Origin of the sequence: Paraclostridium dentum (assembly GCF_048568265.1) — a bacterium.
Lineage (GTDB): Bacteria > Bacillota > Clostridia > Peptostreptococcales > Peptostreptococcaceae > Paraclostridium > Paraclostridium dentum.
On sequence record NZ_CP183813.1, the window covers coordinates 2,825,898 to 2,883,568 of the forward strand.

The 57,671-nt window shown below is 28.2% G+C and carries 55 protein-coding genes, 1 rRNA gene, 1 pseudogene and 1 riboswitch (2 of these 58 cut by a window edge); of the genes and pseudogenes, 12 read left to right on the plus strand and 45 right to left on the minus strand.

All coding sequences use genetic code 11. The features are described from left to right. Nucleotides 1-498: ribosomal RNA gene (locus ACN6I1_RS13155) — 16S ribosomal RNA — on the minus strand (it extends 1,004 nt beyond the left edge of the window). Between the two features lie 529 nt (nucleotides 499-1,027). On the opposite strand from ACN6I1_RS13155, the gene trhA reads away from it, so the two are divergent. After that, nucleotides 1,028-1,675 carry a PAQR family membrane homeostasis protein TrhA gene (trhA, locus tag ACN6I1_RS13160; protein ID WP_025161316.1) on the plus strand — a complete coding sequence of 216 codons (648 nt, stop codon included), beginning with the start codon at nucleotides 1,028-1,030 and terminating at the stop codon, nucleotides 1,673-1,675. Nucleotides 1,676-1,721: 46 nt separating this feature from the next. On the opposite strand, the gene ACN6I1_RS13165 is transcribed toward trhA, so the two are convergent. From ACN6I1_RS13165 to ACN6I1_RS13175, 3 genes are all read right to left on the minus strand, one after another. Then, complete coding sequence (locus ACN6I1_RS13165; RefSeq protein ID WP_419742176.1) at nucleotides 1,722-2,723, minus strand: catalase; 1,002 nt, start codon at nucleotides 2,721-2,723, stop codon at nucleotides 1,722-1,724. 111 nt (nucleotides 2,724-2,834) lie between these two features. Further along, a complete protein-coding gene (locus ACN6I1_RS13170) occupies nucleotides 2,835-5,201 on the minus strand; it encodes a heavy metal translocating P-type ATPase (protein ID WP_419742177.1) in 2,367 nt (788 codons plus the stop codon). A gap of 25 nt (nucleotides 5,202-5,226) precedes the next feature. Beyond that, nucleotides 5,227-5,604 (minus strand): ArsR/SmtB family transcription factor, encoded by a 378-nt coding sequence (locus tag ACN6I1_RS13175; RefSeq protein ID WP_021428286.1) that lies wholly within the window; start codon nucleotides 5,602-5,604, stop codon nucleotides 5,227-5,229. Between the two features lie 204 nt (nucleotides 5,605-5,808). Between ACN6I1_RS13175 and ACN6I1_RS13180 the strand changes: the two genes are divergently transcribed. Further along, nucleotides 5,809-6,312: a hypothetical protein gene (locus tag ACN6I1_RS13180; RefSeq protein ID WP_035117603.1), complete on the plus strand. Its 504-nt coding sequence runs from the start codon at nucleotides 5,809-5,811 to the stop codon at nucleotides 6,310-6,312. 149 nt (nucleotides 6,313-6,461) lie between these two features. Here ACN6I1_RS13180 and ACN6I1_RS13185 read toward each other — a convergent pair whose 3' ends face one another. From ACN6I1_RS13185 to ACN6I1_RS13195, 3 genes are all read right to left on the minus strand, one after another. Continuing rightward, on the minus strand, nucleotides 6,462-6,794 hold the full coding sequence (locus tag ACN6I1_RS13185; RefSeq protein ID WP_195947131.1) for a hypothetical protein: 333 nt from the start codon (nucleotides 6,792-6,794) through the stop codon (nucleotides 6,462-6,464). Between the two features lies 1 nt (nucleotide 6,795). Further along, nucleotides 6,796-7,182, minus strand: coding sequence for a YtxH domain-containing protein (locus ACN6I1_RS13190; protein ID WP_035117604.1), 387 nt, complete (start codon nucleotides 7,180-7,182; stop codon nucleotides 6,796-6,798). 82 nt (nucleotides 7,183-7,264) lie between these two features. Beyond that, nucleotides 7,265-8,347 (minus strand): hypothetical protein, encoded by a 1,083-nt coding sequence (locus ACN6I1_RS13195; RefSeq protein ID WP_053833248.1) that lies wholly within the window; start codon nucleotides 8,345-8,347, stop codon nucleotides 7,265-7,267. A gap of 198 nt (nucleotides 8,348-8,545) precedes the next feature. On the opposite strand from ACN6I1_RS13195, the gene ACN6I1_RS13200 reads away from it, so the two are divergent. Together ACN6I1_RS13200 and ACN6I1_RS13205 are read left to right on the plus strand one after the other, a co-directional pair. Then, the gene (locus ACN6I1_RS13200) at nucleotides 8,546-9,274 is read left to right on the plus strand and encodes an HAD family hydrolase (RefSeq protein ID WP_021428285.1); all 729 of its coding nucleotides are present in this window, start codon (nucleotides 8,546-8,548) and stop codon (nucleotides 9,272-9,274) included. Nucleotides 9,275-9,289: 15 nt separating this feature from the next. Next, nucleotides 9,290-10,054 carry a hypothetical protein gene (locus ACN6I1_RS13205; protein ID WP_419742178.1) on the plus strand — a complete coding sequence of 255 codons (765 nt, stop codon included), beginning with the start codon at nucleotides 9,290-9,292 and terminating at the stop codon, nucleotides 10,052-10,054. Nucleotides 10,055-10,114: 60 nt separating this feature from the next. Here the strand turns inward: ACN6I1_RS13205 and ACN6I1_RS13210 are convergent, their stop codons facing one another. The 9 genes from ACN6I1_RS13210 to msrB form a co-directional block, all read right to left on the minus strand. Further along, complete coding sequence (locus tag ACN6I1_RS13210) at nucleotides 10,115-10,606, minus strand: hypothetical protein (RefSeq protein ID WP_419742179.1); 492 nt, start codon at nucleotides 10,604-10,606, stop codon at nucleotides 10,115-10,117. Between the two features lie 9 nt (nucleotides 10,607-10,615). Then, the gene (locus ACN6I1_RS13215) at nucleotides 10,616-11,062 is read right to left on the minus strand and encodes a 'four-disulfide core' protein (protein WP_035117608.1); all 447 of its coding nucleotides are present in this window, start codon (nucleotides 11,060-11,062) and stop codon (nucleotides 10,616-10,618) included. After that, nucleotides 11,040-11,891 carry a DUF5685 family protein gene (locus ACN6I1_RS13220; protein ID WP_283595184.1) on the minus strand — a complete coding sequence of 284 codons (852 nt, stop codon included), beginning with the start codon at nucleotides 11,889-11,891 and terminating at the stop codon, nucleotides 11,040-11,042. The genes ACN6I1_RS13215 and ACN6I1_RS13220 overlap by 23 nt, the downstream gene beginning before the upstream one ends. Before the next feature lie 202 nt (nucleotides 11,892-12,093). After that, complete coding sequence (locus tag ACN6I1_RS13225) at nucleotides 12,094-12,972, minus strand: cation diffusion facilitator family transporter (RefSeq protein ID WP_419742180.1); 879 nt, start codon at nucleotides 12,970-12,972, stop codon at nucleotides 12,094-12,096. A gap of 263 nt (nucleotides 12,973-13,235) precedes the next feature. Next, entirely contained in the window at nucleotides 13,236-14,327 is a 1,092-nt protein-coding gene (locus ACN6I1_RS13230; protein ID WP_021428242.1) for an amidinotransferase, read from the minus strand. A gap of 91 nt (nucleotides 14,328-14,418) precedes the next feature. Continuing rightward, on the minus strand, nucleotides 14,419-14,772 hold the full coding sequence (locus tag ACN6I1_RS13235; protein ID WP_419742181.1) for a hypothetical protein: 354 nt from the start codon (nucleotides 14,770-14,772) through the stop codon (nucleotides 14,419-14,421). Between the two features lie 15 nt (nucleotides 14,773-14,787). Further along, nucleotides 14,788-15,264 (minus strand): metallophosphoesterase family protein, encoded by a 477-nt coding sequence (locus ACN6I1_RS13240; protein WP_419742182.1) that lies wholly within the window; start codon nucleotides 15,262-15,264, stop codon nucleotides 14,788-14,790. A 33-nt stretch (nucleotides 15,265-15,297) separates the two neighbouring features. Continuing rightward, nucleotides 15,298-15,963, minus strand: coding sequence for a Bax inhibitor-1 family protein (locus tag ACN6I1_RS13245; protein ID WP_021428253.1), 666 nt, complete (start codon nucleotides 15,961-15,963; stop codon nucleotides 15,298-15,300). Nucleotides 15,964-16,048: 85 nt separating this feature from the next. Further along, on the minus strand, nucleotides 16,049-17,002 hold the full coding sequence (gene msrB / locus ACN6I1_RS13250; RefSeq protein ID WP_419742183.1) for a peptide-methionine (R)-S-oxide reductase MsrB: 954 nt from the start codon (nucleotides 17,000-17,002) through the stop codon (nucleotides 16,049-16,051). A 137-nt stretch (nucleotides 17,003-17,139) separates the two neighbouring features. Here msrB and ACN6I1_RS13255 point away from each other — a divergent pair, with 137 nt between their 5' ends. Further along, complete coding sequence (locus ACN6I1_RS13255) at nucleotides 17,140-17,586, plus strand: MarR family winged helix-turn-helix transcriptional regulator (protein ID WP_021431635.1); 447 nt, start codon at nucleotides 17,140-17,142, stop codon at nucleotides 17,584-17,586. Between the two features lie 57 nt (nucleotides 17,587-17,643). Here the strand turns inward: ACN6I1_RS13255 and ACN6I1_RS13260 are convergent, their stop codons facing one another. After that, on the minus strand, nucleotides 17,644-19,554 hold the full coding sequence (locus ACN6I1_RS13260) for an FUSC family protein (protein WP_419742184.1): 1,911 nt from the start codon (nucleotides 19,552-19,554) through the stop codon (nucleotides 17,644-17,646). A 210-nt stretch (nucleotides 19,555-19,764) separates the two neighbouring features. Between ACN6I1_RS13260 and ACN6I1_RS13265 the strand changes: the two genes are divergently transcribed. Beyond that, on the plus strand, nucleotides 19,765-20,343 hold the full coding sequence (locus tag ACN6I1_RS13265; RefSeq protein WP_419742185.1) for a beta-class carbonic anhydrase: 579 nt from the start codon (nucleotides 19,765-19,767) through the stop codon (nucleotides 20,341-20,343). Between the two features lie 213 nt (nucleotides 20,344-20,556). Here the strand turns inward: ACN6I1_RS13265 and ACN6I1_RS13270 are convergent, their stop codons facing one another. Further along, nucleotides 20,557-20,820 carry a hypothetical protein gene (locus ACN6I1_RS13270; RefSeq protein ID WP_035117623.1) on the minus strand — a complete coding sequence of 88 codons (264 nt, stop codon included), beginning with the start codon at nucleotides 20,818-20,820 and terminating at the stop codon, nucleotides 20,557-20,559. A gap of 76 nt (nucleotides 20,821-20,896) precedes the next feature. Further along, nucleotides 20,897-22,498, minus strand: coding sequence for a diguanylate cyclase (locus ACN6I1_RS13275; RefSeq protein ID WP_419742186.1), 1,602 nt, complete (start codon nucleotides 22,496-22,498; stop codon nucleotides 20,897-20,899). A gap of 228 nt (nucleotides 22,499-22,726) precedes the next feature. On the opposite strand from ACN6I1_RS13275, the gene ACN6I1_RS13280 reads away from it, so the two are divergent. Next, nucleotides 22,727-22,999: a hypothetical protein gene (locus tag ACN6I1_RS13280; protein WP_142729632.1), complete on the plus strand. Its 273-nt coding sequence runs from the start codon at nucleotides 22,727-22,729 to the stop codon at nucleotides 22,997-22,999. 58 nt (nucleotides 23,000-23,057) lie between these two features. Here the strand turns inward: ACN6I1_RS13280 and ACN6I1_RS13285 are convergent, their stop codons facing one another. Together ACN6I1_RS13285 and ACN6I1_RS13290 are read right to left on the minus strand one after the other, a co-directional pair. Continuing rightward, nucleotides 23,058-23,228, minus strand: a complete 171-nt coding sequence (locus ACN6I1_RS13285; RefSeq protein ID WP_021428360.1) for a hypothetical protein — start codon at nucleotides 23,226-23,228, stop codon at nucleotides 23,058-23,060. A 105-nt stretch (nucleotides 23,229-23,333) separates the two neighbouring features. Further along, nucleotides 23,334-24,257 carry an ROK family protein gene (locus ACN6I1_RS13290; protein WP_419742187.1) on the minus strand — a complete coding sequence of 308 codons (924 nt, stop codon included), beginning with the start codon at nucleotides 24,255-24,257 and terminating at the stop codon, nucleotides 23,334-23,336. Between the two features lie 149 nt (nucleotides 24,258-24,406). On the opposite strand from ACN6I1_RS13290, the gene ACN6I1_RS13295 reads away from it, so the two are divergent. Beyond that, nucleotides 24,407-25,540 carry an AI-2E family transporter gene (locus ACN6I1_RS13295; protein ID WP_419742188.1) on the plus strand — a complete coding sequence of 378 codons (1,134 nt, stop codon included), beginning with the start codon at nucleotides 24,407-24,409 and terminating at the stop codon, nucleotides 25,538-25,540. Between the two features lie 30 nt (nucleotides 25,541-25,570). Here ACN6I1_RS13295 and ACN6I1_RS13300 read toward each other — a convergent pair whose 3' ends face one another. From ACN6I1_RS13300 to ACN6I1_RS13365, 14 genes are all read right to left on the minus strand, one after another. Next, nucleotides 25,571-25,933, minus strand: coding sequence for a C-GCAxxG-C-C family (seleno)protein (locus ACN6I1_RS13300; protein ID WP_419742189.1), 363 nt, complete (start codon nucleotides 25,931-25,933; stop codon nucleotides 25,571-25,573). Between the two features lie 192 nt (nucleotides 25,934-26,125). Beyond that, complete coding sequence (locus ACN6I1_RS13305; protein WP_419742190.1) at nucleotides 26,126-26,965, minus strand: Mrp/NBP35 family ATP-binding protein; 840 nt, start codon at nucleotides 26,963-26,965, stop codon at nucleotides 26,126-26,128. Nucleotides 26,966-27,210: 245 nt separating this feature from the next. Continuing rightward, on the minus strand, nucleotides 27,211-28,449 hold the full coding sequence (locus ACN6I1_RS13310; protein WP_419742191.1) for a glycosyltransferase family 4 protein: 1,239 nt from the start codon (nucleotides 28,447-28,449) through the stop codon (nucleotides 27,211-27,213). 17 nt (nucleotides 28,450-28,466) lie between these two features. Beyond that, nucleotides 28,467-29,318, minus strand: coding sequence for a hypothetical protein (locus ACN6I1_RS13315; RefSeq protein ID WP_419742192.1), 852 nt, complete (start codon nucleotides 29,316-29,318; stop codon nucleotides 28,467-28,469). Between the two features lie 300 nt (nucleotides 29,319-29,618). Continuing rightward, a complete protein-coding gene (locus ACN6I1_RS13320) occupies nucleotides 29,619-33,440 on the minus strand; it encodes a phosphoribosylformylglycinamidine synthase (protein WP_419742193.1) in 3,822 nt (1,273 codons plus the stop codon). A 145-nt stretch (nucleotides 33,441-33,585) separates the two neighbouring features. Continuing rightward, nucleotides 33,586-34,845, minus strand: coding sequence for a phosphoribosylamine--glycine ligase (purD, locus tag ACN6I1_RS13325; RefSeq protein ID WP_419742194.1), 1,260 nt, complete (start codon nucleotides 34,843-34,845; stop codon nucleotides 33,586-33,588). A gap of 11 nt (nucleotides 34,846-34,856) precedes the next feature. After that, complete coding sequence (gene purH, locus ACN6I1_RS13330; RefSeq protein ID WP_419742195.1) at nucleotides 34,857-36,389, minus strand: bifunctional phosphoribosylaminoimidazolecarboxamide formyltransferase/IMP cyclohydrolase; 1,533 nt, start codon at nucleotides 36,387-36,389, stop codon at nucleotides 34,857-34,859. Beyond that, nucleotides 36,382-36,975, minus strand: coding sequence for a phosphoribosylglycinamide formyltransferase (purN, locus tag ACN6I1_RS13335; protein ID WP_419742196.1), 594 nt, complete (start codon nucleotides 36,973-36,975; stop codon nucleotides 36,382-36,384). Before purN ends, purH begins: the two co-directional genes overlap by 8 nt. Further along, nucleotides 36,969-37,997, minus strand: a complete 1,029-nt coding sequence (gene purM / locus ACN6I1_RS13340; RefSeq protein ID WP_419742197.1) for a phosphoribosylformylglycinamidine cyclo-ligase — start codon at nucleotides 37,995-37,997, stop codon at nucleotides 36,969-36,971. Before purM ends, purN begins: the two co-directional genes overlap by 7 nt. Continuing rightward, complete coding sequence (gene purF / locus ACN6I1_RS13345; RefSeq protein WP_419742198.1) at nucleotides 37,991-39,361, minus strand: amidophosphoribosyltransferase; 1,371 nt, start codon at nucleotides 39,359-39,361, stop codon at nucleotides 37,991-37,993. Before purF ends, purM begins: the two co-directional genes overlap by 7 nt. A 16-nt stretch (nucleotides 39,362-39,377) precedes the next feature. Further along, the gene (purC, locus tag ACN6I1_RS13350; RefSeq protein WP_220796254.1) at nucleotides 39,378-40,073 is read right to left on the minus strand and encodes a phosphoribosylaminoimidazolesuccinocarboxamide synthase; all 696 of its coding nucleotides are present in this window, start codon (nucleotides 40,071-40,073) and stop codon (nucleotides 39,378-39,380) included. 5 nt (nucleotides 40,074-40,078) lie between these two features. Next, entirely contained in the window at nucleotides 40,079-40,555 is a 477-nt protein-coding gene (gene purE / locus ACN6I1_RS13355) for a 5-(carboxyamino)imidazole ribonucleotide mutase (RefSeq protein ID WP_419742199.1), read from the minus strand. 197 nt (nucleotides 40,556-40,752) lie between these two features. Continuing rightward, the gene (locus ACN6I1_RS13360) at nucleotides 40,753-40,884 is read right to left on the minus strand and encodes a hypothetical protein (RefSeq protein WP_419742200.1); all 132 of its coding nucleotides are present in this window, start codon (nucleotides 40,882-40,884) and stop codon (nucleotides 40,753-40,755) included. A 57-nt stretch (nucleotides 40,885-40,941) separates the two neighbouring features. Continuing rightward, entirely contained in the window at nucleotides 40,942-41,310 is a 369-nt protein-coding gene (locus ACN6I1_RS13365) for a hypothetical protein (protein WP_419742201.1), read from the minus strand. A gap of 191 nt (nucleotides 41,311-41,501) precedes the next feature. Between ACN6I1_RS13365 and rbr the strand changes: the two genes are divergently transcribed. Further along, nucleotides 41,502-42,083 (plus strand): rubrerythrin, encoded by a 582-nt coding sequence (gene rbr / locus ACN6I1_RS13370; RefSeq protein ID WP_021431612.1) that lies wholly within the window; start codon nucleotides 41,502-41,504, stop codon nucleotides 42,081-42,083. A 144-nt stretch (nucleotides 42,084-42,227) separates the two neighbouring features. On the opposite strand, the gene ACN6I1_RS13375 is transcribed toward rbr, so the two are convergent. From ACN6I1_RS13375 to ACN6I1_RS13420, 10 genes and pseudogenes are all read right to left on the minus strand, one after another. After that, a complete protein-coding gene (locus ACN6I1_RS13375) occupies nucleotides 42,228-43,562 on the minus strand; it encodes an NCS2 family permease (RefSeq protein ID WP_081949280.1) in 1,335 nt (444 codons plus the stop codon). Between the two features lie 259 nt (nucleotides 43,563-43,821). Next, complete coding sequence (locus ACN6I1_RS13380; RefSeq protein WP_419742202.1) at nucleotides 43,822-45,156, minus strand: NCS2 family permease; 1,335 nt, start codon at nucleotides 45,154-45,156, stop codon at nucleotides 43,822-43,824. A 111-nt stretch (nucleotides 45,157-45,267) separates the two neighbouring features. Further along, complete coding sequence (guaA, locus tag ACN6I1_RS13385) at nucleotides 45,268-46,806, minus strand: glutamine-hydrolyzing GMP synthase (protein WP_021428293.1); 1,539 nt, start codon at nucleotides 46,804-46,806, stop codon at nucleotides 45,268-45,270. Nucleotides 46,807-46,808: 2 nt separating this feature from the next. Continuing rightward, on the minus strand, nucleotides 46,809-48,272 hold the full coding sequence (guaB, locus tag ACN6I1_RS13390) for an IMP dehydrogenase (protein WP_114542850.1): 1,464 nt from the start codon (nucleotides 48,270-48,272) through the stop codon (nucleotides 46,809-46,811). 250 nt (nucleotides 48,273-48,522) lie between these two features. Further along, nucleotides 48,523-48,624, minus strand: a riboswitch (purine riboswitch). 64 nt (nucleotides 48,625-48,688) lie between these two features. Then, a pseudogene (larC, locus tag ACN6I1_RS13395) lies at nucleotides 48,689-49,875 on the minus strand (nickel pincer cofactor biosynthesis protein LarC). A 3-nt stretch (nucleotides 49,876-49,878) separates the two neighbouring features. Further along, nucleotides 49,879-50,622 (minus strand): nickel pincer cofactor biosynthesis protein LarB, encoded by a 744-nt coding sequence (larB, locus tag ACN6I1_RS13400; RefSeq protein WP_114542636.1) that lies wholly within the window; start codon nucleotides 50,620-50,622, stop codon nucleotides 49,879-49,881. Nucleotides 50,623-51,142: 520 nt separating this feature from the next. Continuing rightward, on the minus strand, nucleotides 51,143-52,765 hold the full coding sequence (groL, locus tag ACN6I1_RS13405) for a chaperonin GroEL (protein ID WP_021428346.1): 1,623 nt from the start codon (nucleotides 52,763-52,765) through the stop codon (nucleotides 51,143-51,145). Nucleotides 52,766-52,788: 23 nt separating this feature from the next. Then, nucleotides 52,789-53,073 (minus strand): co-chaperone GroES, encoded by a 285-nt coding sequence (locus ACN6I1_RS13410; protein ID WP_021428256.1) that lies wholly within the window; start codon nucleotides 53,071-53,073, stop codon nucleotides 52,789-52,791. Between the two features lie 171 nt (nucleotides 53,074-53,244). Next, a complete protein-coding gene (gene cls, locus ACN6I1_RS13415; RefSeq protein ID WP_025161355.1) occupies nucleotides 53,245-54,735 on the minus strand; it encodes a cardiolipin synthase in 1,491 nt (496 codons plus the stop codon). 15 nt (nucleotides 54,736-54,750) lie between these two features. Further along, nucleotides 54,751-55,626 (minus strand): DNA-3-methyladenine glycosylase family protein, encoded by an 876-nt coding sequence (locus ACN6I1_RS13420; protein ID WP_025161356.1) that lies wholly within the window; start codon nucleotides 55,624-55,626, stop codon nucleotides 54,751-54,753. A 169-nt stretch (nucleotides 55,627-55,795) separates the two neighbouring features. On the opposite strand from ACN6I1_RS13420, the gene ACN6I1_RS13425 reads away from it, so the two are divergent. The 3 genes from ACN6I1_RS13425 to ACN6I1_RS13435 all read left to right on the plus strand — a co-directional run. Further along, nucleotides 55,796-56,458 carry a deoxynucleoside kinase gene (locus tag ACN6I1_RS13425; RefSeq protein WP_021428329.1) on the plus strand — a complete coding sequence of 221 codons (663 nt, stop codon included), beginning with the start codon at nucleotides 55,796-55,798 and terminating at the stop codon, nucleotides 56,456-56,458. Beyond that, a complete protein-coding gene (locus tag ACN6I1_RS13430; protein ID WP_021428315.1) occupies nucleotides 56,451-57,104 on the plus strand; it encodes a deoxynucleoside kinase in 654 nt (217 codons plus the stop codon). The genes ACN6I1_RS13425 and ACN6I1_RS13430 overlap by 8 nt, the downstream gene beginning before the upstream one ends. A 185-nt stretch (nucleotides 57,105-57,289) precedes the next feature. Then, nucleotides 57,290-57,671, plus strand: partial view of a LysR substrate-binding domain-containing protein gene (locus ACN6I1_RS13435; RefSeq protein WP_025161362.1) — the start only. It continues 503 nt past the right edge of the window; the window shows 382 of its 885 coding nt (coding positions 1-382); it begins with the start codon at nucleotides 57,290-57,292; its stop codon lies beyond the right edge, outside the window.

Sequence of the window (57,671 nt, forward strand, 5' to 3'; positions counted from 1 at the left end):
ACGTATTACCGCGGCTGCTGGCACGTAGTTAGCCGGGGCTTCCTCCTCAAGTACCGTCATTATCTTCCTTGAGGACAGAGCTTTACGACCCGAAGGCCTTCATCGCTCACGCGGCGTTGCTGCATCAGGCTTTCGCCCATTGTGCAATATTCCCCACTGCTGCCTCCCGTAGGAGTCTGGACCGTGTCTCAGTTCCAGTGTGGCCGATCACCCTCTCAGGTCGGCTACTGATCGTTGCCTTGGTAAGCCATTACCTTACCAACTAGCTAATCAGACGCGGGTCCATCCTGTACCGCCGGAGCTTTGATACAAAAGCCATGCGACTTTCGTATTTTATCCCGTATTAGTATACCTTTCGGTATGTTATCCGTGTGTACAGGGCAGGTTACCCACGCGTTACTCACCCGTCCGCCGCTCTCTCCGAAGAGATCGCTCGACTTGCATGTGTTAGGCACGCCGCCAGCGTTCATCCTGAGCCAGGATCAAACTCTCAAATATAATTTAAAAAGTTGTCCATCGCTCAGCTAATCATTATCTGAATATCTGGCTTGGTTGTTTGTGTTTAATTCTTTAAAAAAGAATTTTTATAATTAACCTACTGTTTAATTTTCAAAGTTCATTTTTTCTTTTGTGTTTCGTCCGTTTCTTAAGGACAAGTAATACTTTATCACCATTTTAAAACAACGTCAACACTTTTTTTAAATTTTTTTACGCTTAAATAAATTACAATTACAAAAAAAATCATAAATGTCCTATGAAAGTTAGTTATACCAATGTATCATCTTATTATGAGCGTAAAAATATTTTGAGCAACGGACAAAGTCGTTTGAGTAACGGGACACGAGCTTGCCGAGTGGACGTTGACGACATGAAATTTGAGCGAAATGAGCGAAGCGAATTTTTTATTTAATATTCAGCAGATTTAACATAAAATTCAGAATAAATATGTTAAAATATTTTAAACAGATATATATTGGACATAATTATGAATACAATAATGTATCATTCTAATTAAGGAGGGATTGCGTTGGGTACGTACCTTAGAGAACCCGTAAGTGGTTTTACTCATTTAGCAGGAGCTATACTTTCATTTGTTGGATTACTAGCATTAGTTATAAAAACAACAATTACTAGTCCTACTATAGTAAATCTAACTGCGGTTATAATATTCGGTATAAGTATGATGCTTTTATACTCTGCATCTGCAACATACCATTTGGTAGTTTCATCTGAAAAAGTAATTAAGTTTTTAAGAAAGCTTGATCACTCTATGATTTTCATTTTAATAGCAGGTTCATATACGCCATTTTGCTTAATTGCTTTAAACGGAGCTAAAGGATTCACTCTTTTCGCTGTAGTATCTGGAATAGCTGTTGCGGGTGTCTTATTTAAAATGCTTTGGTTTAATTGCCCTAGATGGCTATCTACTTCTATATATATAGGAATGGGATGGATATCTATTTTTATAATAGGACCTTTATCTAAAGCAATATCGCCTCAAGGAGTTTTTTATTTAGCTCTTGGTGGAGTATTCTACACTATAGGTGGAATAATATATGGAGTTAAACCTAAATGTCTTGATTTTAAATATTTAGGTTTTCATGATATTTTCCATATATTCGTTATGTTAGGAAGCCTAACTCATTTTTATTGTGTATTTAAATATGTAATATAAATAAAAAGCCCTGCTTACATCATAGGTAAGTAGGGCTTTTTTAATTTTATTTAAGGTTTTTAAAATCTTCTACCGTCGGCTCTATACATTCTCTATAATTTCTTTTATGTCTAAATTCACTAAGTTCTCTGTATATTTTTACACGAGCTAAGTTTATATCTCCTAATGGTCTATGTTCCACACTGCAATGCCCTGGCGAGAAAGATAACTTTTCTCCCAGTTCACTTCTAGTATCTGTTATAAACCATTGTCTTGGAATTATTATTTTACCAATTTTAATAAGAGGTGACTCTTCTTCATCCCATTCAATAGATGAATCATTTATAGGCATAGACTTCGAATTCGTTTGAATTTGGATATAAAATTCAAAACTAGCTTCATTATCAATTAAATGTTTTTGCATATTTTCTGAAAGATAGTTGTATGTAAGTCTTTTAGGTAATTCACTTTTATATTTCGAATTTGGTTTCACACAAAACTTAACTATTTTATTTTTATAAGCATATGGAGTCGTACTAAAATAGCTTACATCTAGCGGACTTGTTTGGTTTGATCTTCCTTCTATAAGGTCTTTAATTATATTTAATTTATCTGATTTATATAAACTATACATCAAAGCAATTGGATTCTTTTTTTTAACCATATAATATATAGAATCTCTGAATAGAGGTAATGTTCCTATAGGCATAGTTGGTATAGTAAGCATAACAAAATCCTGAGTCATTTTTTCATCATCTATTAATTTATCACCACTTACTCCAATTAATTTAATAGCCATGCCTCTAATATCTTTACTCTTATCACTTTTAACCTTATTTCCACCACTAGAAAATCTTATAAAACAATTATATTTTTTTCCAGATTGAAAAACTTCTGTTTCTAAATCTTTATTTAAATCATCATCTACAATAAATGTTCCTTTTAATACCCCTAGCCCTTTTGGATGTGCATCTCTTTTTGTAAATCCCTTTTCATAATCCTTAACTAACTTTGCCTTTAAAATTTCAATAATTTCATTTGTCATTTCATTATTATCCCGACTTCCCATCGCTAACCCCTCCAGACCTTTTAAACTATCTATTATCCTGCCCAAATATTAAGGATAATAAAACAACAGGCATAAATTTATAAATTTATGCCTGTTCACTATTATCTAAATTTATTTCATAACTCTCATTGCATTTAGTACAGCTATTAAAGCAACACCTACATCTGCAAATATAGCTTCCCACATAGTTGCTACTCCACCTGCTCCTAATATTAACACTATTACTTTAACACCTAAAGCAAATACAATATTTTGCCATACTATTTTATTAGTCTTCTTAGCAATTTTGATAGCTTTAACAATATTGCTAGGTTCATCTGTCATAAGAACAACATCTGCAGCTTCAATTGCTGCATCAGATCCTAATCCTCCCATTGCAATACCTACATCTGCTCTAGCAAGAACAGGAGCATCATTTATACCATCTCCAACAAATGCAATTTTTTCATTTTCTTGTCTTCCATCATATAATGCTTCTAACTTATCAACTTTATCTGTTGGAAGTAAATTCGAATAAACCTTGTCTAAGCCTAATTTTTCAGATATATCATTAGCTACTGCCTGATTATCCCCTGTTAACATAACAGTTTCTTTAATTCCTATATTTTTAAGTCCTTCTATACAAGCTTTAGAATCATCCTTAACTGTATCAGATATTACTATATATCCTCTATATCTTTTATTAACAGCTATATATACAACTGTACCTACTTCATTAGCTTTTGAAAAGAATATATTTTCACTTAGCATTAATTTTTCATTTCCAGCTAATATATGCTCTCCTTCATAGTCCACTTTAATTCCATGTGCTGCTATTTCTTCATAGTTATTTATTTTATCTAAATCTACATTTTCTTTATAATGTTTAACTATAGATTTCGCTATAGGATGATTTGAATTTACTTCTGCAATAGCTGCATATTTTAGCAATTCATCTTCACTTATACCTACAGGTTTTATATAAGTTACATCAAATACACCTTTTGTAAGAGTTCCTGTTTTATCAAACACAACTGTATCTACATTTCTTAAAGCTTCTAAATAACTGCTTCCTTTTATAAGAATTCCTTGTTTTGATGCATATCCAATTCCACTGAAGAAACTTAATGGTATAGATAAAACAAGTGCACAAGGGCAAGAAACAACTAAGAATATAAGCCCTCTATAAAACCAATCGTTAAATGATGCTCCCGGTATAATAACCGGTGGAACTATAGCAATTAAAAGAGCTGATATAACAACTATCGGCGTATAATATTTAGAAAATCTAGTTATAAAGTTTTCTGTTTTAGATTTTTTAGCACTTGCATTTTCTACTAAGTCTAAAATTTTAGAAACCGTAGACTCTTCAAACTCTTTTTGAACAGATATAGTTAAAACTGCATTTTTATTTATAAACCCAGATAAAACATCTTCTCCCTTACCAACCTCTCTAAGTAAAGATTCTCCAGTTAATGCAGATGTGTCTACCATACTAAATCCGTCAACTATAACACCATCTAAAGGTATTTTTTCACCTGGTTTAACTACTATTACATCTCCGACTTCTACATCGTAAGGCGATACCTCTTTTATTTCAGATCCTATTTTTAGGTTAGCATAATCTGGTCTAATTTCCATAAGAGAAGCGATAGACTTTCTAGATTTTCCAACAGCTTTAGCTTGTAAGAATTCTCCTAATTTATAAAACACCATAACTCCTACAGCTTCTGCTGACTCTCCTATAGCTAATGCACCTACTGTAGCTATTGACATTAAAAAGTTTTCATCAAAAATTTGTCCTTTTCCTATGTTCTTAATAGCTTTTAATAATACATCTGAACCAACTATTAAGTATGCAACTACGAAAACTACAGTACTAAAACTTGACTCTTTACCTGTAGCAATTTCGTATATTCCAAATATATAAACTAAAATTCCAATTACAAGTTTAATTAAATCTTTTTTATCATTTTCTACTGGTGCTGCTTCTTTTTTACTTTCAGTAACTTTCTTCTCTTTGTATTGTATATCTAGTCCTGGTTCCGTTGAATTTATAATGTCTATTACCTTATCCATAGTTTCCTTTGAATTTGATGTAGAAACTAAATTAACTGTTAAAACCTTGTTGATAAAGTTAAGATTAGCACTTTCTACTTCCGTTAACTTATCCACTTTTTCACAGATTACTTCTGCACAATGTGCACAATTCAATCCATTTAGAACTAATTCTTTCTTTTTACCCTTAGTCTTTTCTTCTTTTACCTTAATATTTAAACCTGGCTCTGTATCATCTATTATTTTTATTATTTTGTTTATTGCTTCATCTTGATTAAATTCAGAATCTATATTTACTGTTAGTACTTTGTTTATAAAGTTTAAATTGGCTGAATCTACTTCTTGTAATTTATTTACTTTTTCATTTATAACTTCTGCGCAATGTGCACAATTTAAACCGTCTAGTACTATTTCTCTTTTTTTGATAGCACTTGTACTCATAATATCCCCTTCCTTTTTAATTGATTTATTTATTGTAAGTCTCTTGAATATGAGATAATCCGCAGTTAAAGATCTGACTTATATGGTTATCATCTAGAGAATAGTAAACTACCTTACCTTCTTTTCTAAATTTAACTAATCTTGCTTGTTTTAAAACTCTTAATTGATGTGATATTGCAGAGTGTGTCATTCCTAATAAATCAGCTATATCACATACACACATTTCACTTGAAAATAAAGCGTATAAAATTTTTATTCTTGTTGTATCTCCAAATACTTTAAAAAGCTCTGCTAAATCATATAAAGTTTCTTCTTGAGGCATATGATCCTTAGCTTTACATATTAGTTCTTCATGTATCTCTTCACAAGAACAGTCTTTAATTTCTTCTATGTCATATTTCATTTATATTTCCTCCTCAATATTATATATACAAATATATGAATAATTGTTCATATATAATATTATAGAACTCTACTTATTTTTTTGCAACAATTATATAAATTTATTTTTTAATGCACATAATAATAGTTTTTTTATTATATATATATAATAAAGTGTTTTCAGAAGTAAGATTCGAAAGTCTTTTATTTAGGAGGTTATTAACTTATGAATTTCGATGGTTATATGAACCCTATGTTTTCTGACATGGATAATAAATATATATATCCTATGCCTTATGTTAATCCTATGATATATATGAACCCTTACATGATGAATCAACCTAATTGTCAAAATACTAAAAAACAACCTAGTACTGATAATCAAGCTGATCAGTTACAAAATCCTTATCAAAATAATCCTATGATGTATATGAACCCTTATATGATGAATCCTATGATGAGTGGTGGTATAGATCCTAATATGCTTATGCAAATGTACATGCAAATGATGCAGATGATGCAAATGATGGGTTGTATGCCGAATATGAATCCTATGGGAAATCCTGGTATGGATAACTTGATGCAGGATTCTATGGGAGGAGGCTATCCAGATCCTTCAAAACAACAAATGGGTGGTATGCCTATGATGATGCCTATGATGGGTTGTATGCCTGGTATGCCCGGCATGCCTAATATAAACATAGAAGAATTCGATGAAGAGGAAATGTAAATTTATAATAAGGGAAATTTTTTTAAATTTTATGTATAAAGTTTAAAGATTGAGCTAATACTATTAATGTATTCCTCATAATATTCCCCCAATATTATAAATACAAGAAAAAAGCCCTAGAGTTTACTAGGGCTTTTTTTATGTTTATTCTATTTATTAACAACGCCTTTTACAATCTTTAATATATCTGTCGCAATTTCAACGTTAGATTTTACACTTTCTTTCGCTACTATAAAGTCTGCAGTTGTATCTGTTATAACTTCTGTAACATCTTTTAAATTATCACTTATCTCACTAAAATTATCTGCTACTTCCGGTAATCTATTGATTGTAGTAGTTATGTTTTGAGAATTAGAAGAAATTAAATTCATTATATTTTTTATAAATTCATTTAAATTCTTTAATGTAAATATCAGGTATAAAATTGCTATACATCCTAATACAGCTAATACAAAATATATTGCATTTATATCTATATACATATTAAGCTCCTTGTGTTTCGCTTTGTTCTAGCTTAATAACATCTTCATTTTCTATCTCTTCATTTTCATTTAAATTTTTCTTACTTTGTAAGTACTCTTTTATTTTATTCTTAGATTCTTGGAAATTTGCTTTTCCATTGTTTAATTTCTCATTTACTTTAACTTTTGCCTGTTGAGACTTTTCATTTACAGTAGTTGCAACTTTTTGAGATTTATCTTTTAAATCTAATCTAGTTTCTTTCCCTGACTTAGGTGCTAATAATATTCCACCTAGTGCTCCAGCTGTAACACCTGCTGCTACTCCTACTGTAGCTATTTTCATTTTTTTATTTCTTTCTGCTACTTTTTTTGCTCTTCTTTTTTGTTCTATTTTTTTTGCTAAACTCATCTTAACCCCTCCTATAATTTTTAATAATCACTTTATACCCAAATTATAAGATTTATAACCTTTGTTGTCAATTTTTGCTAAATTAATCTAAGAAATCATAAAAATCTTCAGATTCAGACTCAACAAAATCATATAGAACATTTTGTTCAAAAAATATTTCTTCTTCTAATGTTACATAATTTTTAAAGTTACATTGTATTAATTTATTTATATACAGTCTATCTTTTTCATTGTATGTCGCAACAAAAAATTTATCGTTCATTTGATAATATAGTGCACTTAAATCATTGTTTATTACATAAATTTCTTTTTTTACATGATTATTATCAAAATTAAATCTTGTAAATAACATTCCTAAATCAAGTTCACTTTTTAATACAAATGGATTTAGTTTATAAAATTTATCTAAGAACTCTGTTTTATCTTTTAAATCATATATAGCTATATATTCTGGCTTTGATATTTCATCAAATACTTCAAAGTCATAAATATCAGCTTTATCTGTAAACATTAGAGAATCTATTTTATATTCATCTTTTTTGTAAGTTATATGGAAAGCTAACTTGCAAGTGTAATATCCGTCACTATCTTCATATAAAACATCACATAAATACATACCATCCTCTTTTTTAGTAACTTTATTCTTTAAAAGAGCTCCATTAATATTTGTTATATGCATTTCTGAAATTTTTTCATTATTAGAAAAGTATTTTAAACTATCTTTATCCCATGCAATAAATCTCATAGTCATGTAATTGATAAATTCTATATCATTATCAACTTTTTTACATATTTTTGGATACAAATCAAATATATTAATTTTCGATTCATATTTATCTATGAAGTCTATATATTCTTCAATGTTACCAGGTAATTCTTTTTCCCAATAATATGTTTTTTTACCATAGTAATTGACTAAGCTAAGAGCTTCTTCTTCTGTAAGTTGAATTCTATCAGCTCCTAGTCCTCCCATTAATCGCTCTTGCTCTCTATTTAATTCTTCATACGAAGCGTTTCTTAAACTTACATAGTCCGCTATTCCTAACCCTTCTGCATCTATTAAAAAATACTGATACACAATGTCATCATTATCTTCCCATCCAATTATAAGTCCCATACTTCCCATAAGTCTTGAATTCGTAACCTTTGCAAAAATGAAATCCATTTTATCAAACATCCTTCCTTGAACCTGTTTATTTTCAATCCAAATCTATAATAAACCCTATTGATATATTCAGTTTATATAATAACAATATACCCATTTAAAAATTAATTTTAAATTATTTCTTATATTTTTACAACTATATGCTAAATTTATAATATAATAGATAAAAGAAAAATCGCATTAATTGAGGTGATATATATGAAAAAAACTGCAGCTTTCTTTGATATAGATGGGACTCTGTATAGAGATTCTCTAATGGTTGAGCACTTCAAGAAACTAATACGCTATGAAATCGTAGATGAAAAGGTATGGTTAACTAATGCTAGAGATACATTTGTTAACTGGGACAAGAGACAGGGAAACTATGATGATTATTTATTTGAGGTTTGTGATATATATGTTGAATCTCTAAAAGGTTTAGACTTATGTTCTATACATTTTACTAGTAATCAAGTTATAAAGTTAAAATCTGATAGAGTTTATAAATATACTCGTTCTCAAATAAAATGGCATTTAGACCAAGGTCACATTGTAATATTCATTTCTGGAAGTCCGGATTTCTTAGTTTCTAAAATGGCAACTAAATATAATGCTACTGACTTCATAGGTAGTACTTACGTCTTTGAAGACGGTAAATTTAATGGAGAAGTGATTCCTATGTGGGACTCAGCTAGTAAAAATGTAGCTATCAATGACTTTGTTGAAAAGTATAATATTGATTTATCTAAATCATATGCATATGGAGATACAAATGGAGATATAAATATGCTTAGAAGAGTAGGTAATCCTGTTGCTATAAATCCTACTAAAGAACTTCTTCACCAAATAAGTAATGATGAAAATATAAAGGATATATCTAAAATAATAATAGAGAGAAAAGATTTAGTTTACCAACTACCTGCATCTGTCGATGTTCTAGATATATAATTTTAGGAGGTATTAATGACTTTAACAAATGATAGAAATTTTATGAAAAGTTTAGAAGATGATATAGAACATTTAAGTAAAACACTATACTTAGATAATCCTGATTTATGGTTAGATTTTTTAGAAAAATCAACAGATAAAGACTTTGATGAAATGTCTTTATTTTTCGCAGCTAAATATAATTATGTTTCGATTATAAAATTTGCTGTGGAGATAAATAATTTTAATTTAAATTCTAAATCTAAAAACATATCATTTAATTGTGTTAAAAACCATTTAATAGATATAGCTCGTTCTGAAAATTCAATAGACGTACTAGCTTATTTGTCTGACGAGGAAGTATCTGATATAGTAGATTCAGTCGATAAGCCTAATACTTTACATGAAAATGCAAAATTAACTATTTCGTATAACTGTCCTCATTGTAATTCTAATATATATGAGACAGGATACAAAGTTCTAATTTCTTCTAATTGCACATATTCAGCATATGATAGAAAAATTATTAGATCAAATCCAGAAGAATTAGATTACGTAACTTGCATTAACTGTAATAACAAAATAAATGATATTACACCTAAACAATTAGAAACTTTAACAACAGTAGAAAACTGTGGGACATGTGGATCTCACATACCTACAATAGGAATTTTAAAAGAAGTAAATTCAAACTTTAATAAATCAACTGGTGTTTTTGAGGATGCAAATTCTACATTTTGTTGCAAATCTTGCAGAAAACCTTTAGAAGATATCCAGTTAAGACATTTTAATCTAATTTAATTTAAAATTTCCCAGGAAATTTTAAAATCCCACTCTTTATATTTAAAAGAGTGGGATTTTTTATTTAAACTTAATTATTTTCTTAATCTTAATATCATAGTATTCAATAAATAGAGTATATACATAGTCATATATAATAAAACCTATTTCAAATCCAATTACAGTAAATAAGTTCATCGGTATGAATATAAACGCTTTGAGAATTATATACAGCAACACTGCAATTAGATTAGCAAAAGCTATTTTTAAAACTAGTGCTATATATACCCTTTGATTTTTTTCTATCAAATATTTTGCTAATCCATAAATTCCAAATGTAAATACATAAAAAATCCACTGGGCTTTATTTGGTATAATAAAGAAACTCAATAGAATCGATGCTATAGAGAATATTGCTCCATATTTTCCTCCATACTCTATTATTACTATAGAAACTATAAAAGAAGCTGCCCCCATAAAAAACAAAGTATTAATGGGAATTATGTTTGATAAAATTAATAAAATTATGTTTAAAGATAGCAAAATTCCAGTATATGCTATTTTTTTACTCATATCCATATCCTAACAACACTCTATAAAGTCACCACCAAAGCATTCGCATATACTATCTAGGCACCATAATTTCGTACAAACTTCACAGAAATCGTCTCCGCAGCAGCAACAATCATCACAACAGCAACAACAACAGCATCCATCTAAGCCATTATGTCTTCTTCTATTGTAATTGTGAGCTCTCCTATTATAGTTGTCATAGTTATTGTTATATCTTGTAATTGCATCTTCATAAACTTTATTTTCAGGTTCTATGCTTATAGCTTTTTTTAAGTATGATTCTCCTTGCTCGTAATAACCTAAATTTAAAGATGCTATTCCTATAAGATAATTCCAGCTAGCACTACTTTTATCAACTATAGATATTAATATGTCATATCCCTTTTGAAATTCTTTATTGCTTATAAATTCTTTTGCCAAGTTGAACTTTTCATTATAAGTAGGATTGTTGTACATTAACTTCACACCCTTTATTTAAAATATTTTTATATCTAAGATAAACACCTGAATAAACTATATTCTCTATAATGTTTATATTAGCTTTTATATGTAGATTATCTATAGACTGTGCTAAATATCCTAAGCTTATAGATATAAGTCTATCCACTTTTTGTTTTAGTTCTTCTTTTTTATCTATGTATTCAATAAAAGGATTATATCTTCCTTTTTTTATGTCTTTATCTAAATCCTCATAAGCATCTAATGTATATATATATTTACCTATATTAAATCCGATATTTCTTAAATCATCTCTATATTGATCGTCCTTGTAAGAAAAAATTTCCCCCATAAGGTTTCCAAATGTATTAGAAACTGCGTCTATGTTGGTGCTCTTTTCATCTTCTAGCTTTTTTAGATTTTCCAATTGTTGTTTTATATAATCTGCTTTTTCAGGATATTTATCATAAGCTTTTTTTAGCTTTCCTTTGTATATATTATAAGCCAGTATATCTTTGATTCCTTTATCATCATTTAAATTATCTTCTAACTTATAATAAGTTAAAAGTACATTCATGCTAGCAGCGTATTCTGTTATCTCATTAACTATTCTCATTTTTTTATTTATAGGGTTAGCTATACATACTTCTTTAGTTATGGTAGCTTTAGGCCTATAAACAGAAGTTAAAAGTAAGATTAAAAAAGTTATATCATAATTTAGAGACAGTCTAGATATCTCTCCATGATTTTCCTTTAAATACTTGCACAAACCACAATAATATCCCTTATATGTGTCAAACTCTCTAAATGTTAAATCCATCTTATTTATTCTAACATATCCAAACATTATTATCCTTTCTATATTTAAGAATTTAAATTCTATTAATATAATATCTTTTTCTTTATATAATATACATTTTTTACTATTATATCAATTGCTATAACGATTTAAATTAGGTAATTTCATAAATAAAAATAAGAAACTATTTAAAATTTTTTAGAATTCAAAATAGTTTCTTATATATAAACTATATATATTTTTCATTAATCTAATTCTCTTTCTCTTTATAAGGATCTAAATGTATCGTAACCCTAGTGTTATTCAGCTTTTCATTCATATCCTTTTTCAATCTTGTAATAATATCATGTCCTTCTTTTACTGTACAATTTGGATTGACTGTAATATGAAAATCTATATGTTTTATATTACCTGATTTTCTTGTTTTAAGTTTATGATAGTCTATAAATTCATTATCATGTGATTTTATAATACTTTTTATTTCTAATTCTTCACCTTCAGATAATCTTACATCTATTAAATTTTCAAAAGCATTTTTAGAAAGTTCCCATGCTTCCTTAATTATAAGCAATGCCACAAGTATGGCAACAATTGAGTCAAGCATTAAAATTCCAGTAATTTGTATAAGTAAAATTCCAATTGCTACCCCAAGCGATGTATATATATCTGTTTTTAAATGAAGAGCATCCGCTTCAAGTGCCATAGAATCTTCTTCTTTTGCAACTTTATACAATTCTTTAGATACAAAAAAATTAACTAATGCTGATATAATCATAACTGCAATCGCGATATATGATTGTTCTATCTCAACTGGAGTAAATATTTTTTTTACTGCTTCTTTAATAATTAGCCCAGCAGCTATAAATATCAATACACCTTCAAATAACCCAGAAATATTTTCTATTTTACCATGACCAAAGGGGTGGTTACGGTCTGCAGGCCTAACGGAATGTTTTACTGATAAAAGTGCTACTATAGATGCTATTAAATCCATACCAGAGTGGATTGCTTCTGATATAATACTCACTGAACCACTTAGAACTCCAGCTACAATTTTTAAAAATATCAGTGTTGTATTAGATAAAACTGATAAAAATGCAATTTTAATTCTTCTATCATCTCCAAACATAAAATTTTTCTCCTTTCACTAGTCCAAAAACAACTTAAATATTATTAGGATTTCAAATCTAAGATATTTTTGACAGTTGTAGCTTTATATATACATGGATACTAAATTTTTGATATTCTATTTATAACAAGAATATTTTAAAATAAAATATCCCATAAATCGAAATTTAAAATTTTCTCTTTATGAGATATCTGAAAGATTTTAAGCAACATCTAATTACACAGCTTCTATATACCTTGCTTAAATCCTATATTTTATTATAACTAATCAACTAAGTTTTTAGCTAATTTTTCTAATAAATCTTGTACATTTGTAACCATAGTTATAACTTCTAAGCTACCTCTATCTCTTAACTTATTAACTGCAAATTCAGATATATCTATAGTGTAGAAATGAACAGGTCTTACTTTTCCATCTACAACCCTATAAGAAGGAGTCATATTTCCTACAGCTATAGTATGAAGTTGAGTAGCTAAGCAAATTACTGTTGTAGCTTTTTTTACATGACTTCTCATAGCATCTTGTGCTTGATAAACGTCCCCATAAACTATTGGTAATGGTCCATCATCTCTTATAGATCCCCCAAGAACTATAGGTACATTATTTTTAACACAAGCATGGATTATTCCATCTTGTATATTTTCATTTTCTATTAATTTTTCTATAGATCCTGCTCCTCTAGCTTTATTTAATAAATCTAGATGGTGATAGTGTCCATTTTGTATAGATTCTTGTGTGTATACATGTTGTCCTAGTGCAGTTCCAAATACTCCTGCCTCTAAGTCATGAGTTGCAACTGCATTTCCACCTAAAAATGCATTTACATAACCATTATCTATTAATGATGCCATAGAATCTCTAGCTCCTTTAGCAAATACAGCTGCAGGCCCTAGAACCCATACTATGTATCCATGTTCTTTTTCATATTTTAATAATTCATATAAATTTTCATAATCTTTAGTGTAAGAAGTTTCTCTTGATCTTCCTGATCTAAATGCGAAAACATCTCCCTGAGCTTCTTCTTCTGTTTGGAATCCATTAGGATATAAGTAGATTCCATCTTTTGCATTTTCTGTTCTTCCTACTATAACTTTGTCCCCAACTTTAAGTCTTCTAAACTCTACTACATCTATTTTATCATCGTTAGTTATTATAGGTACGCAGTCCATTCTAGTTTCTTCAGCTAACACCCATTTTCCATTTACTTTAAAATATTCTGGGTAAATCGACATTGCATGATAGTTTTCTGGTGCTACACCATCTTTTTCTACAACTCCATAGCTTGCATCAGGAGCATTGACAAATACATCTTGTGTAAAATCTGGTTCTCTATATTCCCTTAATTTAAAAGACATCTTAAAACCCTCCATAATAAATTTTTATGCTTAAAAATTTCCCTTTGATATAATTATAACACTAAAATCCTATAATTTGGTAAAATAACGCCTACTTTAATGAAAACGTTATTTCAATGTCATTGTATTCTAATTGATTTACTTCATTTAATTCATTTAAAATGATAATCATTAAATCTGAGTTTAAAAATATATTCCCATTTAAATCTTTAATTTTCAAATTGTATTTGCTATATTTGTCTTCTGCATATTTGCTTATTTTGTCTTCAACTATTATATTAAAATTTTTATCTAAATAAACCTTAAATAACCATGGCATGGCTTTGTCACTTAAATTATTTACAAAGTAATCAAGTGATAAATAAACTTCATTGTCTTCCTCAATAGTTAAAAAATCTGGCGAATTCTCTATAATTTTATCTATAAATACATTATATCTTTTCATCTTTAACATACTCCTTTATAATTCTATTAAATTTATTTCAGCATCTTTATCTTTTATTAGGTTAAGTATTGCAATTGTAGTAGGTAATTTAAATCTCTTAGGTCCCGCTGATCCTGGATTTATATATAATATTTTATCTTTTATATAATTTTCACTTTTGTGAGAATGTCCATATATAACTATATCTACTCCAATTTTATTTAAATCCTTCTCAATAGTCTTTATATCATGTACTACATATATTTTGATACTACCAAATTGTATCAAAATATCTTCTCTAATACTTTCAAATTCAGCTTTTTTATCACAATTCCCTTTTATAAATTTAACATCAGAAATTTTTCTTAGTTCCTCTATAACTTCCATACTCCCAATATCCCCTGCATGTATAATTAAATCACACCCTTCAAAGTGATTTAAAACTTCTTTTCTTATCATACTATGCGTATCAGATATTAATCCTATCTTCACATTAACACCTTCTTTCTGCAAAACTATACCCCCTAAAAAATTAGGGGGTATTTATTATTCTTTAAAATCATAAAATAAATTTAATATATCTAAAAATATATTTATAAAGTCTAAGTATAAGTTTAAAACATGTATAGATAAGTCTTTGCTATCATTAATATTTCCACTTTCTATTGCATATTTCACTAAACTTACATCATATAGTATGTATCCACTAAATATAATTATACTAAATACAGTAACAGTTATATTAAATGCTCCAAATCCTATAAATGAAGCTATTATTGTAAATGGAATTAAAATTATTAATCCTACAAATAATGTATTTCCTAATTTTAGATACTTATCACTTTTTTCTCTTCTTGCTATTGTTGATAATACAAGAAATATTAAAGCTGTAATAAATAAAACACTTATTACAATTTCTTTGCCTAAGCTACCTACATACATCTGAATTATAGGGTATAAGATTATTCCATCTATAAAGGTAAATAAATATACCCAGTTCATGCTAAATCTATCCGGTATAATTCCTTTTCTAGAAACTAAACATAGTATTAAAAGTGCTACTACCATCACTACAACAATAATATTCGCAATCATAGCTACACTTTCAGGTACAAATGCTACTCCAAATCCATATCCTAAAAAACAAAATAGTATTGATATAGCTAAATATTTAAACACATCCGCTATCGGATTTTGAATTACTTTATTCATTTTTTTCACTTCCTATTTTAAAATTATAATATAATTATAACCTCATGTTATCCATTATTTGGTTAAATTATAGTTACAAAATAGTTTACTCAATAAGCTTTATATAATCATCATATCCCATTTCTTTCATTTTACTTTTAGGTATAAATTTAAGAGATGCTGAGTTTATACAATATCTAAGTCCCCCATGTTCTTTTGGTCCATCATCAAAAACATGCCCTAAATGAGAGTTTGCTTTGTCACTTCTTACTTCTGTCCTAAACATTCCATGAGAAAAATCCCTTTTTTCAATTATAACGTCCTCTTTTACTGGCTTTGTAAAACTTGGCCAACCACAACCTGAGTCAAACTTTTCTTTTGATGTAAATAATACTTCTCCACTGACAACATCTACATATATACCTTCTTCTTTGTTGTCCCAATATTCATTATCAAATGGAGGTTCTGTCTGATCATTTTGAGTTACCTCAAACTGAATAGGCGTTAATTTATTTTTTAGTTCTTCTCTTTTTTTATTATTTTTATCCCAGAAATTTTTTATAAAATCATATCTTCCTGATACCTTAAAATACATTTCATAATGTATTGGATTTTTTTTATAATAATCCTGGTGATATTCTTCTGCTGTATAAAAAGTTTCTGCAGGAAGTATCTTAGTTGCTATTTCTTCTTTAAAAATCCCACTTTCTTGTAATTCTTGTTTTGATTTTATAGCTTCTTCTTTTTGTTTATCATCGTGATAAAAAATTGCAGTTTTATATCTATTTCCTCTATCATTAAATTGTCCTCCACCATCAGTTGGATCTATTTGTCTCCAATATATTTTTAATAATTCATCATATTTAACTAATTCATCATCATATGTTAACTGTATTGCTTCTAAATGTCCTGTATTTTCTGAACATACTTCTTCATATGTAGGATTTTTTGCATATCCTCCTGTATAACCAGCTACAATTTTTTCAATTCCTTCATACTTACTAAAAGGTTTAAACATACACCAAAAACATCCACCTGCAAAAGTCGCTAATTTTTTCATGTTACTACCTCCAACTTATTTATTTATATATATATTCCCTGTTTTTACAAATCATAATCGCTTATAGATTTGTATACCCACTAAACTTTGTATTATAATAAATAAATATAAACTCAACTTAATTTGGAGGTGAGATTTTGAAAGATAAGTACATCATATATTTTATAAGTCGTACTAAAGATAATATGATTAAATTTATAGATAAAAATTTGAAACTTAATAATTTAAATGACTTAATTCCTACTCACGGAAATATATTAACTGCACTTTATGAAAGTAATGGACAGCTAACAATGAAAGAAATTTCAAAAAAAATAGGAAAAGATAAATCTACAGTTACATCATTGGTAAATAAATTAATCATTTTAGGATATGTAAAAAAAGATAAATGTTTAATAGATAAAAGAGTAACTTATATAAGCTTAACTGAAAAAGCATTAAGTATAAAAGACCGCTTTGATTTAATTTCTTCTCAAGTAAAAGAAACTGCATATAAAGATTTTACTAATGAAGAAAAAGAAGAATTTTTACGATTATTAAAAAAAATGAGCAAAAACTTCAAAGATGCAAATGAAAATTTATAGTTAAAAAGTAATAGATAGAGCTAACCTCTATCTATTATTTTTGTGATATATATAAATTTATTGTTTTTTATCTTTAATAACTAAATCTCCTAAAGAACTAATTTCTTTCATATCTAGATATATTCTATATAAACTTATCATTATTGCTTTTTCTAAATCGCTTTTTCTTGAATTAAAAAATACTTTATAAAATTCATATAAACTCTGATCTTTATATGTAGTTTCTTTAATTTCTGTATATAGTTTATTTACTAATTTAACTTCACTTTCTATTCCTCCACTTAAAAGTATAGAGAAACTTATATTTGTGAAAAAATCATTTTGTTTTTTTAAAATTTCCTCGATATTTTCTTCTTTTAGCTTATTATTTATAAAATTAAGTCTCATCCAGTAATCATTATTTTTAACAATTATTTTTTCAATATCTATATCACCTATGCCTTCTGAAGATATAAGTTTACATATTTCTTTATTAAAATTTATGTAACTATTTATTGTACTTTTCATATCATTATTAATTTTATACGGAAATACTAAATTTGTTATAACTACAGCAGACATAGATGCAAACAATATTAATATTACTCTGTATTCTAATAGAGTAAAAATTGTTGTATTTGGATAAATCAACTTAACTGCTGTTATAGCTGTCATAGTTATAAATATACATCTTATATTGTATTTTTTAATAGATATATTTAAATATAGTGATATCATAAATATGAGTATCATTAATGTCGAATTTCCATTAATTAATTTATATATTATTCCAAGTACTATAGCTCCTAAAATAGTTCCTATTGCTCTATCTATAGATTTTTTTGTACTTTCTTCTGCGTATGGAAGCAATACAACTGCCAGTGTATAAACTACCCATTTTCCTTCATATATATTAAAATAATCTACTATAAAAACTGCTATAGATATTAATATTGAAGCTTTTATAGCTAAATTAAATCTTAAAGAATCCATACTAAAATTATTGGTTATTATATTGATATTATTTTTTAATTTTTTTCTTATATTTATTTTTTTAGCTATAATTTCTATCTTTTGTTCATTATCTAAACAATTGTATAGTTCTTTAATAGCTATTCTTAAGCTATAATAATTGTATTTATCTATATTTTCGTCCATATTTTTTATATCTATTGATTCATCATATTTGCAAAAATTGTTTTTTAATTCATCTAAATTCAAATTACCGGAAACATATAAATTTATATCTTCCAAAACATAATTTAAATTACTAAATAAATCCTCACTATAACTATTACTTTTTATGTAATTTAAACCTGTATTTATTTTCTTTAATAAAATAACAATAATTTGTTTGTTGTATATACTTTTTTTTATTTTGTTTGATTTTTCTATAGAGTCATATAAATCTAATTCTAAATTTTTTAATAAAATATTTACTCTTTTATTTTCATTTTCTATGCATTCATTTTCTTTAATTAAATTTAACTGAGTTTTTATTAAATGTATTGTTTCATTAAGTTTTTTATCTGTAATTTTCTTAAAATTATATCTAGTAAAAACAAAGTATAAAAATAATATAACAGCTGCTGAGAATACTAATGCTAATATTCTTTTTGGCATTTGTTCTATAGATACAGGTGCATAAAGCAATAACACATAGAGCATCATAAAAGCATTACTTTTAGATCCCCTTATTTCACTACTTCCTATATAATAAACTGAAAAGCTTAATATAAATGTAGTAATTACTGCATAAATTGAGCTGTAATTTGCAATATAAGCACAGCACCCTATAATTATCTGTGCTAAACTCAATTTTAAAAATGTACGAGGTATATTATTTGTGTGATTTTCACGAAGCATAGTTATAGCTATAGTAATCGAACCAATACCAATTAGTATATTATCCTTACCAAACATATAAAATGACATTATTGATATTATAGCTATTAAAAATACAGCTATATTCATTAATTGTTTTTTCATCTTAAATTCCATCCTATATTTTAAATTTTTATAAAATATTACCTATTTTATGTGTTTTTGAATTTATATTCATTTATACCCATTGTGCGTAATAATCATTCTAAATTATTTGCACAATAATAAGTATATATTACTTTCTTACTTGTAAAACTATTTTATATGCTATAAAATTAGTAAAAATAAATCTAGTTAACAAGGGAGTATATGAATATGAGTATAGAAAATAGAAAATTAGATAAAATATTAGATTTTAACAGAGCTTTTATTCAAAATAAAGAGTATGAAAAATATGAAACATCTAAAGACCCTGATAAAAAAATAGTTATATTATCTTGTATGGATACAAGACTTACAGATTTACTTCCAAAAGCTTTGAACTTAAAAAATGGAGATGCTAAAATAATAAAAAATGCAGGTGCTACTGTTTTACATCCTTTTGGAAGTATAATGAGAAGTATTATAGTTGCTATTTACGAATTTGAAGTCGATGAAGTTCTTATAGTTGGTCACGAAGGCTGTGGTATGTGTAATCTAAATACAGAAAATCTTATAAATAAAATTATAAATAAGGGTGTATCAATTGAAACAATAAATACTCTTTCTAACTCAGGAATTGACGTAAAAAAATGGCTTCATGGATTCGAGTCTGTAGAAGACTCTATAATAGATAGTGTTAAAATGGTTAAAAAGCATCCTTTAACACCTAAAGATATGATAGTTCATGGTTTAGTTATGTCTCCTAGTACAGGTGAACTATCTATAGTTGTAGACGGTTATAAAAACAAATAGGTATATCAGATTATTAGATTTTTTACCATTTACAAATTTTAACATTAGGAATATAATAAAAGTGTTCATTATATTTTTAATACATGAACATTGTGTGATATATAAAATATCATACTCCTGACTTTGTTTTATTTTATTTGTTTGTTAAAAATATCTTATATAGGTCTTTCTATATAAGAAAAAAAGAAGACATCTTTTAGGTGTCTTCTTTTTTTAAAGTATTACTTGAGTTATGTTTCCACTACTATCTTCAACACTTATTATATCTAAATCTTTAAAGTTTCTTGAAAGCCACTTGATTTCCTTCATAGCTAAACTCACCTCTTGTGATGACAAATTTCCTATAAAGTACTCTTCTCTTTCTTTTTCATATTGTTTGTCTGAAAGCCAATTTCTAATAAATGTAAATGCAAAAGTATTAGGTATATTACTCATACTTGCTCTTTTTGATTTTGCAGGCTTTGAAACTATCCTCATATATACCTCCATATTAAATAAAGCTTTTAATAAATTATATTTATTAAAAGCTATTAATATCACTTTATTATTTTAATTATATATCTTCTATATGCGTACATTTACCTCTACCATTTTCCTTTGATATATATAATGCTTTATCTGCTAAATTTATAGCATTTCTTATATCTTTATTTGAATATATTGTTGAAATACCTATACTTAGACTAATATAACTGCCTGCTTTTGAATATTCATGTTTTATCTTTTTATCTGAAATGTTTTTAAGTATTCTTTCTGCAAAAAACATAGATTCTTTTTTTATAGTATTTTTAAGAACGATACAAAATTCTTCTCCTCCATATCTAAATATCATATCGCTTTTTCTACAACTGCTTTTCAATACTTCAGCTATAGATTTTAAGACTTCATCTCCATACTGGTGCCCATAATTATCATTATATAATTTAAAATAGTCTACATCTATCATCAAGATCGATATTGGAAGATCTTTATTTTTCACATTTTTTTTGCATAGTTCTAAATATCGTCTATTATACACATTACACAATGGGTCTTTCATAGATTCATATTTAGATTTTTTCATTTTTTTATATACTAAAACAATAATTCCAATTAAAAATAAATTACTAAAAATTATTAACATACTAGTGCTTCTCATAATACTTATATCTTCTTCTTCTTTAATCTTATTGTTCAAATGAAACTCATATTGTTTATTATTTATCTTTGACGTATCTAATTCATTTTTATAAAACTTTTGTACTAATTTATCATATTCCTTATGTTGTTTTAATTTTTTATAAATCTCGATTCTTTCTTTTATAGAAAATTGACATGTATATATATCCCCTTCTTTTTTACCATACTCCTCTAATTGCTCAAAGTATTCAATAGTCTTATCAATATCTCTAGTTTTCTTAAAGTACAATGCATATGCTCTAGTTTTTAACATTTTACTTTCAGTATATCTAATAACTGTATTTTCTTTTTCTAATTTATCTATTTTCTTAAAGTAAAAATCAATCTTACTAAAGTTATTTTTGTTTAATTCTTTTATTATCAAATCTGAATAATACATTATTAACAAATCATCTTTATGAGATTTAGGCAAGTAATCAATAAATGGTTCAATTTTAGATAAAATTAAATTATATTCATTCATACTTCCAACTTGAAAATAAATTTCTGCTAAATTTAGTAATGCATAAGTCTTTATTCTAGCATTTTCAGTTTTATTTTTATTAAATGAATTTATTATTTTTATAAGTGATTCAGTACTTTTTATATACTCTCCCATATGTCTATATGCTATAGATGAATTTATCTCAACCTTATACTTATTTTCTTTGCTTACATATTTTTCAGCTTCTTCATACATAAGTATCGCACTTACAGTTTCCCTCTGAAATGTATTTATAATTCCTAAGTAATTGTATAAATCAAATTTATCTGATTTATCTAATCTATTAAATATTTTTTTATTTTTTTCAATTTGTTCTAATTTTTTTTCTGCTAGATCATATTCTCCTTTTTGTATAAGAGCATTTGCCTCTTGAATTTTTATTTTTTCTTCCTGTTTAAAATTATTTAAATTATTTATTTTCATTACAAAAACTAATAAAATTACTACAAATGCAAATACCATTATATAATTTTTCTTAATTTTAAAATTCATAAATCACCCCATAGACCCTTTATTTAATTCATTTTTATTTATATAAAAATTTTATATCTATAGTATATATCTTTATTATTCCACATAACTTTATTATTTTAAAGTTTACATATATTATTATATCTTATTAATTTATGCTATATTTGTAAATTTACGAATATATTAAATTTATTTTAAATATTATTTAATATAGTTTTTAAGCTATAAAAAATTTTTAGGGGGAAATTTATGTTAGAAGTATTTAAAAGAGATTTAAGTCAAAACAATAAAAAGCTAAGAAAATCTGGTTACATTTTAGGATTGATTTATGGTCCTAATCTTGACCAAGACATCCCTATTCAAATACCTAAAACTCCTTTTTTAAGATTTGCAGAAGATAATAATGACCTTAGTGTTGATTTACTATTAGATGGTGAAATTAAAAAATGTATAATAACTGAAATTCAATCCCAACCTGCATTTGAGGGCTATACGCATATAAATTTTAGATGTATCGAATAAAAAAAAAGACTATCTTAATAGATAGTCTTTTTTTGGCTATATACATTTAAGTAATAAATTACATTAGTGACTGCTCTTTTCCACAAGCTTTACATCTTCTCATTTCAACTATGCTCTCTTCGTTATTTTCATTGATATTTTGGTATGTTACTATAGTATGCTTTCTTTCTTTTTCACAGTTACTACAAAAAACTGATTCTTTTAACTTTCTAGTTTTTAAAATTTCCATCTAAATAAACACCCTTTCCTCAACAAATTTAACTCTATCTACCATTATTGTTATAAGTGTGGTTATTTATACATAATAAGTAAAATTAACATAAATGTATATTTTTTAAAACTCATTTCTAACTATATAATTATATATAGCTCCTATCTGCCCTGAATCATTAAAAAACTTACAAGGTCCAATATTCCATTTTTTATATAAATTTTCAATTTTACCAGTTTCTTTTATAAGTTCTATAGAAAGTCTTTTCATCTCTGATTTTAAATCGTCTATAAAAATAGGTTGATTGCTTATCCCTCCACCAATAAGAATTTTTTCTGGATCAACTATAAACCCCACATTGTAAATGCAAATCGCTACTCTTCTTATCCAAATTTTATATAATTCTAAAACTTCATTATCCTTATTTTGAATCATATCAAATACAGAAACTCCGTCTAAACTTTTAGAATTTACTCCCTTTTTATTAGCTATTTCTCTTACAAATGATACAGTTGAACTTGTTTTATTCAAAGTTTTCAACCTATATTTCTCATGTATATTGTCTAAAATCATGTATCCAAATTCTCCTGAGAAGTAATTATTTCCACTTACTAACCCATTATTTATATACAAAGCTCCACCTATTCCAGTTCCTAATGTAATACATACGAAATTCTTACATTCAGCTGCATTTCCAACCCATTTTTCAGCTAATAGCGCACAATTTGCATCATTCTCTACTTCTACTGTTTTACCTAACTCTTTTTCTAAAATATATTTTATATTTATTTTATCTAAAATCCGTATAGATCCTCCATCTTGTATATACCCACTATTAGGATTTACACATCCTGGTACACTAAGACCTACTCCATCTACAGGCCCACATTCATCCATTATTAACTTTATTGATTTTATAAACTTTGACATGTCATACTTAGGTGTTTTTATTTTATTTTTACCTTTTTTCACTTCATTTCCATATTTATCATAAACTCCATATTTTATAGAAGTTCCTCCAATATCTATACCTAAATAAGTGTTCAACTGTATCACCTCCCAATTAAAATAATTCTTTTTATATAATTAATTTTATCATATTTTTTTCCCAATATATGTAATATGGTTTTTAAAAACTACTTTTATACTGTATACTGATTGTATAATTATAAATTTATGAAAGGAGTTGTAATTTTATGAAAAATCTCAAATTCAAAAATCAAATTTTACTATCAACTTATATAATAATTTTATCTTTTTTACTTTTAAATATAAAGTCTGTTGGGAATATGTTTCTTCAACTAATTTCTATATTAAAACCTTTTATAATAGGTATAGCGATAGCATTTTTAATAAATATACCTATGAAGTTTTTCGAAAAGAAAATTATAAAACCCTATTTAAAAAAGACAAAGTTGAAAAATCCGAAAACATTAGCTAGAGCACTGTCTCTTTTAATTACTTTGCTTATTTTATTTATATTAATAAATTCATTTGTAAACTTTGTAATTCCTCAATTAGGTAAAAGTACTTCTAGTTTAATAAGTGCAGTTCCTCAGTATATAGATTCATTAGAATCTTATGCTACAAACTATTTTTCCCATATAAATATTCCAAGTAGTATTCATGCTAATATTTTATCTGGGTTGGATAAGATTTCGAGTTTTGTAATTAAATTTGCAAACTATTTTATATCAAATATTTTAGGATTTACTGTAGGAGTTACATCTGCTATAACTAATTTTGTTATAGGCTTTATAATTGCAATTTATATACTTTTAAGTAAAGAGAAGCTTTTACTTCAGTGTAAAAAATTTACTTTCGCTTTTTTAAATGAAAAATATGCAAATAAGTTAGTAGAAATATCTCATTTAGTAGAATTTAAATTCTCTAAATTTATAGCGGGACAATGTATGGATGGTGCTATATTAGGTATTTTATGCTTCATAGGTATGACTATATTTAGTATGCCTTATGCATTACTTGTTAGTACTATAGTTGCGATAGCCGCTTTAATACCTATATTCGGAACATTTATAGGAACTGCACTTTCAGTTTTTATTATATTTATGGTTAAACCTATAACGGCATTATATTATTTAATAATGATGCTTGTAATTCAGCAAATTGAAGGTAACTTAATATACCCATTTGTCGTAGGTAACTCTATAGGGCTATCATCGTTTTGGATATTAGTTCCTATCTTTGTAGGTTCTTCTATGTTTGGTGTTTTAGGTATTTTAATAGGAGTTCCTCTTTTTAGTGTAATTTATACTCTATTATCTAGATATGTAAATAAAAGGATACAAGAAAAAAATATTAATATATAATAAAAAAAGATGACTAAATGTCATCTTTTTTTAAGCTGATAAAATTTCTTTTAATGCATCATATGAAAAATCTATTATTTCTGAACAACTAACTTTATTTTTCTTTAAATCTAAGCATATCTCACTATTATATTTATCTCTAACTCTATTCATTAATTCTCTTGAATACGCTCTAGCATCGTTTGTTTGAGAGCTATCTTCTCTTCCCTTTATATATCCTAATACTAATACAGCTGCATTTACAGCTCCACATAAACTTCCCACAGTAACTCCTGTTCCCATTCCACTTCCTAGTGCAACTGGAATATCAGTGTTATGTTCTTCATTATATGACTTTATTATGGCCTCTGCACATGTATATCCTTGTTTATGGTATTCTGATGGTTTTGTCATTTTATTATCCTCCAATTTCCTATATTATTCAAATAATCTATATTATTATCTTTTCAACTTAACTTTTCATTAAATAATATTACCCTATTTTTAATAAATTATATGTGATAATATCACATTAATAGTTTATTATCCGAATAATAATTTTACCATATTTTAGATAAATTGTCTGTCCTAAACTCTCTTGGATTGCTACTTTTGAATATTTTCCAACTCAGCTATTATCTTGTTTACTATAGGCTCAAACACTAATTTAAGATTTTTTTCTTCGTCTACTGTATTTCCATCACTTATATTACTTATGCTATTTATCATAGGCAATTCTGCTAATAATTTTAAATTCATTTCTTCCAAGAACTTATCAGTATTTTCTCCATTGAATAATCTTATTTTTTTATCACAGTCAGGACACGTTATATAACTCATATTTTCAATAACCCCTAGTATATTAATGTCCATTTTCCTAGCCATATTTACAGCTTTTGAAACTATCATCGAAACAAGATTTTGTGGTACCGAAACCATAACTACTCCGCTTATAGGAATTGAGTTCATTACAGTTAAAGCAACATCTCCTGTCCCTGGCGGCATATCAATTACTAGATAATCAAGTTCTCCCCAAAGAACATCTTTCCAAAATTGTTCAACAACCCCTGAAATCATAGGTCCTCTCCATATAACAGGATCACCTTCATTTTCCATAAGAAAATTTAACGACATAACTTTTATACCGTCATTTGTGTTAACTGGTAAAATCATTTCTTCTGTCATAGTTGCTTTTTTTTCACTAACTCCAAGAAGTCTAGGGATACTAGGCCCTGTTATATCTGCATCTAAAATCCCTACTTTATATCCTAATCGGTTTAGCTGTTTTGCTATAATAGCAGAAATAGAAGACTTCCCTACACCTCCTTTTCCACTCATAACCCCAATAATTTTTTTCACATTATTCAAATTATTATTTTTAACTCCACAATTGTTTTTGTCTTTTGTACATCCGTTATTAGATGGACATGTTTTGCACATTGACATAATTTCATCCCCTTACATATAATTGGCATTTGCTAATTTAATTTTACTTATATTTTCATTTATTGTCAAATGCCAATTATAAAGCATTCCTTATACACAAAAAGGAAAAATACAAATTTTAAATTTTTATATTTTTCCTTTTCAGATTTTTATATTTTATATTTAATTTTTCTAAACTTTATATTTTAATATTGTTATTAACTAATATAAAATAAATTGTTACACAATAAACATTTAAGATAATTCTAATTTTTGTTTTTTGCTATGCCCCATTTGTTCGATATTGCATTTTCTAATCTTAAGCATAGACCAGTCCATGTTTTGTCTTCCATATTTAAATGTTTGTTTCTAAAGTTAAATTCAAGTATGTTCTTTATCATTTTATCTATTTCAATACCCAAATTCTTCTCAAATTCAGGAAGTTCATCTTCAAAAGGTTCAGCAATTTTTCGCATTTCAGGTAAATTTATATATTTAATTTTACCTGATGTGTTTATATATTCTCCAATCCATTCACTAACCCCCGGTATATCAGTAGTTATAACATTACACCCACTTGCTAAAGCTTCTATAACTACTAAAGGTAACCCTTCAAAAAATGATGGGAGCATAAATATATGAGTTTTTCTAAGTATTTCTGCTAATTCATTTTGTTTTACTTTTCCTAAAAACTTTATATCAAATTTACTTTCTTCACTAAGCTTTTTAATAGAATTAAATTCTTTCTCATTACTTCCATCCCCAACTATATTTATTTTTATAATATCTTTTTTATAACTTATATAATTTAGTGATTTTATTAAAGACTCCATGCCTTTTAATCTGCAAATTTTACCTGCAAAAGTAATATTGATAATATCATTATCTATTTCTTTATCAAAAAATATATTTTCATCATATCCACTTCCAAGAGTACATACTTTATCCTCACTTAGATTAAATATATCTTCAATCTCTTTCTTTTGCTCATTGTGCAACGAAAATATCATATCTAAGTTACATATATTTTTTTTTATATAACTACTTTTTAATTCATTGCTTTGAAATTGCTTTAAACATGTTCCATGGCAAATTCCTACTACAGGTATATCCTTTATAATTTCCCTTACAAATGCAGTTATTAAATATAAATGATGACATATTACTAAATCAGGTTTTATATCTTTAATAGCTTCGTCTATCCTTTTTTTAAATGCATCCTTTAATTTAAATACCATATCTTCGCTCATATTTTTGTATAAAGTACTATTATATGGCATGACATCACTCATCCCTACAACGTTAAAAGGGACCTCTTTTGTATTATAAGTTACAGGGTAAAATTTTATATCTTCCCCAAAGCATTCTTTTGGGTCATCAGCATCTATTCCTGCTATTACCCCTTGATTATATCCCATCTTTTTAAACCCTTTTATCATTCCACTCATGTAAATACCACTACCTGTGCTATTTGGTTTTTGTGTTATTATATGTAGTATTTTCATAGTTCTCCCTTCAATTGTCACCTAAAATCTATATCTAAATATATACAAGAAGAATCATCATTTACTTTAAATCTTGGAAATCTAGTTGTTGAAAAATCTTCTGATTCTATATTTCTGAGTTTAGAGTAAATTTCTCTTGCTCCATATTTTTCCACCTCATTTATTAAGTTTTCCTCGTCTATGGTTTTATATCTATCACTAATACATGAAAACCCATCACTTGTAAGCATTATTTTTATATTATCATTTATATCTATAAATCCATTTATAGCGTTGTCTATAGCATTTTCATCAAAATCTAATATCCAATATCCATCTTTTGTATTTTTTTTCAATCTATTGCTTATTATTGTACTCATCACACTATTTTTTATTTCTTCAAATGTAAGCCTGTCTAAATTAGGTAGTTTTTCCATTTCATCGTAAACCAATTTATCTAAAACACATAAAGTTCTATCTTTTATTACAGAGTTTTCATTTCCTAATTTAAAATAAAATGTACAATCTCCAAGTAAAAAATACTCTAGTTTATTATTATAAAATTTTATAACTGCAATAGAACTAGATGGAGTATCTAACCTCTCAATATCATTCTTATCAACTTTTTTATAATATTCATCGCTTATCAATTTAACTCCACTAAACATCAATTCTTTTAAAGTCATTTCATTATGTATGTTTTTGTGTAAGTAATTATTCCACCAGTTTACATACCAATTTGCATCGCTTTTACATGAAATTAGGTTTTTATTATTTAGCCCAGTAGCTCCATCTAAAACCCACGCTCCAAATGGATTAAATCCTATTATATCTTCATTGTATTTTGCACTTCCTTGATAGCATAAAGTGTCACAAACCTTTATTTCCATATCATACCCTCCGCGTATGGCATATATATATTACCATATTAATTTTGAAAAACTTGTCGAAAATTATATAAAAATTTCACTTTATATATGTATATACACTAATACCCAAATATCTTACTTTACTTAAGTTTATTCTCCATTAATCGATAAATTCCCTCTATATATTTTTTAGACACTTCTTTACATTCAGAACATAGCATATTCATTCAACATCATTTTAGTAAAAATCATTTATTTAAACGAAAAAAGATACCTCAAAATAAGTACTATAATGTTTACTTTGAGATACCTTATATATTTTTATTTAAAATATTTAACTCCACTTTCAAAAATCTTTTGATCTTTTTCACCTATGATGTTTTTAACAACTTGGTCTCCAACTCTTTCTGAATGCCCCATTTTCCCAAATACTCTTCCATCTAAACTTGTTATACCTTCAACTGCATATGTTGATCCATTTGGATTAAACTCTATATCATAAGTTGCTTTTCCTTCAAAATCTACATACTGAGTTGCAATTTGTCCATTTTGTATTAATTTTCTCATTACATCTTCACTGGCTACAAATCTTCCTTCACCGTGTGAGATTGCTATACTGTGAATGTCACCAACTTCTGTATCATACAACCAAGGAGATTTATTAGATGCAATTCTTGTATTAACCATTTTAGCTTGGTGTCTTCCTATCTTATTATAAGTTAGAGTTGGGCAGCTTTCATTTATATCTCTTATTTCTCCATAAGGCACTAATCCTAATTTTATAAGAGCTTGGAACCCATTACATATACCTAACATTAATCCATCCTGATTGTTTAAAAATTCATTTATAGCTTCAGCAATTTTAGGATTTCTAAATACAGTTGCAATAAATTTACCTGATCCATCTGGCTCATCTCCTGCACTGAATCCACCTGGTAACATTATTATTTGAGATGATTTAATTTCTTCTACCATAGTATCTATAGAGCTTTCTATATCTTTATAAGTTAAATTTTTAAATACTTTAACTGATGTTTTGGCTCCTGCTTTTTCAAATGCTCTTGCTGAATCATATTCACAATTAGTTCCAGGGAAAGCTGGTATAAATACTTTTGGTTTAGCTAAGCTTATAACACTATTTCTTCTTTCTTCAGTGCTTAAAAAGTTTATAGTTTCTATTTTTTCTTTTATTTCTTCAGTTTTAACAGGGAATATACTTTCTAAAACACCGTTATACTTATCATATAAATAATCTATATCTATGCTTTCATCTTCTATGATTATATTTTTTTCTTCTATAGTGTTTCCTAATATTTGATAATTGTATCCATCCAACTCTTTCAATAACTCGTTTATATCTATATCATTTCCTTTTAATTCAAGAATCATATTTCCATAAGATGAATTAAATAACAACTGATCATTTATATTATTTTCATTATTAAATTTAAATCCAACCTTATTTCCAAAGGTCATTTTACTTATAGCTTCACTTACCCCTCCATAACCTACTGAATATGCAGAAAGTACTTTTTTATTTTCTATAAGCTCTGTTATTTTTGAAAGATTTTTCTTTAATTCTTCAAAGTCTATAACTTTATTTTCCAACACATTTGTTAATAACATTATTACTGTTGAACCTGATTTTTTAAATTCTGGGGATAACACTTGTTTTGCATCCACAGTATCAACAGCAAATGAAACTAGTGTTGGAGGTACATCTATGTCTTTAAAAGTTCCTGACATGCTGTCTTTTCCACCTATTGCAGGTATTTGTAATTTGTTTTGAGCGTAATATGCGCCAAGCAATGCTGAAAATGGTTTCCCCCACTTATATTCACTTATCCCCAGTTTTTCAAAATATTCTTGTAGAGTAAGTCTTATAGTGCTAAAGTTACCCCCAATAGCCACAACTTTACACACAGATTCTACAACTGCATAAAGCGCACCATGGAATGGACTTTCTTTTCCGATCTTCGGGTTATATCCATATGTCATTATTGTAGATGTATTAGTCTCTCCATTTAAAACAGGTATTTTGGCAACCATACCTTGAGCTGGAGTAGCTTGATACTTACCTCCAAATGGCATCAACACAGTATTTGCTCCTATAGTATTATCAAATTTCTCAACAAGACCTTTTTGTGAGCAAACATTTAAATCAGTAATATTATTTATAAATTTATCCTTTAATCTACATTCACTACTTATTGCTATTTCTAAATTTTCTTCTGCTTTATATAAAGACATATTCTCAACATTTCTTACTTTTATATTTATTTTTTGTTTTACTCCATTCGTTTCTATAAAGTCTCTAGACATGTCTACTATAGCTGTTCCATTCCAATACATTCTAACTCTGCCGCTATCACTTACATTCCCAACATGAGTAGCTTCTAAGTTTTCCTCTATAGCCATTTCTATAAACTTATCTATATTTTCTTTTTTTATTGCTACAGCCATACGCTCTTGAGACTCAGATATAGCTAACTCTGTCCCATCTAATCCATCATATTTTTTAGGTACTAGATCTAAGTTTATATCTATGCTTTCTGCTATCTCTCCAATTGCTACACAAACTCCACCAGCTCCAAAGTCATTACATCTTTTTATCATTTGTGCAACTTCTTTGTTTCTAAAAAATCTTTGTATTTTTCTTTCATTTGGTGCATCACCTTTTTGAACTTCTGCACTACATGTTTGTAAAGATTTTTCACTGTGTTCTTTTGATGATCCTGTAGCTCCTCCGCATCCATCTCTTCCAGTTTTTCCACCTAATAATATTACAGCGTCTCCATTTTGAGGAGTTTCTCTTATTACATTTTCTTTTGGCGATGCTGCAATTACAGCCCCTATTTCCATTCTTTTAGCTACGAAATTCTCATCATAAATTTCTGCTACTTGACCTGTTGTAAGTCCAATTTGATTTCCATAAGAGCTATACCCATTAGCTGCTTCTGTAGTTATTTTCTTTTGCATTAACTTTCCTGACAATGTATCTTTTAATGATGTTCTTGGATCTGCACTTCCACTTACTCTCATAGCTTGATAAACATAACTTCTACCTGATAAAGGATCTCTTATAGCTCCTCCTAAACAAGTAGCCGCTCCTCCAAAAGGTTCAATTTCTGTAGGATGGTTGTGTGTTTCATTTTTAAACATTACTAAATATTCTTCTTTTTTACCATCTATATCAACATCAACATTTATACTACAAGCATTTATCTCTTCACTTACATCTAAGTCTTCTAATTTGCCACATTTTCTTAATTCCTTCATAGCAATTGTTGCTATATCCATTAAACAAATATCTCTATCTGTTTTTCCATATACATAATCCCTTGATTGTAAGTACATATCATATGCTTCTTTTACAACATCAGTGTACTTGCCTTCTTCTATAACTACATCCTCTATTTTAGTCATGAATGTAGTATGTCTACAGTGATCTGACCAATAAGTATCTAATACCTTTATTTCAGTTATAGTTGGATTTCTTTTTTCTATATTTTTAAAATACATTTGCACATGCTTTAAATCTTCAAATGTCATAGCAAGTCCTATAGAATCCATAAATTCCATTAAATCTTCATCACTTAAGCTTATAAATTTATCTATAGTTTCTACACTTGTAGGTATTTCAGTTTGTATTTTTAATGTTTCAGGTTTTTCTAAGTCAGCTTCTCTACTATCTACTTGGTTTATGCAATATGATTTTATTTGTTTAAGATCTTTATCTGTTATATCTCCACTGATTATTACTAGCTTTGAAGTATTTATTATAGGTCTTTCACCTTCATTTATAATTTGAATACATTGAGCTGCCCAATCAGCTCTTTGATCATATTGTCCTGGTAAATATTCTATTGCAAATACTTTATCATCTGTATTTATGTTTACTTCCTCTTGATATACATTATCTGTATTAGGCTCAGAGAATATGTTTCTAACTGCTTTTTCATATACTGATTCTTCTATTCCTTCTATATCATATCTATTTAAAAGTCTTAGACTTTTTATTCCATCTATATGCAAACTCTCCTCGATTTCACATTTTAGATGTTTTGCTTCTAAGTCAAATCCTTGTTTTTTCTCAACTAATATTCTTTTTACAGTAGATTTCAAACTATTACTAGTAGTCATAGTATACCCCCATAATTTTTATTTACTGATTGAGCGCTCGTTGTGTAAATACTTGTTTCCTTCACACGACGTACTTTGTACGTAAGTGTTTCGTCAACAAGTATTTACACAACTTCGCTAACTCCAGTTTATAAGTATATTTATACTAATTTGATAATACTCCAATGTCAGTTCTGTAATGCATGCCTTCAAATTTTATCTTTTCTATGTTTTCATAAACTTTTTTACTAGCTTCTTCAAGTGAGTTTCCTTTTGCGCTAATTCCTATAACTCGACCACCATTAGTAACTAGTTTATTATTTATTATTTTAGTTCCACTATGGAATATAACTATATCTTCATCCACTTTATCAAGGCCTGTTATAACCTTACCTTTTTCGTAACTTTCAGGATAACCACCTGATGTTAACATCACACATACTGCATTTTTTTCATCATACTTTATGCGAATTTCATTTAGTTTATTTTCTAAAATAGCTTCTATTATTTCAATTAAATCTGTTTCCAATCTTAAAAGTACTGATTGTGTTTCAGGATCGCCAAATCTAACATTATATTCTAATACCTTTGGTCCATCATCTGTTATCATTAGTCCTATAAATAAAATACCTTTATAGTTTAAGTTATCATCTTTAAACCCTTTTAATGTTTTGTCTAAAACTTCTTTTTTTACTATATGAGATAATTGCTCATCGTATATATTACTTGGAGAAAATGTACCCATTCCTCCTGTGTTAGGTCCTTCTTCATTGTTATAAACTTTTTTATGATCTTTAGCACTTTCCATAGGTACTATAGTATTACTGTCAACAAACGCTAGTATAGATGTTTCTATTCCTTTTAAAAACTCTTCAATAACTATTTTTTCTCCAGCGCTCCCAAATTTCTTGTCACTCATCATTTCTTTTAAAGCTTTTATACCTTCTTCTTTATCCTTGGCTATTACAACACCTTTACCTGCCGCTAAACCATCAGCTTTTATAACTACCGGATATCCAAATGAATCAATTTCATTTATAGCTTCATCTAAGTCCATGTATTCTTTAAATTTTGCAGTTGGAATATCATGTTTGATCATAAACTCTTTTGAAAAAGCTTTACTACCTTCTAACATTGAGCACTTTTTATTCGGTCCAAATATCCTTAAATTTTCTTTTTCAAACTTATCTACTATTCCATCTACTAATGGAACTTCTGGTCCAACTATAGTTAAATCAATTTTATTTTCTTTAGCAAATTTATATAAATTATCAATATCATTATCTTTTATATTTAAACACTGAGCTATTTCACTTATTCCTGAATTACCAGGAGCGCAGTAAATCTCATCAACCTTTTTTCCTTTTAACAAACTATAGCAAATCGCATGCTCTCTTCCACCTGATCCTACAACTAAAACCTTCATGTATTTACCTCCTAGTGTTTAAAGTGTCTTATTCCTGTAAACACCATAACCATATCATTTTCATTACAAGCATCTATTGAATCTTGGTCCTTTATAGATCCTCCAGGCTGAACTATAGATTTTATTTTATAATCATTAGCTAACTTCACACAGTCATCAAATGGGAAAAATGCATCTGATGCTAATACTGCGCCTTCAAAGTTTTTATCTTGGTTATTTTCTAAAGCATTTTTTAATGCCCATATTCTTGAAGTTTGACCGCATCCAAGAGCTAGTGTCTGTCCATCTTTTACTATAGCTATTGCATTAGACTTCATGTTTTTAACTATCTTCATTCCAAATTCCATATCTTTTAATATTTGTTCATCTGCTATCTCATTTGTAACACAGTTGTATTCATTAGCTAATTTTTCATCTCTATCCTGAACTAGTAATTTGCCATCTAAGTATTTAAGGTCAAATCCTTGAAGACTATTTTCTATATTTGATAATTTTAATACTCTTAAGTTTTTCTTTTGAGTTAAAACTTCAAGTGCTTCTTTTGTGAAATCATAAGCTACTACTATTTCTAAAAATATTTCATTTAATTTTTTAGCTGTTTCTACATCTACTACAGATGTAAATCCTACAATTCCCCCAAATATAGATACTTTGTCTGCCTCATAACATTTTGTGTAAGCCTCAAAGCTATTTTTAGCTACTGCTACTCCACATGGGTTTGTATGCTTTATAGCTACGCAAGCTACTTGTTCACTGTCTTTAAACTCTCTCATTATTTCTAAACATCCATGTAGGTCATTTATGTTATTAAAAGAAAGTTCTTTACCATTTAACTGTTCATAATTTAATATTGGATTTTTTGCATTAGACTGTTTATATAATACTGCTCCTTGATGAGGATTTTCTCCGTATCTTAGAGTATCTTCTTTCTGAAATGTCATTGTTAGACTTTCAGGGAACTTATCTCCTAATTGTTCTCTGAAATAGTTTGATATTAATGCATCATATCTAGCAGTTGTTGAAAATGCTTTATATGCTAGTTTTTTTCTATCTTCTAATGATACTTCTCCAGCTTTTAAACTTTCTATTATAGAATCGTAGTCTTTTGTATCAACTACTATTAAAACATCTTTATAATTTTTAGCTGCTGAACGTATCATAGATGGTCCACCTATATCTATATTCTCTATCATTACATCATGAGGTTTGTTATCTTTTAAATTTCCTTCAAAATCATATAAATTTACTACTACTAAATCTATTGCTCCTATTTTATGCTCCTTAACTGTATTAACATGTTTTTCATTATCTCTTTTGTATAATATTCCTCCATGTATATATGGATTTAATGTTTTAACTCTTCCATCCAATATCTCAGGAAAGTTTGTAACTTCATCTATTTGTATAACTTTTAACCCTTCTTCTTTCAGAGTTTTAAATGTATTTCCTGTTGATATTACTTCATACCCTAATTCATTTAAGCTTCTTGCAAACTCTACTACACCACTTTTATCCGTTACACTTATTAATGCTCTTTTAGTCATTTACAATTACTCCCCTTCCATTTACAGTTAACTTATTATCACAATATAGTCTTACACTTTCTTTAAGTATCTCGTGCTCCACTGCTAGTACCCTCTCAGATAAACTCTGTGGGGTATCATCAACCTTAACCTCTACACTTTTTTGCATTATTATTGGACCTGTATCTGCTCCCTCATCTACAAAATGCACAGTAGCTCCACTTAACTTTGCACCATAACTTATTACAGATTCATGAACTTTCTTACCATAATATCCTTCTCCACAAAATGCAGGAATTAATGATGGGTGTATATTTATTATTTTATTTCTGAAAGATTCTACAAACTTAGGACTTATAATTTTTAAATACCCTGCTAAAACAACTAAATCAATATTTTCTTTATTTAGTAAATCTATTATTTTTTCATCTTCTTTTTCTACAAAAGTTTTGATATTGTGTTTTGTTGCTCTTTCTAATCCATAAACATTATCCTTATTAGAGATAACTAATTTAACCATTCCATTTATATATCCACTTTCACATCCATCTATAATACTTTGTAAATTGCTTCCTCCTCCAGATATTAAAACAGCAATGTTTAGCATAGCTTTACTCCTTCATGGGTATCTACAACTTTTCCAATTATATATGCTTGTTTTTCACTTTCATTTAAATAGCTAACTATTTCCTCTGCTTTATCTGAATCTACTACTATTGCAAGTCCTATACCCATATTGAAACTTTTATGAAGCTCAACTTCATCTATTGCATTAAACTTTTCTATCATTTTAAATATAGCTGGTTTTTCCCAAGAATTTTTTTCTATATCTATACCTAATCCATTTGGTATAACTCTAGGGATATTTTCTATAACACCTCCACCTGTTATGTGTGCTATAGCTTTTAACTCGTATTTTTTTATTAAATCCATAACAAGTTTCACGTATATCTTTGTCGGAATAAGAAGCGCCTCTCCTAAAGTCATTTCTAATTCTTCTATATAATCAGTTAGTTCATACTTATATTCTTCTAGAAATATTTTTCTTATAAATGAATATCCATTACTGTGTATTCCGCTTGATGATATTCCTATTAATGTATCTCCAGAGTTAACATCTTGACCACTTATTATTTTAGATTTATCTGCTATTCCTACTGAAAAACCTGCTAAATCATAATCATCTTCTGAGTACATACCAGGCATCTCGGCTGTCTCTCCTCCGATAAGAGCACATTCTGCCATCTTACATCCTTCAACTATTCCAGATACTATATCATCTATTTTCTCAGGAATTAATTTTCCAGTAGCTATATAATCTAAGAAAAACAATGGCTTAGCTCCTTGGCATATAAGGTCATTTACACACATTGCTACTAAATCTATACCTACAGTATTGTGAATATCCATCATTTGAGCTAGTTTTAATTTTGTTCCAACTCCATCTGTAGAAGATAGTAAAACAGGTTCATCCATATTTATAAAATCTTTTAAACTATATAACCCACTAAAGTTTCCTAAATCTCCTATAACATTTTTATCATATGTTCCTTTTATCTTATCTTTTATAAGATTTACAGCTCTATTTCCCTCATCTATATCTACACCTGAAGCTCTATATGTTAACATGATATTAGTTCCCCCTCATCAATTTTTTCAACAGGATATTTTCCATCAAAACATGCTTTGCAGAAAGTTGTTTTATCTTCCGCTGCTTCTAAAGTTCCTTCTATACTTAAAAACTTTAGTGTATCGCAACCTATATAATCTCTTATCTGATCCAAATTATTTTTAGATGCTATTAAATTAGATCTATGCGGAGTATCTATACCGTAGTAACATGAATGTGTTACTTGTGGTGAAGTTATTCTTAAATGAATTTCTTTTGCTCCTGCATCTTTTAATGATTTAACAATTTGCTTAGATGTTGTTCCTCTTACTACAGAGTCATCTACTAAAACTATTGATTTACCTTTTACCACATTACTTAAAGGATTTAATTTTATTTTAACTCCTATTTCTCGTTCTTTTTGAGTAGGCTTTATAAATGTTCTTCCAACATATCTATTTTTTACTAATCCTTCTGTAAGTTTAACTCCACTGGCATTTGAATATCCTATTGCGCCAGCCCATCCTGAATCTGGAACGGGTACTACTATATCAGCTTTTATTTTTTCATCTTTAGCTAAAATTTCTCCACACTTAACTCTAAACTCATATACATTTACATTATCTATAGTTGCATCATTTCTTGCAAAATATATGTGTTCAAATATACAACTTGATTTAATAGGCTTGTAGTTTTCTCTATAATGATAAGAACTTAATTTATTATCTTTTATAACTACTATCTCTCCAGGTTCAATATCTCTAATAACTTCTCCACCTAAAATATTTATTGCACAATCTTCTGATGCTACTATATACATATCATCTTTTTTTCCTAATAATAATGGTCTAAATCCTTGTGGATCTCTAACTGCTACAAGTTCATTTTCACTACTTGATACAACTAATGAATATGCACCTTTTATATAGTCCATTGTTATTTTTAAGCTTTCAACTATATCACCTTTATAGTATCTAGCCAATATACAAAGAATAGCTTCTGTGTCCGAATCTGATTGAAGCATATATCCTTCTTCTTCTAACATATTTCTTAGATAATTTGCATTAACAAGGTTTCCATTGTGAGCTATTGATAATTGTCTCTTTCTACATCTTCCTACAAGTGGTTGGCAATTGTCTAAGCTACTACCTCCTGCAGTTGAATATCTTACGTGCCCTATTCCTATATTTCCTTTTAGTTTTTCTAACTCACTCGATTTAAAAACATCACCCACAAGACCCATGTCTTTTTTGTGATTTATTTGCCCATCATTTAAAACAGATATTCCACAGCTCTCTTGTCCTCTATGCTGTATCGAGTATAATGCATAATACAATTCTTTAGATATATCTCTATCTGAGTATATTCCTACTACACCGCACATTTAAACATCCCCCCGATTAATTTTCTATCCTAGCTAAAACCTCTGTATATCCTTCAACCAAATCACCTAAATCTCTTCTAAATCTATCTTTATCAAACTTTTCATTTGTATCTACATCCCATAATCTACAAGTATCTGGTGATATTTCATCTGCTAGTATTATATTTCCATTTTCATCTTTCCCAAACTCTAGTTTAAAATCAACTAACTTAAAGTTTAACTTTAAGAAAAATCTCTTCATTATCTCATTTATTTTTAAAGTTTCTTGTTTTAAAAATGCTATTTCTTCTCTAGTAGCAAGTTTCATAGCAACTGCATGATCGTCATTTAGCATCGGATCTCCATAATCATCATTTTTGTAAGATAGTTCAAATATAGGTTCATCTAACACAATACCTTCTTCTATTCCATATCTCTTACAAAATGATCCAGCAGTTATATTTCTTACAATTACTTCAAGTGGTAATATTTCAACCTTTTTAACTATCATCTCTCTATCTGATACACCTTTTATGAAATGTGTACTTATACCTTCTTTTTCTAACATCTCAAACATAACTGTACAAATTTTGTTATTTAAAATTCCTTTTGAGTCTATTGAAGCTTTCTTTTCTCCATTAAAAGCTGTCGCGTCATCTTTATAATAAACTAAATACTCATTTTCATTTTCTGTACTAAATATTTGTTTTGCTTTTCCTTCGTATAATAACATTTCAATTACCCCCTTAAGTTTTTATCATCGTCTAATACTTTTTGTTCCATTTGCTCTCTATAACTTTTCAATTGTTCTTTTATATTTGGATATTTTATACTCATTATTTGTGCTGCCATTAATGCTGCATTTATTCCTGAATCTATAGTTACAGTAGCTACTGGTATACCTTGTGGCATTTGAACTATTGAAAGAAGAGAATCTAAACCATCCATTGTAGATGACTTTATTGGTAATCCTACTACAGGTATTAAAGTATGTGATGCTATTACTCCTGGTAAATGTGCTGCTTTTCCTGCAGCTGCTATTATTACATCTGTATCATTTTCAATTTCGCTTAAGAAAGTTGTTAATTGCTTAGGCGTTCTATGTGCTGATAGTGCTCTTGCTACAACTTTTATTCCGAACATTTCTAAAAGCTCTATTCCTTTTTCTAACTTTGGATAATCTGACTTTGAACCCATAACTACTGCTATTTTCATCATAATCCTCCCTATTTTTACGTATATATATTTTTTTGTTTTTTTGAATATACGTTATATATAACGAACTTTATATTTAAATAATATACTATTATACGTATATTATCAACCTTATTTTTGTTTTTGTTCGTATTTTTATTTGAAGCATAAAAAAGAGGCAATCCATTTCTAGATTGCCCCTTCTTTTAATAATTAAATTATCCGAAATACTTATTTAATTTTTTAGTTACATCAAACCCTAAGTCAGCGCCTATTATCAATCCAAACACAATAGCATAAACTAAATCAATAAACCAAAATGTTATAGATTTCTTTTTAATACTTTCCAAAATATCACTTCCTAGTTAAGTTTATATTTTAATTGTACTATTAGTCATTCAAAACCGCTACTCATTCATTATATCTTTTATTTTACCTGTATTAATATTAACCTCAAACCATCCACTTGTAGCAACATGACTTTCTTCTTCATTTGTAATAACATCATATGCATGTATTGTATATATATCTTTAGATTTGCTATCCACTTCTACAAAATTAGGTATATACATATTTTTTTCTTTCATATATTTTTTAACTAAATCAACAGCTTCTTTTTCTGTTAATTTTTTAGCTTTACTTTCTTTATTTTCATATACTACTTCTTTTGCACTTTTTTCAACTGAATTTAAGTTTTTATCTGAAGTACTAGCATACCCAATTATTAAAAAACCTGATATAAATATACTAGTTATCAAAACTCCATATAGTTTCATCTTTAGCCCTCCATCTTACAAAATTTACTATCTAATATGATTTACATATTTATGAATTTCATTCAAAATTCTATTAATTTGTAAAATTACAACTTTATATGAAAAATAATTATTTTGTTTTAAGATAAATTAAAGTGGTATTTATTTACTATAATTAAAAATAAATTTTATACTTAGGAGATGAATTAAAGATGAAATCTTTAAAAGGAACTAAAACTGCACAAAATTTAATGAATGCTTTTGCTGGAGAATCTCAAGCAAAAAATAAATATCAATTTTACGCTAAAATAGCTAGAAAAGAAGGATATGTTCAAATAGGTGATATATTTGATGAAACTGCTCATAACGAAGAAATGCATGCTAAGATATTCTTTAGATATTTATTAAATGATTTTACTGGAAATGATGTTCAAGTAACAGGTTCTTATGGTGTTGGAATGGGCTCTACTTTAGAAAATCTAAAAGGTGCTGCAAAAGGCGAAGATGAAGAAGATACAATGTATTTAAAATTTGCCGAAGAAGCTAGAGAAGAAGGTTTTGAAGAAATAGCATCTTCATTTACTCATATACATTCAATTGAAGCTCATCATAGAGATAGATTCTTAAGATTAGCTAAAAATATAGAAGAAAATATAGTATTTGAAAAACCAGAAGTTCATGAATGGGTATGTACAGTATGTGGATATGTTCATGTAGGAACTGAAGCTCCTCAAGTATGTCCAGCATGTAAACATCCTCAAGGATATTATGAAATAAAAGCTGAGAACTTCTAAAATCTACAGCTAAGTATAAAAAAGGGTTAAGTACATATGTGTATATGTATTTAACCTTTTTTTATTATATTTAAAATAAAAATGCTGATATTAATTTTAAAATTAATATCAGCATTTAATTTATCCGATTATTTTAATTATATTTTATAATAATACAAACTTTAGTATGAACATTATTGATAAGAATATTAGTGATATATTAACTTCTTTTTTCTTTCCTGTAGCTAATTTTAATATTGTAAATGATATTATTCCGAATATAATACCATCTGCTATACTATAAGCTAAAGGCATCATTGCAAATGTTAAAAATGCTGGTATTGCATTTGTAAAATCGCTAAAGTCTATTTCAAGCAATGAACTTGCCATCATAACTCCGACTAATATAAGTACTGGAGCTGTAGCTTGTGGAGGTATTGATGTAAATATTGGGGCAAAGAATAACGATAGTAAGAATAATATTCCTGTCGTTACTGCTGTTAATCCTGTTCTTCCTCCTTCTCCTATCCCAGCTGCACTTTCAATATATGCAGTAACTGTTGAAGTTCCTAATAAAGATCCTGTAGTAGTTGCTATTGCATCTGCAAATAATGCTTCTTTAGCCTTTGGTAATTTCCCGTTTTCATCTAACATATTACCTTTTGATGCTACCCCTACTAAACATCCTACTGTATCAAATAAGTCAACAAATAAGAATGTAAATACTACTACCAGCATATCTAAACTAAATATTTGATCAACTGGAACTGAAAATGCTTGTAAAAATACTGGCTTAAGTGATGGAACTGATGAAACTAAAGCATGTGGTAGTTGAACTAATCCCGCTATAATTCCTATAGCTGTAGTTACTACCATAGCTAATAAAAATGTACCTTTAACATTTCTTGAAAGTAAAACTGCCGCTATTACTAGACCTAATATAGCTAATACTACTGTTGGACTTTGCATATTACCAAGTTGTAATATTGCACCTCCACCTTGCACTATTCCTGCATTTACTAATCCTATAAATGCTATATATAATCCTATACCTGCTGTAACTGCATGTTTTAAAACTCCAGGTATACAATCTATAATCTTTTCTCTTACATTAGTTAATGTCAATAATATAAATATTACTCCTTCTATTAAAACTGCACATAATGCAAATTGCCAACTATATCCCATTTGTAAAACTACTGTGTATGCGAAGAATGCATTAAGTCCCATACCTGGTGCTAAAGCAATTGGATAATTTGCTAAAAATCCCATTATGCAACTTCCTATAAATGCTGCTATTGCAGTTGCTGCAAATACAGCATCTTTATCCATACCAGCATCTCCTAATATACTAGGATTTACAACTAGTATATATGCCATTGTCATAAATGTTGTCATTCCTGCTATAACTTCTGTTTTTACGTTCGTGTTATTCTCTGTTAATTTGAAAACTCTATCTAACATAGATTTCTTATTATTTGAAGTTTGCGCTGCTTGCATATCCTTCCTCCTTATTTTATAAAATATAATTATGATTTCGTTCGTCTTTTAACTTATCTTACATGTTAATTATATAATATAGTTCGGTTTTAAGCAATAGAAATTACGAATATTTTTATATTTTTTAGTTTTTTTATTCGTTTTTATTTTTTTGTACAAAAATAAGTTACCTCAAGATACAACATACTTAACTGTATTCTCTATAAAAATAAATAAAAAAAAGATATATAAATATAAATATTTACATATCTTTTTCATTTTATAATAATCCAAATTTTAGTATGAATACTATACTAAGTATAATTAAAGACAGTTTTGCTTGATCTTTCTTACCACTAGCTAACTTTAAAAATGTATATGATATGATTCCGAACATAATACCATCTGCAACACTGTATGATAAAGGCATCATTACAAATGTTATAAATGCTGGTATTGCATCTGTAAAATCATTAAAGTTAATTCTTAATATTGAACTTGCCATTAAGAATCCTACAAGTATAAGTATTGGAGCTGTAGCTTGAGGTGGTATAGAAACAAATAATGGAGCAAAAAATAATGAAATTAAGAATAAAATTCCAGTAATTACTGCTGTTAATCCCGTTCTTCCTCCAACGGCTATTCCAGATCCACTTTCAACTGTTGTAGCTAGTGTTGATGTTCCTAATACTGAAGATATAGTAGTTGAAACAGATTCTGCTAATAATGCTTTTTTTACATTAGGCATATTTCCATTTTCATCTAATAAATTAGCCTTATCTGCAATTCCTAATAAAAATCCTATTGAGTCAAACATATTAACAAATAATAATGTAAGCACTATTACTAACATATCTAAGCTAAATATTTGACTTTTACCTACATCCAATGCTTTCATAAATACAGGCTGTATTGATGGAGGTAAGTCTATAACTCCCGTTGGCATAGGAACTATTGAAAATACCATCCCAATTAAAGATGTAATTATTATAGATATTAAAAATGCTCCATTCACATTTTTTATTAATAAAGTTGCAGCTATCATTAATCCTATTATAGATAATAATACAACTGGTGACTTAATATTTCCTAATGATATTATAGCTCCACCTTGTTGAACAATACCTGCATTAACAAGTCCTATAAATGTTATAAACAATCCAATTCCAGCCGTTATAGCATGTTTTAAGACATCTGGCATACACTCTATTATCTTTTCACGAACATTAGTTACTGTTAATAAAATAAATATAATACCTTCGATAAACATAGCACATAGTGCAAATTGCCAAGTGTATCCCATACCTAAAACTACTGTATACGTAAAGAACGCATTTATTCCCATACTAGGAGCTAATATTATAGGATAATTAGCTAAGAATCCCATTATTATACATCCTATTGCTGAAGCTATTGCAGTTGCTGTAAAAACAGCGCCCTTATCCATACCAGCTTCACCTAATATAGTAGGATTTACAACTAATATATAAGCAATTGTCATAAATGTTGTTATTCCTGCTAATACTTCTGTTTTTACATTTGTGTTATTTTCACTTAGTTTAAAAACTTTCTCTAATAATCCATTATTAGAGCCTTTAACACTTGAATTTTGCATATTTTCCTCCATTGATGATAATTTTTTTGTGATAAAATCCTTATAAAAAAATAAAAAGCATAAGCTTTTTATTTTTTTATAATTTATTGTAAGTGTTTGAATAAACTGGTTTTATTCCCATTCTATAGTTCCTGGAGGCTTACTAGTTATATCATAAACTACTCTATTTGCTCCATCAACTTCATTTACAATTCTATTAGATATTTTTTCTAATACATCGTAAGGCATTTTGTACCAATCAGAAGTCATTCCATCAGAAGAAGTAACAGCTCTTATACCTACTAAATAAGCATAAGTTCTTTCATCTCCCATAACTCCAACAGTTTTTACATCTGGTAAAGTTGCGAATGCTTGCCATATTTCACTATATAAACCAGCTTTTTTAAGCTCGTCCATATATATAGCATCTGCTTCTCTTAATATATCACATCTCTCTTTAGTTACTTCACCTATAACTCTTATTCCAAGACCTGGTCCTGGGAATGGATGTCTATATATTAAATCATAATCTATTCCAAGTTCTAATCCTATTTTTCTAACTTCATCTTTAAATAATTCTCTTAAAGGTTCAACTATTTCAAATTCTATATCTTCAGGTATTCCACCAACATTATGATGTGATTTTATTGTAGCTGATTCTCCAAGTCCACTTTCTACAACGTCAGGATATATAGTTCCTTGAGCTAAGAAATCCATTTTTCCTAATTTATTAGACTCTTCTTCAAATACTCTTATAAATTCTTCACCTATTATTTTTCTCTTAGCTTCAGGTTCTGTTACACCTTTTAATTTAGATAAGAATCTATCTTCACAATTTACTCTTATTAAGTTCATATCAAACTTATCTCTAAATATTCTTTCAACATCATCACCTTCATTTTTTCTAAGTAATCCATGATCTACGAATACACAAGTTAAGTTATCTCCTATAGCTTTATGAACAAGTACAGCTGCAACTGATGAATCTACTCCACCACTTAAAGCACAAAGTACTTTCTTATCTCCTATAGTTTCTTTTAATTCTTTTATCTTTTCTTCTATAAATGAATCTGTTGTCCAATCTCCAGTTACTTCACATACATTATATAAGAAGTTTCTTAAAACTTTATCTCCTTCTAAACAATGTTCAACTTCTGGGTGGAATTGAACTCCGTATAATTTCTTTTCTGGGTGATGCATTGCAGCTACTGGACAATCCTCAGTATATGCAGCAACTTCAAATCCTTCAGGAAGAACATCTATTAAATCTGTATGACTCATCCAAACAGTATTAGTAGAAATTCCTTCAAATATGTTTGAAGCATTATATGTTATAGAAGTTTTTCCATATTCTTTTTCACTATTATTTCCTCTTCTTACATTACCACCTAATAAGTGAGCCATTAGCTGAACTCCATAACATATTCCAAGTATAGGTACTCCTATTTCGAATATTTCTTTAGTTATCTTTGGAGATTCTTCTAAGTATGCACTGTTAGGTCCCCCTGTAAAGATTATTCCTTTTGGATTTTTAGCTTTTATTACTTCTATATCTGTAGTATGTGGTAATATTTCACAATATACGTTATTTTCTCTAACTCTTCTTGCTATTAATTGGTTATATTGACCACCAAAATCTATTACTAAAACTATTTCATGTTGTTTTTTCATTCTTATACCTCCCCTTGAGTGCTGTAATTTGGTGCTTCTTTAGTTATAGTTATATCATGTGGGTGACTTTCTTTTAATGAAGCGGCTGTTATTTTTATAAACTCAGCATTTTCCATTAAGTCTTTAATAGTAGCGGCACCACAGTATCCCATACCAGCTCTTATTCCACCTATCATTTGGTAAACTATATCTTCAGCTTTACCTTTATATGCAACCATTCCTTCAACACCTTCAGGAACTAATTTTTTAGCATCATTTTGGAAGTATCTATCCTTAGATCCTTTTTCCATAGCTCCAATAGATCCCATTCCTCTATATGTTTTATATGATCTTCCTCTATATAGAACTGTTTCTCCAGGACTTTCTTCTGTTCCTGCAAACATAGATCCCATCATACATATTGATGCTCCAGCAGCTAATGCTTTTACTATATCTCCAGAGAATTTTAATCCTCCATCAGCAATTACTGGTACTCCATACTTATGTCCAACCTCTGCACAGTCCATAACTGCTGTTACTTGTGGAACCCCTATACCAGCAACAACTCTTGTTGTACATATAGACCCTGGTCCTATTCCTACTTTTACACAGTCAGCTCCAGCTTTTATTAAATCTTCTGTAGCTTTTGCAGTTGCAACATTTCCAGCTATAACTTGTAAGTTTGGATATTTTTCTTTTACTTGTTTAAGAGCATTTATAACCCCCATAGAGTGTCCATGTGCACTGTCTAATACAACTACATCAACATTAGCTTTAACTAATGCAGCAACTCTATCCATTAAGTCAGCACTTATTCCAAGAGCAGCTCCGCATAATAATCTTCCTTGTGAATCTTTTGCAGAGTTTGGATATTGTATTTTCTTCTCTATATCTTTTATTGTTATTAATCCTTTTAAGTTACCTTCTGCATCAACTATAGGTAATTTCTCTATCTTATGTTTCTTTAAAATTTGTTGAGCTTCTGTTAAGTTTATTCCTTCTCTCGCTGTAACAAGATTTTCTTTAGTCATAACATCTTCTATTTTTTTAGTAAAGTCAGCTTCAAACTTTATATCTCTATTTGTTATTATTCCGATTAATTTATTATTATCATCTACTATTGGTACACCCGATATTTTATATCTTGCCATTATATCATCAGCATCTTGTATTGTATGGTCTTTTGTTAAGAAGAATGGATCTACGATAACACCACTCTCACTTCTTTTTACTTTATCAACTTCTAAAGCTTGCGCTTCTATAGACATGTTTTTGTGTATTATTCCTATACCACCTTGTCTCGCCATTGAAATAGCCATCTTTGATTCAGTAACTGTATCCATACCTGCACTCATTAGAGGTATATTTAATTTAATGCTCTTTGTTAATTGTGTTTGTGTACAAACATCTTTAGGTAACACTTCTGATCTTTGTGGAACTAAAAGTACATCATCAAATGTTAATCCTTCTTTTAATATTTTTGCCATATCGGTTGCCCCCTTCGTTATTTTATATATATTTTTTTACTATTTATTATTTTTTATATAATCAGTCGTTTTTATACTGTTTCTACCCTAAAACTTTAATTTCCTTAAAAATGGGTACAAAAAAACCTGTATAATAACTTCATTTTATAAGTGAAATTACTATACAGGTCCTCAAAACTCTTTTAACTTGTAGCTAACCTATAGGGAATATGCTCAGCCTATAGATTTACTTTATTAATGATAGAGTTTTGTCTATAATAATTTCACTCATAGTCAGAGTATTTTCGGTACTCCGGTAGAAACTCTCAGACCATATTTCTGAGTATATATGAGTGATTTTTTATTTATGATTTTGTATACAATGTTGTATGAGTTGTTTATTAATTTATCAAATTTTCTTACTTGTGTCAACAATTTTAAAAAAATTTATTTTTTATTGAGCAATTTATGCTATCATATACAAATTTTATGGATATATTAGCATTTTTAGCTATATTTTTACACTCTTCATACTCTGGAGTAACTTTTATAATTTTATTTTTGTAATACCCAATTTTAACTGTTACTTCTCCATATTCGCAATTTATTTTTTCAAACTTTCTTGATAAGGTTTTTCTTTTATACGCCTTGTACCTAATTCCAAATGTACTAGTTTCCATCAATATAATTTCAGTAAATTTATCTAAATCCTTTTTTTCACATAATACAGACAGTTTAATCGCTGGTCTATTTTTTTTCATATGTATACTTTCAGTGTATATATCAAGAGCTCCTTCTTCTATGACCTTATCATATAAATATGAAAATATCTCTGACGACATATCATCTATATTACAACTTATTTCATATATTACTTCTTCTTTTTTTTTATACCTACTATAGTTCTTAACATATTTGGTATTTCAAATTTCTTATGTCCTATCCCATATCCAATTTGATTAACTTCAAATTCTAATGTATCTATAAACTCGCTACATAATGTTTTTATTATAGCTGCCCCCGTAGGTGTAGTACACTCTCCTTCTACACTATTTAGTTTAACTGGCACTCCTCTTAATATTTCAATAGTTGCAGGTGCTGGCACTGGCATAATCCCATGATCACATTTTACAAACCCAGATCCCACTGGAACACAACTAGAGTAAACTTTATCTATATTTAATAAATCTATTAATATAGAACATCCGACAATATCTACAATAGAATCTATTGCTCCAACCTCATGAAAATGAATTTTATCTATAGTTGTCCCATGAACTTTGGCTTCTGCTTCTCCTACCGTCATAAATATCTTTTTAGCTCTATCTTTTATTCTATCGTTTAAAGTAGATTTATCAATAATATCAAAAATATCTACTAAATGTCTGTGTGCATTAGATTCTTTAGCTATAACATTAACCTTTGTTCCAACTATACCGCTTTCATTTTTAGAACCTATTTCTATACTAAATTCATCATTTAAATTTAATTTCTTTAATTCCTCTAAAAAAATTTCTTTAGGTACCCCTAAGTTTAATAAGCTCGCAATAGTCATATCTCCAGATATACCATTTACTATGTCAAAATACAAAATTCTCTCTTCCATGTGAATACCTTCTTTCATATTTTAGTCTAATTTATTTATTGTAGCTGCTAGATATCCAGCCCCAAATCCATTATCGATGTTAACTACAGATATTCCTGATGCACAACTATTTAGCATCGTTAATAAAGCTGAAAGCCCATTAAAATTAGCACCATATCCAACTGATGTAGGCACTGCTATAACAGGAACATCTACTAACCCCCCTACCACACTTGGTAAAGCACCTTCCATCCCAGCTACAACTATTAATACTCTAGCATCTCTAATTATATTCATTTTATTTAGTAATCTATGTATGCCTGCAACTCCTACATCATAAACTCTTTCAACATCATTACCTAGAAATGTTGCAGTATAATATGCTTCATCTGCAACCGAAATATCAGATGTTCCACCTGTAACAACTACAATTTTTCCCTTTCCTATATTTTCTATAGGTTTATTTTTAATCTTTAATATTCTAGATAAGTCTTCATATTCACAATGTGGATATAAAGATTTAATTTTTTCATATGTTTCTTTTCTACATCTAGTTCCTAATATATTTGAACCTTTTTCGCTCATCTTTTTTATAATTCCCAATATATGTTCATCGCTTTTACCTTCACAGTAAATAACTTCCGGATACCCATTTCTTATTTGTCTATGATGATCGATATTGGCATACCCAATATCCTCATAAGGTAAATCTTTAAGCTTTTCCATAGCTATATCTATATCTATATCATTATTTTTCACTTGCTCTAATAAACCTCTAATATCCATAAGTACCCCCCACTATTCTAAGTTGTTAATATTAATTCTAACACACTAAGCATACCTTTTCCAGTTGATAAAAAACGTAAAAAAGGGATTATATCATTTAGATATAATCCCTTCCTATTTCTATTTCTCTTCATCTCAATAAAGTATTGAACTTGAGTGTAATTATAAGTGTTGATTATATTTGCTGAGTACACGTTGAAGACCACGTTCTTCAGGTCTTTAGTGAACGAAGCAACTATCCTTAATTCCTATCACACCTCAATAAAGTATTGAACTTTTCTAAAAGCGAAGTGTTGATGATATTTGCTAAATAAACGTTAAAGACCGAGTTCTCCAGGTCTTTAGTGCATGAAGCAACTACCCTTAATTTTTCTCACACCTCAGTAAAGTGTTGAACTTTTCTAAAAGCGAAGTGTTGATGATATTTGCTAAATAAACGTTAAAGACCGCGTTCTTCAGGTCTTTAGTGCATGAAGCAATATCATCAACACGAAGCCAAGTATGTCCAAGCTTTACTAACCTACATCATTGGAGGCATTCCCCCACCCATTCCTGGTACTGGATCACTTTCAGGAAGATCTGCAACAGCTGCTTCTGTAGTTAAGAATACACCTGCTATAGATGCTGCATTTTGTAACGCAGTTCTAGTAACCTTAGTTGGGTCAACTATTCCAACTTCAACCATATTCACGTATTTTTCATTTAATGCATCAAATCCTATTTCAGGATCTTCATTTACAACTTTTTGTATTATAACAGCTCCTTCAAGACCAGCATTAATTGCTATTTGTCTTAATGGCTCCTCTAAAGCTCTTCTTATTATCTTAGCTCCTACTTGAAGTTCTCCTTCAAGTTCTTCTATTAACTTATCTACAACTGGTATTACACTAACTAATGCAGTACCACCACCTGCAACTATACCTTCTTCAACAGCTGCTCTTGTAGCATTTAATGCATCTTCTATTCTTAATTTTCTTTCTTTAAGCTCAACTTCTGTAGCTGCTCCAACTTTTATTACAGCAACACCACCTGCAAGTTTAGCTAATCTTTCCATTAATTTTTCTTTATCAAAATCAGAAGTAGTTTGATCTACTTGATGTTTGATTTGACTTACTCTGTCTTCTATAGCTTTTTTATCTCCAGATCCATCTACTATTGTAGTGTTATCTTTAGTTATTTTCACAGATCCAGCTCTACCTAACATAGATATATCAGCATCTTTTAAGTCATATCCTAATTCTTCAGATATAACAGTTCCTCCAGTAAGTATAGCTATATCTTCTAACATAGCCTTTCTTCTATCTCCAAATCCAGGAGCCTTAACTGCAACAACATCAAATACACCTTTTAATTTGTTTATTACTAATGTAGATAAAGCTTCCCCTTCTACATCTTCAGCTATTATTAATAATTTTTTACCTTGTTGTACTATTTGCTCAAGTACAGGTAATATATCTTGTATATTATTTATTTTTCTATCTGTTATTAATATATATGGATCATTTAAAACAGCTTCCATTTTATCAACATCTGTTACCATATATGCTGAAACAAATCCTCTATCAAATTGCATACCTTCAACTGCATCTAACTCTGTATGCATAGTTTTAGACTCTTCAACTGTTATAACTCCATCTTTACCTACTATCTCCATAGCTTCTGCTATTAAGTTACCTACTTCTTCATCTCCTGCAGATATAGAAGCAACTTGAGATATAGATTCTTTAGTTTCTATAGTTCTTGATTGTTTCTTTAATTCTTCAACAGCTACTTCTACAGCTTTTTGAATTCCTTTTCTTAAAAGTACTGGGTTAGATCCAGCAGTTACATTTTTTAACCCTTCTCTTATTATAGCTTGAGCTAAAACTGTAGCAGTTGTAGTTCCATCTCCTGCTACATCATTAGTTTTAGTTGCAACTTCTTTAACTAATTGAGCTCCCATATTTTCAAATCTATCTTCTAATTCTATTTCTTTTGCTATAGTAACTCCATCATTTGTTATAAGTGGAGCCCCAAATTTTTTATCTAATATAACATTTCTTCCTTTTGGACCTAATGTTACCTTAACTGTATCTGCTAATTTGTTTACACCAGCTTCTAAAGCTGTTCTTGAATCTTGTGCGAATTTTATTTCTTTAGCCATATCTCATAATCCTCCCTTTATACTTATTCAACTACCGCTAATATTTCACTTTGTTTTAATATAGTATATTCTTGTCCTTCTAACTTAATTTCTGTTCCTGCATATTTAGAATATATAACTTTATCTCCAATATTTAATTCCATTTTAATTTCTTTACCATCTACTATTCCACCAGGTCCAACTTCTACAACCTCTGCTATCTGAGGTTGTTCTTTAGCTGTTCCAGGTAAAACTATACCACTTGCAGTTTTTTCTTCTGCTTCTACTTTCTTTATTACTACTCTGTCAGCTAATGGTCTTATTTTCATAATTATCCCTCCTAATGAAATCTATGTATTTTATCACTCTATTACTTAGAGTGCTAACAACTTTATAATATATTATATTTGCTTATTTTTCAATACCCTTAATTAATTTTATGCAATTTTTATGCGAGGAAATTTTACTGTTATCGACAAACCTCCTCGCATATTATAAACTTATAAAATTGGTGAAAATAATCTTGCTACTGATTCAACCCATTTTTTTATTAAAGGTCTTTTTTCAAAATCTTTAAGGTGTATTTCTTTACTATTTTTTAAATCCTCATAGAAGTCTTCAGTTATTTTTTTTACTATTTGTTCATCATACATAAATGCATTAATTTCAAAGTTTAGCATAAAACTTCTTAAGTCCATATTTGCAGAACCTGTTGATGCAATCTTATCATCTATAATTACTACTTTAGCGTGTATAAATCCTTTTTTATATAAGTAAACTTTTCCCCCAGACCTTAAAATATCATCAAAATATGAATATGATGCTTGATGTACTATTTTATGATCAGCTATACCAGGGAATATAATTCTTACATCAACGCCTCTTAATGCTGCACTCTTTAATGCTCTTAATAAACTTTCATCTGGTATAAAGTATGGAGTTTCTATATAAACTCTTTCTTTAGCATTACAAATAGCTGAAAAATATGCATAGTGTATAGCTTCCCAGTCACTATCAGGACCTGTTGCTACTACCTGTATCATGCTATTTCCTTTGTAATCTAGTTTAGGGAAATATTTTTCATCAAAGACTGACTTTTGAGTTGTATAATACCAGTCTATTAAAAATACCATTTGTAACATATAAACAGAACTTCCTTCAATTCTTATATGAGTATCACGCCAATATCCAAACTTTTTGTTTTTACCCATATACTCATCGCCTATATTTATACCACCTGTATATCCTATGCATCCATCGATTATAACAATCTTTCTATGATTTCTATAGTTAATTTTCCCTCCCATTAGAGGGAACTTTGCAGGTAAAAAAGGAACTATTTCTATGCCCTCTTTTTTCATCTCTTTAAAGAATTTTCTATGAAACCAAAACCTCCAACATCCTACATCATCATATAAAATTTTTATACTCAGACCTTCTCGAGCTTTTTTTATCAACAAATCCTTAATCTTTCTTCCAATTTCACTATCTTTTATTATGAAGTACTCTAAATGGATATGTTCTTTAGCTTCTTCTATATCTTTTATTAGTCTTTCAAACTTTTCATTCCCATCAATAAATATTTCTACTTTATTATTAGCTGTAAATGGGAACTTTCCTGTGTTTAAAAGCAAACTTATAACTTTCTTTTTTAATCCTTCAGAATCATCTAATTTTGATAACTCTTTATTTTTTATAGCTTCTTGTTCAAGATCTACTAACTCTTCTATTGACCTCAAATTTTGAAATAAATTATTTTCTTTTATATCTGTGGCTAGTTTCTGAGTTTTAAATATTTTTCTTTTTCTTATATTTCGGCCTAGCACCCCATATATAACTAGCCCAATCCCAGGAAGTACCATAAATATTAGTAACCATGCCATAGTCTTAGCTGGATCTCGATTTTCGAGTATTATATTTATAGCAACCACAATACTAGCTAGATAAGATATTCCTACATAACTTAAAACTAGTATGTCTAAAGCACTCATATATCCTCCTTATTTTTATCTTCCTATTCCCAACTCTCTAGCATAATAGAATAGATATTGTTGTGCAAATCCTGATAAATCTTCAAATTTATCTATCGCATACTTTCTTATTTTAGGCAAACTCATATCATCTTCTACATAAAATTCTTGCATAACTCTTTTTACCCATACATCAACAGGGAATGTATCATACTTTTGCATACCGAATAACGCTATACAATCGCAAACTTTTGGACCTACTCCATTAAATTCCATAAGTTTTTTTCTGCAATCTTCTGTTCCTAAATTCTCATAGTTATATACATCTTCATTTTCACTTATAACTCTTTCTGTAGTTGCCTTTATATATTTATCTCTAAACCCTGTAGAACAAGCTCTTATATCAGCTATACTCGCTTTACTTAATTGCTCTGGTGTTGGAAAATCGTAATAGTCTACTCCATTAAACTTTCCAATATAAGTGCCATACTCCCTTGATAAATTAGATATAGCTTTTTGAATCATAGGAATTCTATTATTAGATGATATTATAAATGAAATTAACATCTCCCATGGATCTTGACGTAGAATTCTTATTCCCCATCCAAATTCTGTTGCCTTTTCTAAATACTCATCCATACTTTTTAGTTCATTTTTTATTTTTGCATAATCTGTTTCTAAATCAAAGTAAGATTTCCATATCTTATTGAAATCTTCTAAATTAGTATTCTTTAAATAAACTGTATTTCCTTCTCTAGATACATTTATTACTCTACCTTTAGCTACCCCTGTATATGAACCATCATCTTCTGCTTTCCACCTAAAACATTGTCCACATTCAAATATATGCTTAGGATCAAAATCTAATGCCCCTTCTATAACCACTGAATTTTCTTTTTCATAAACTTTCATAAATTTCGCTCCTTTTTATATAAACTTATAGTTTTAATTCTACCCATATTTCGTTAAATTTAAATTAACTATTTATTTTTAATACAAATTTAATTTAAAAAGTCTAGAGTAGAATTAGTGATTCTTTTTTGCTAAAATACATAAGACATTATTTTTAGAGGGTGATTATATGAATAGTAGAGGTATATTTATAGCTATAGAAGGTCCTATAGGAGTTGGTAAAACAACATTAGCTAATATTTTAAACAATCATTTTAACTGTACTTTATTAAGGGAAATAGTAGAAGAAAATCCATTTTTATCAAAATTTTATACAGATATTAAAGAATACGCATTACAAACGGAATCATTTTTTTTATTTAATAGAATCAAACAATTAGAAGATACTGAGAAAAATTTATTGAGTCAAGGTACAAGTGTTGTTAGTGATTATCACATTATTAAAAATCTTATATTCGCAGGAATAACTCTTGATAATATGCAGTTTTATAAATATAAGCAAATGTATAATATTTTTATTAATGACCTGCCTCAACCAGATATAATAATCTATCTTAACTCAAATACAGATGTATTAATGAATAGAATAGCTATGAGAGATAGAAGCTTTGAAAGACAAATGGATAGAAACTATATACAAGAATTAAGTACAGAGTATAAATATTACTTTAATCCATTATCTATAAAACATAATTTTGTAGGTAAAGAACCTCTTATATTAGAAATAGATAACTCTAATTTAGATTTTCTAAATAATGACAATGATAGAAAATTTATAATAAAAAAAGTAGAAGATGCTATTAACAGCTTAGGAGGACATGAAAATGTTTAAATTGGTAAATCAGTGTAATAAACCGTTAAATAGAGATTTATTTATAACTGTTGCAGGAAATGTTGGCGCGGGTAAATCTACACTTACTAAATTAGTTGGTGAAAAATTAGGTTTTGAAACTCATTTTGAAAAAGTTAATGGAAATCCATACCTAGAAGATTTTTATAAAGATCAAAATACTTGGGGATTTCACTTACAACTATATTTTTTAGCTCAAAGATTCAAACAACAAAAAGAAATAGACAGTAACGGACTTAATAATATTCAAGATAGAAGTATATATGAAGATGTTGAAATATTTGCTAGAAACTTATATGATAACGGAAAGATGAGTAAAAGAGATTATATAACTTATAGAGATTTATTTAATGATATGGTTCCTCACTTAAGAAGACCCGATTTAATGATATATCTAGATGGATCTATAGATACTATCGTAAATAGAATCAATATGAGAGGTAGAGAGATGGAGAAGTCTGTTGATTTAGATTACTGGACTAATCTTCACAACAGATATAAAAAATGGATTGCTGAGTACGACCAGTCCCCTGTTCTTTATGTAAATATAAATGAAATTGACTTAAAAAATAACCCAGAACACTTAGATGCTTTATGTAATGAAATAAAAAGCTTATTAAATATATAAAATTTAAAATAGTGAATTAACTAGGATAGAAATATAATTTTTAAAATTGTATTTCTATCTTTTTTATTATTTTTTTTATTTTTTTACTTAAAACAGTATATGAAACTTATGATTATTGGTAAAATAGATATATATTTCATGAACCATTACTTTTTTTGATGATTTAATCCAAGGAGGAATTTTTAATGATAGAAGAGTTTAAAACATTTATAGCAGTTGTTGAACATCAAAATTTTACCAAAGCAGGTGAAAGTATAAATTTATCTCAACCAACAGTAAGTACTCATATAAAAAATTTAGAAAATTATTTTAATACAACTCTAATAAACAGATCTATTAAGCAGAAAAACATATCTATAACTGATAATGGATACTTATTATATAAAAGAGCTAGAGAAATAATAACATCTATAGAATCGGTAAAGGATGAACTAAATAGTATTTCTAGTTCAATCAAAGGTCATATAAAGATAGGTGCTAGTTTAACTATTGCCGAATACTTTTTACCTAACTTTCTAGCTGTATTTTCTGAAAAATATCCAGATATAGAAGTAGAAATGCTTGTTG

What these genes read in the sequence shown, in the direction of transcription:
- ACN6I1_RS13165 (WP_419742176.1), bottom strand. Translation starts at nt 2,723, where the DNA reads ATGGGAAGTCGGGATAATAATGAAATGACAAATGAAATTATTGAAATT.
- ACN6I1_RS13170 (WP_419742177.1), bottom strand. Translation starts at nt 5,201, where the DNA reads ATGAGTACAAGTGCTATCAAAAAAAGAGAAATAGTACTAGACGGTTTA.
- ACN6I1_RS13175 (WP_021428286.1), bottom strand. Translation starts at nt 5,604, where the DNA reads ATGAAATATGACATAGAAGAAATTAAAGACTGTTCTTGTGAAGAGATA.
- ACN6I1_RS13180 (WP_035117603.1), top strand. Translation starts at nt 5,809, where the DNA reads ATGAATTTCGATGGTTATATGAACCCTATGTTTTCTGACATGGATAAT.
- ACN6I1_RS13185 (WP_195947131.1), bottom strand. Translation starts at nt 6,794, where the DNA reads ATGTATATAGATATAAATGCAATATATTTTGTATTAGCTGTATTAGGA.
- ACN6I1_RS13190 (WP_035117604.1), bottom strand. Translation starts at nt 7,182, where the DNA reads ATGAGTTTAGCAAAAAAAATAGAACAAAAAAGAAGAGCAAAAAAAGTA.
- ACN6I1_RS13195 (WP_053833248.1), bottom strand. Translation starts at nt 8,347, where the DNA reads ATGGATTTCATTTTTGCAAAGGTTACGAATTCAAGACTTATGGGAAGT.
- ACN6I1_RS13200 (WP_021428285.1), top strand. Translation starts at nt 8,546, where the DNA reads ATGAAAAAAACTGCAGCTTTCTTTGATATAGATGGGACTCTGTATAGA.
- ACN6I1_RS13205 (WP_419742178.1), top strand. Translation starts at nt 9,290, where the DNA reads ATGACTTTAACAAATGATAGAAATTTTATGAAAAGTTTAGAAGATGAT.
- ACN6I1_RS13210 (WP_419742179.1), bottom strand. Translation starts at nt 10,606, where the DNA reads ATGAGTAAAAAAATAGCATATACTGGAATTTTGCTATCTTTAAACATA.
- ACN6I1_RS13215 (WP_035117608.1), bottom strand. Translation starts at nt 11,062, where the DNA reads ATGTACAACAATCCTACTTATAATGAAAAGTTCAACTTGGCAAAAGAA.
- ACN6I1_RS13220 (WP_283595184.1), bottom strand. Translation starts at nt 11,891, where the DNA reads ATGTTTGGATATGTTAGAATAAATAAGATGGATTTAACATTTAGAGAG.
- ACN6I1_RS13225 (WP_419742180.1), bottom strand. Translation starts at nt 12,972, where the DNA reads ATGTTTGGAGATGATAGAAGAATTAAAATTGCATTTTTATCAGTTTTA.
- ACN6I1_RS13230 (WP_021428242.1), bottom strand. Translation starts at nt 14,327, where the DNA reads ATGTCTTTTAAATTAAGGGAATATAGAGAACCAGATTTTACACAAGAT.
- ACN6I1_RS13235 (WP_419742181.1), bottom strand. Translation starts at nt 14,772, where the DNA reads ATGAAAAGATATAATGTATTTATAGATAAAATTATAGAGAATTCGCCA.
- ACN6I1_RS13245 (WP_021428253.1), bottom strand. Translation starts at nt 15,963, where the DNA reads ATGAATAAAGTAATTCAAAATCCGATAGCGGATGTGTTTAAATATTTA.
- msrB (WP_419742183.1), bottom strand. Translation starts at nt 17,002, where the DNA reads ATGAAAAAATTAGCGACTTTTGCAGGTGGATGTTTTTGGTGTATGTTT.
- ACN6I1_RS13260 (WP_419742184.1), bottom strand. Translation starts at nt 19,554, where the DNA reads ATGAAAAAACAATTAATGAATATAGCTGTATTTTTAATAGCTATAATA.
- ACN6I1_RS13265 (WP_419742185.1), top strand. Translation starts at nt 19,765, where the DNA reads ATGAGTATAGAAAATAGAAAATTAGATAAAATATTAGATTTTAACAGA.
- ACN6I1_RS13270 (WP_035117623.1), bottom strand. Translation starts at nt 20,820, where the DNA reads ATGAGGATAGTTTCAAAGCCTGCAAAATCAAAAAGAGCAAGTATGAGT.
- ACN6I1_RS13275 (WP_419742186.1), bottom strand. Translation starts at nt 22,498, where the DNA reads ATGAATTTTAAAATTAAGAAAAATTATATAATGGTATTTGCATTTGTA.
- ACN6I1_RS13280 (WP_142729632.1), top strand. Translation starts at nt 22,727, where the DNA reads ATGTTAGAAGTATTTAAAAGAGATTTAAGTCAAAACAATAAAAAGCTA.
- ACN6I1_RS13285 (WP_021428360.1), bottom strand. Translation starts at nt 23,228, where the DNA reads ATGGAAATTTTAAAAACTAGAAAGTTAAAAGAATCAGTTTTTTGTAGT.
- ACN6I1_RS13295 (WP_419742188.1), top strand. Translation starts at nt 24,407, where the DNA reads ATGAAAAATCTCAAATTCAAAAATCAAATTTTACTATCAACTTATATA.
- ACN6I1_RS13300 (WP_419742189.1), bottom strand. Translation starts at nt 25,933, where the DNA reads ATGACAAAACCATCAGAATACCATAAACAAGGATATACATGTGCAGAG.
- ACN6I1_RS13305 (WP_419742190.1), bottom strand. Translation starts at nt 26,965, where the DNA reads ATGTCAATGTGCAAAACATGTCCATCTAATAACGGATGTACAAAAGAC.
- ACN6I1_RS13310 (WP_419742191.1), bottom strand. Translation starts at nt 28,449, where the DNA reads ATGAAAATACTACATATAATAACACAAAAACCAAATAGCACAGGTAGT.
- ACN6I1_RS13315 (WP_419742192.1), bottom strand. Translation starts at nt 29,318, where the DNA reads ATGGAAATAAAGGTTTGTGACACTTTATGCTATCAAGGAAGTGCAAAA.
- ACN6I1_RS13320 (WP_419742193.1), bottom strand. Translation starts at nt 33,440, where the DNA reads ATGACTACTAGTAATAGTTTGAAATCTACTGTAAAAAGAATATTAGTT.
- purD (WP_419742194.1), bottom strand. Translation starts at nt 34,845, where the DNA reads ATGAAGGTTTTAGTTGTAGGATCAGGTGGAAGAGAGCATGCGATTTGC.
- purH (WP_419742195.1), bottom strand. Translation starts at nt 36,389, where the DNA reads ATGACTAAAAGAGCATTAATAAGTGTAACGGATAAAAGTGGTGTAGTA.
- purN (WP_419742196.1), bottom strand. Translation starts at nt 36,975, where the DNA reads ATGCTAAACATTGCTGTTTTAATATCTGGAGGAGGAAGCAATTTACAA.
- purM (WP_419742197.1), bottom strand. Translation starts at nt 37,997, where the DNA reads ATGTTAACATATAGAGCTTCAGGTGTAGATATAGATGAGGGAAATAGA.
- purF (WP_419742198.1), bottom strand. Translation starts at nt 39,361, where the DNA reads ATGTGCGGTGTAGTAGGAATATACTCAGATAGAGATATATCTAAAGAA.
- purC (WP_220796254.1), bottom strand. Translation starts at nt 40,073, where the DNA reads ATGTTATTATACGAAGGAAAAGCAAAACAAATATTTAGTACAGAAAAT.
- purE (WP_419742199.1), bottom strand. Translation starts at nt 40,555, where the DNA reads ATGAAAATAGCAGTAGTTATGGGTTCAAAGTCAGATTATCCAAAGTTA.
- ACN6I1_RS13365 (WP_419742201.1), bottom strand. Translation starts at nt 41,310, where the DNA reads ATGAAACTATATGGAGTTTTGATAACTAGTATATTTATATCAGGTTTT.
- rbr (WP_021431612.1), top strand. Translation starts at nt 41,502, where the DNA reads ATGAAATCTTTAAAAGGAACTAAAACTGCACAAAATTTAATGAATGCT.
- ACN6I1_RS13375 (WP_081949280.1), bottom strand. Translation starts at nt 43,562, where the DNA reads ATGCAAGCAGCGCAAACTTCAAATAATAAGAAATCTATGTTAGATAGA.
- ACN6I1_RS13380 (WP_419742202.1), bottom strand. Translation starts at nt 45,156, where the DNA reads ATGCAAAATTCAAGTGTTAAAGGCTCTAATAATGGATTATTAGAGAAA.
- guaA (WP_021428293.1), bottom strand. Translation starts at nt 46,806, where the DNA reads ATGAAAAAACAACATGAAATAGTTTTAGTAATAGATTTTGGTGGTCAA.
- guaB (WP_114542850.1), bottom strand. Translation starts at nt 48,272, where the DNA reads ATGGCAAAAATATTAAAAGAAGGATTAACATTTGATGATGTACTTTTA.
- larB (WP_114542636.1), bottom strand. Translation starts at nt 50,622, where the DNA reads ATGGATATTAGAGGTTTATTAGAGCAAGTGAAAAATAATGATATAGAT.
- groL (WP_021428346.1), bottom strand. Translation starts at nt 52,765, where the DNA reads ATGGCTAAAGAAATAAAATTCGCACAAGATTCAAGAACAGCTTTAGAA.
- ACN6I1_RS13410 (WP_021428256.1), bottom strand. Translation starts at nt 53,073, where the DNA reads ATGAAAATAAGACCATTAGCTGACAGAGTAGTAATAAAGAAAGTAGAA.
- cls (WP_025161355.1), bottom strand. Translation starts at nt 54,735, where the DNA reads ATGAGTGCTTTAGACATACTAGTTTTAAGTTATGTAGGAATATCTTAT.
- ACN6I1_RS13420 (WP_025161356.1), bottom strand. Translation starts at nt 55,626, where the DNA reads ATGAAAGTTTATGAAAAAGAAAATTCAGTGGTTATAGAAGGGGCATTA.
- ACN6I1_RS13425 (WP_021428329.1), top strand. Translation starts at nt 55,796, where the DNA reads ATGAATAGTAGAGGTATATTTATAGCTATAGAAGGTCCTATAGGAGTT.
- ACN6I1_RS13430 (WP_021428315.1), top strand. Translation starts at nt 56,451, where the DNA reads ATGTTTAAATTGGTAAATCAGTGTAATAAACCGTTAAATAGAGATTTA.